Source organism: Pirellulales bacterium, assembly GCA_036267355.1.
Lineage (GTDB): Bacteria > Planctomycetota > Planctomycetia > Pirellulales > DATAWG01 > DATAWG01.
Genome location: DATAWG010000093.1, coordinates 1 through 57230, shown reverse-complemented (window position 1 = coordinate 57230; position 57230 = coordinate 1). Strand labels below are relative to the sequence as shown.

The window sequence follows — 57230 nt, the reverse complement described above, 5'->3', positions numbered from 1 at the left end:
CTCTGCACCGGTCTGGCGGACTTCATCTACCCGGAATAAGCCGAAACGCCCCACGCGGGCGTCGCGGCGGGTGGTTCCCGCCGCCTGACGATGGCAGCCTTTCCGTCGAACCCCAAACGTAGGAGTAGAACCATGTCCAAGGCGAAGACCACGAAGAAGGCCGCGACCCCGAAGGCGACCAAGACCGCGAAGGCCGCGCCGGCGAAGAAGGAAGCGACGACCAAGCCCGCCGCCAAGAAGGCGAAGGCCAACAGCGAGGCCAAGACGAAGAAGCTCAGCGCCATCGACGCCGCCGCGCAACTTCTCGCGGCGTCGAAGGAGCCGATGGGCTGCAAGCAGTTGATCGAGGCGATGGCGGCGAACGGCCTCTGGACCAGCCCCGGCGGCAAGACGCCGCACGCAACGCTGTACAGCACCATTCTGCGGGAGATCAACGAGAAGGGGAAGGAGGCCCGGTTCGCCAAGACCGAGCGCGGCAAGTTCGCCGCCAACGGGTGATACCCGCGACGGGTTCCGACCCAACGCCCCACGTTCGCCACGTTGGGGCGTTTTCTCGTTGGTAGACGCGCTGGGCGACCGGCTCGAACGGTCGCGACACGGGCCAAACAGGGCGTTCACGTCGCGACCTCCTGGGCCGCGACGCGTTCCGCCTTCCGCCCCGCGAACTTCTCCCAGCGCTGAACGATCACGTCGGCGTACAGCGCGTCGAGTTCCATCAAGAACGCCTTGCGGCCGGTCTGTTCGGCGGCGATGAGCGTCGAGCCGCTCCCGCCGAACAAATCCAGCACGTTCTCGCCGGGCCGCGACGAATACTTCATCGCACGAATGGCCAACTCGACGGGCTTCTCGGTCAAGTGAATCATCGACTGCGGGTTGACCTTCTTGATCGACCAGACGTCGACGGCGTTGTTCGGCCCGAGGTACACGTGCGCCGCCCCCTCGCGCCAGCCGTAGAAGCACCACTCGTGGTTGCCCATGAAGTCTTTCCGCGTCAGCACCGGGTGTTCTTTCACCCAGATAATCGCCTGCGAGAAGTAGAGGCCCATCGCCTTCAGCACCGGGGGATAGTTGCCGCAGTTAGCGTAGCCGCCCCAGATGTAGAACCCGCGTCCCGGCGAGAGTACGCGGGCCATGTTCCCAAACCACGATGCCAACAATTGATCGAACACCTCGTCGGTGACGAAGTCGTTTGCCAGCGGCCGGTCCTTGGCGCGAAGCTTTTTCTGTGTTGGCTTCGACTTCTCGGGGTGGCGGGCCAGATCGAGCGACTGGTGATGCTTTGGTCCGGCAAATGAACTAAGGCCCGCGGCGATGGCGTTGTTCGAGCGGGGCTCGACCTTCACGTTGTACGGCGGGTCCGTGTTCACCAGATGAATCACCGCGCCGTCAAGCAACCGGTCCACATCCTCGGGCTTGCTGCTGTCGCCGCAAAGCAAGCGGTGGTCACCGAGAATCCAGAGGTCGCCCGGCTGCGTGGTCGCCTCGTCGGGCGGGGCCGGCACGTCGTCGGGGTCGCATAGGCCCTCGTTCAAATCGCCGTTGAGCAGCTTGGCCAATTCGTCCTGGTCGAACCCGAGCAGACCGAGGTCGTAGTTCGCCGCTTGAAGGTCGGCCAATTCGATCGGCAGCAGATCGAGATTCCATTCGGCCAACTCGTTCGTCTTGTTGTCGGCGATGCGGTAGGCCTTGATCTGCTCCGGCGTCAGGTCTTTGGCTACGTGAACGGGCACCTTTTCCACGCCCAGCTTCTGCGCCGCCTTCCAGCGCGTGTGGCCAACGATGATCACGCCATCGGAATCGACGACGATCGGCTGGCGAAAACCGAACTCGCGGATCGACGCGACGACCGCGTCCACGGCGTCATCGTTGAGACGTGGATTGTTCGGGTACGGTTTGACATCGGACAGCTTCCAAAGCTCGATTTTCATTCGACTCGCGCTCCATCAAAAGAATTCGGACAAGCGAAACAAACTGTGCTTAATATGGGGCCTGTTCCCGCTGGCCGCCCGCCGACGTGGTCGCGTGGGAGAACCTAACTCCCCCCCGGCCCCTCCCTGCCACGTTGGCATACGCGCCACGTTGGCCCACGTCGCGGCCGGTTGGCCGTCGGACGATTCGTCGCGGGTTGCGGACGAACGCGCCTCGCGGCCACGTGGGCGACGACGTTGGGCGGTGTTGCACGCCGGACGTGCCGAACCTGCCGTACCTGCCGAACCTGTTTCCCTGCGACCAAAACCCGCGCGTGCGCGCCCGCGTGCGCGCGCGTACATGTGTGTGTTTACTGAAAAGGTTCGGCAAGGTTCGGCGTGTCGTCGCATCTTCTTTTCTCCCAATGGCTTGACGTGCCGAACCTGCCATTTTTGTGAGGTTCGGCATAGGTTCGGCAAACGCCTAAGGTTCGGCACTTTCGGGCACGGCGACGCGGTAGATGCTTCCCTTGCGCTCAGGGGTTCGGCTGAACACCGCGCTGCGGCCATCGATGAGCGCGAATGTCTCGCCGACAAATCGTCCGGCAATCGTGCCCATCTTGGTCGCCAATGAGCGCGCGGAGCCATCGCCGAGGTCGTCCTTCAGCAGACCCTGCTTGCCGCAGAGATTGACCATTTCGGCCGCGGTCCAATTGCCCTGCGGATGCTCCACGAGCGCGCCGACCAACTCGGTGAAGTCGCGGCGAGTTTCATCGAGCAGCGTTGCCGCCTCTTCGGCGTTAGCCAGAAAGTCGGGCTCGCCGCTGGCAGCAAGGATGCCGCCGACGATATTGCCCCAGGAACGCTTGTTGAACCGCGAATTTACTTTGGCCATCGGCATTCCGGCGGCTTTCCACCGTTCCACCATGCCGATGAGTTCGCCTAGTAGTTCGAGCCGATGTTCACGTGCGTAGCCCTCGGGATCGGCGATGGAGAATTCGCGCCGCTCAGGATCGCCTTCGTAGTAAAGGTTGATCACGACGCTGCGTGTGACGAGATCGCGACTGACGTCGGGCGTATTGGCCGTAATGCAGAATATGTGCGAGTTTTCGGCGCGGATTGATGCCGACTGACCTAGCAGCCGAAACGACAGGATCGGGTCGGTGATCGAACGCTCCAGGCACGCCGATTCGATGCGAGGATTTCGCCCTCGGCTTTTGGCGTTGTCCACGATGATGGTCGTATCGCCGCGCCGGACAATTGCGCCGAGCCGCTTCTCGAATTCCTCGTCGTTGGGATTGTAGCTGGCTGTTTCGGCGACTTGGCCGTCGCGGAGGATCGCGATGATCTGGGCCAGAATCGACTTGCCGAGTTCCGGCTGGTTGCCGTTGAAGAGAGCCGCGGGTTTCGAGCCGATGAATCGCGGCACGAGCAGCGCCGTCAGCAGCATGCCGAGGTAATTCGTCCGATCGGCTGGCTTCTTGAAACAGAAGTCGCGGAGCAATAAATCCACATGCTCGGTGTCGCTGCGGGCCTCGACCGCCGGCCCCGCGTAGTAGATGCCGGACTGGGCATCAAAGCCCGGCACAACAAGCCTCCAGTCATCAGTGTAGACCGGGTTGTGCGTGAACAGCTTGATCACCTGAAAACGACCTCGCTCGACGTGATGATTCAACCAGGTGTTGGCATACGACGGCGGGAATGGCTTGTATTGCCCGGCCTCTTCGTCGACGAAGAAAAACTCGACGTGCTGGTTGAGCAGCCCGGCCAATTCCGGCGACGAGAGGACCGCGACGATCTGCTGGTCGTAGATCACGACGAGTTGGTCGGCGCGATTGAAGCAGTTGCCGGCCGCAAGCAATTTGTCGGTCACTTGGTGAAGCGTATCGGCGACCGGCATGGTTGCCGGATCGACGGTGATCGTAGGACGCCCGTCTTCGTCCTCATCCGTATCGGAAGGCACATCGCCATCACCGTTCGCAGCAGCATCCTCGACGACCGTCGGCCCTTTGGGGGTCTTCGGTGCGGCGCATTTCTGCAGCTTGTCGAACGTAGCCGCACGAGCGTCGTATTCGGAGGCCTCCCAAGTGCGGTCGAAGTAGCGCTGACCGCCTTCGGCAAATTTGCCGACTTGCTGAACCTGGGCCCATACTTCTTCCTTGGCGATGCCGTTGCGGATTGCGAAGCAACAGAGCGAGAAATCAGCTTCGGACCGGCTGCCTGCCGGCGCGACGCCGCTCGCGGCAATGAGCTCCGCCAACTTATCGGCTTTGGACACCGAGATCTTCCGCGCCTTTGGCAAAGGCATGGCCGCGATTTTCTTCGCCCGCTCGGTTTCCAGCGACGCGGACTTCAGCGGCTCGAAGGTCGCGAGCGGATATTTACGCTCCGGATCGCATTCGACCAGTTCGGTCGGCACCGGCTTGCGGCCGTTCCGTTCATCCTTCCGGTTGAGAGTGCCCGGCAAACGCAGCAACCGCGACGGATCGGTCGTGTGGTCGCCGCCAATCGCTTTGGCGATGCCGGCCAGCACGTCTTGCAGGTGTTCCGCCTTCGGGCTGAGCCGCGACACGTGCCGCCGCTGATCCAAGTAGACCTTTTCGCCGTTTTCGACGATGTACTTCCGCGGCTTCTTGCGGCCGTCCGGCGTCTTCGTCCACTCGGTTTCCACAGGTGGCGGGTCGCCGGCGTCGTCGATCAAATACGGCGAGTCCAGCAGCCAGTACAAATGCACGCCGTTGCCGGAATTCACGATGACCGACGGCGGCGGCAAGCCCGCTTTGGCGATGCGCTCGCGGGCCTCGTCGAGAGTGACATGATCGATGTCGGTCCACAGAGCGCGTACCGTCCGAATCTGCCACGCCAAGTCGAAGCGGCCTTTGGGTCCGAATCGAGGGCAAACGCCGAAGAAGAGATTGAGCCGTTCCTGCGCCGCGCGCCTCAGAAGCTGTAGAACGGTCACCTGGACCAGCGCCGGGACCGCCTTGCGATAAAACGTGCTCTTATAATCGACGCGGCTGCGCTTTCTGTCTGCTTCGATCCATGTCTCGATCGGGCGAAACAAGATCGTGTCGGCTTCGTCGAAAAGCGCGCTTAGAAAACGCGCCGCAGGCTCGACATTGGCAATGAGGTCGTCCTGCATTGCGAAACCGTCATGCGTAGCGTCCTCCATCGCCGAGAACCTTGATGGTTAGCGAGTCCTCCCTGTTACGTTGCCTCGCTAAGCAGCGACGGCGGCCATCGATGAATTTACGCGCTCGATCTTGAACGAGTCTTCACCAAATTCGCGGAGTAGCAGGGATGTGAAAACGCGAATCACCGCAGCGCCGACCTCGTTCGTACCGTCGATGAGAATTGCTTGACGCGGCTCGTCGAGATGGTAGGAGAGGTCAAGGCGAACGCGGGCCACGCCGAACAACCCTTCGACCGCAAAAGTCGCGAGCTGCAGCGACATCTCCGCTTCGTCCAGCGGCACTTCCGATTCAAGACGAAATCGAAACACGTCGGCGGTCATAGGTAGCTCCTTTGCGAAGCGCGGTGCCTCTCCCGTTGTTACCTATGCCGTCGACGTGCTCGTGTGTCCGCGACATCACTATTTTTCGCCGAAACCCGCACGTTCAAACCGCTTTCGGATTGCGCCCATCGCCGCCTTGACCTTACGCCGCGATAAATCTTGCTCGGAACCGCCCATCATTCGACGGCAGACCTCGCGAAGATCAGACGGCAACGAGTCCAACGCAGAATCAAATGCCTGGGCGTCCTCAAAGATCTGCCGGTCGGACTTTGATGCGCCTCCGGTTCGCCGCTCGAGGTCGGCCGATGAGATCGTAGCCCCCAGCTTCGTGGCTGGTTCACCCGGCTGTTCGATCATCACCTCAAGCGACTGGATTTCGACGCCATCGGCTGGCGTTCGCTTGAGCCGACCGCGCTCGCGCAGAAGCATTGCTACAGCGGAGTCGATCACTCGGGCGATGAAGGTGCTGAGAGACGCTCGCCCCGCGTCGAACTTCTCGGCTTGGAGGATCAGGTGAGCCGCAAGCTCCTGCTCGATATCCTCCCGGTCGCTCCGGCTGAATCCTGGCCGCCGAACCAACTGCCGCGCCTTCACGCGGATCACGGTGCGTGCATACTCGTTGTAAACGTGGTGCCAATGAGAAACGCCTGACATTGAACTACCTCCGGCCGGAGGCAGCCAAACCAAGCGTATCGATGCAAGCAGAAGAAAACTGTGCCGCGGAAATGGTGAAACCGCAGTAACAACACAGGCTTGAATCATAACCGCCGGGTTATGGCCTCTCGGCTGGAGACCCGGCGTCACAAGTCGTGTTACGTTGTCACAAAGGCTGCTACATCTTTGCTGAGTTCACACGAGCCAATCGATTTCGCGGTCTGGGGAATAGCGACACGTAATCCCGGTCGAAACAAACGTCATGAGGTGCTGGCCCAGTGCGGGGAACTTGTCATGGATTTTCTCAATGCTGCGGTTGATGGCGGTGGTCACATTAACGCGAGCCCGCTCCAAGTCGCTTTTCGTTCGCGGCCGGTCGTTGAAACCGGTCGCCTTTAGTAATTCGTCTCCGACTGCTTCTATGTCGCCCTCCAGTTTCTGAATAAGGCCGTCGTCGTTGTTTTTCCGCGCTTTGGCAAGTTCCTCGTTGAGGTCGCGCCATTGTTCCGCGTAACTCTCTCGTCCTTGGGCGGTGACGTTCTCCCCGGACGACCCTGAAAAGGCCAGAACATCGAGACCGGATTGAGCCGCCAGAAGTAAATTCGCGGGTATACAGCGATTCCGTGCGGCCAAAAGACGAGCGATGTGCGCAAGCCCGACCGAGTCCTTGAAGTACTGTGTTTCGCCTTCAAACGTGATTTGCCAGTATTCGCCTTTGAGCAGGAAGACGTATGCCGCCGTCGATTGGTCCTCGGCCTGGGCAACCATCGCCGTCAAAACGCGACGATTGATCTCAATACCATTGGCTCCCAGCGATGCGATAGCCGAAAGCGCGACGACCGGCGGAGCAGCCCGGCCCCAATAATCCGGGGCCGGCCGTTCGTCGGGAACGAACACGATGGGCTTTAACAAGTCGGCAAATACCGGCACCAAGTCTTCCGTGCCCTTCCGTGCCAACCCGCGGGCCAAGACGACATCACGCATTTGTCCGTGCCAATTGATCTGCCCGAAGTGCCATACGCGGTCGCTCGCAAGCGACTTGACTGGATCGGTAATTCCAAGCGCAGCGCCGAGCGACGCCGCCAGCAACGGAACGTCGACGCTCCATTGCTGGCGGTCGGCGGCCGACACTTCCGCGCGCATCACTTCCGGACAGGGCATGAAGTAGCGCGGCTCGCCATTAGCCCCTTCGCGTTCCCAAACGTCGCCCGTGTGCCGGCCGCACGCGGGACAGCGAATCGTCTTGGCCATGCCCGCTTTTCGCAGCAGCGTCAACTCGGACAGTCTTTCCCGAGCTGCTTTTGGCCACCGGCGATACGTCTCCGGTGTGATCACGGGCAATGCCGTCTCCAGCACCGGCCAAAGAAACTCCAGCGACTCCGTCATCTTCAATCCTCCAAGTCTTGAAACAGTGCTCGCCAATCTCCCGCAACTCTTCGTCGTCCAGGCTCTTCAGGTTGCAAGATCGGGGCGTCACGTTAATCGTGATCACACGCCCGCGCTTCTGGCCGTCGCCCAGTAACTGAATCCGAATCCGTATCTCCTCCACGGTGACCTGCGAGCGGCTTAAATCGCGGGCCGCAAGCAGCGAGTCGAGGATTTCGAGCACCCGCGACCAACTCAGCCCCATTCGGAATCGCGGCGCGAGGCCATCCAGATCATGGCCATCGACCGTCGGCACGACCAGAATGCGCGTCACACAAACACTGTCGATACGGTCGCTGGTCGGCCAAGTGAACTTGAAACCTGGCTTGATGAGATGTTCCAGCAAGTACGCCGGGCGATCGGGCTCAACGTAGTCCACCTGACGGCCAAGAAGTGCTTTGCAGAAAATTTGCCAAAGGTCCCTCTGCGTCGGCTTTCCGCCGCCGGCTATCATTTCAAGCGCTCCGGTCGCGGGAGTGTACACGAACAAGTTCGTGAAGGCAGTCGGCAGATCGAGCGATTGCAACTCGCCGTCGTCGTTGAAGACCATGAAGTTGTCCGGCCAGTCGGGCAGATAGGCGAACAGATATTCCGCGCCGTTCCGCCGCGAGTGGTAATGGATTTCGCAGTTCTCGCCACGGAGCTCCTTGCGCTTGTAATAGGCGCACAGTCCGGCCTTGAGCGCGTCGATGCGTGCCTGGGTTACCGCGATGTTCTTGTCGGGCAAATTGCTCCAGCGGTTCCAATAGCGCGTCTCCGATAAGCCGTCGGCGCGAGCGAAAACGACAGCCTCCTCGTAGGCGTCGCGTGCATTCAAATACGCCCACATCACCTTGTCGATGCGGCGCTTGAGCGCGGCGAAGTGTTTAACCTTCTTGGGATAGCGGCCGCGTAATTCCTCGAGCAGTACCTTGAGGCCAGCATTGTCCGACAGCTTGGCGAAGCTGCTGAACAGGATTTGAATCTGGCGACGTTTTGCAGGCGGCATTGCCTGTAAGGCTTCGACTACCGGGTCGATTTTCGTCTCCTTCAATCCGTCCCACGGCACGTCCTGCAATTCCTTACGCACCGTGAAGAATTGCCGCAGGTGGACATTCGAGATCTGCTTCAAAACCCTCCACAGATCAAACTGCTTGGTCATGATTGACCCTCCATTGTTGAGGCGCTCATGTTTCATAAACGCTAAACGCCACGGCCAAAAAAATATCCTCGCTCAAAAGAGCAAGGGTTCCCTCTTCGTCTGCAGTAGCTTCATCTCGACCAGCCGATAGCGCATCGACTCAGGCGAGACCTCGAACATTGTCGCCAGCGGCCGGCAGGCATCCTCGAAAAGCGCCTCGTCCATCTCGCCGATCGCGACGCTGGCGTTGCGGCACAGATCGTCTAAATATAGCGGCTCCATGCCGCCAAACTGCTCGTGCCACCCACGCTTCAGCATCTCGCGCGGCATGAGCAAGCAGGCGGCGAGCCGGTTGGCCTGCACTTCCTTTGGGTCGTATTGCCGGGATCGAAGGACGTGGTCCGGGCGAGTGGAATTGATGGCCGCAATGGTTTTTTGACCGGCCTGGCGCAAATAGAGGTGTCGATGCAGTCGCCAATGAGCCAATTCATGCGCCAGCGTGAAACGGTAGCGACTCCGCATCGCGGGGAAATCATCGGGCACGAGGCTCTGGTCGACGGCGATCAGTTTGTCGTTGAAGTAGATCGCCCCCAGCACGTCCCCCTCCGGATACTCACGCCGCAAATCGCGGATCTCCACCGCGATCTCGAAATGCTCCTCGACGATTTCGTCGATTGGGATCGGCGGGACTGTGACAGGCGCTTTCTTGCGCCCATATTCGGCCAGGATCAGCGCAGCCTCGTCCTCGAATTCCTGCGGCTGCATGAACCGCGGCGTTCGTCCGGGTTTGGTGGAGCGGCCGGCCATCGGGTTATTGTCCCTCATCCTTCATGCGTTCTGCCTGCTCGCGCAGCTTTCGCAGTTGATCGGCAGTTAGCCCGCTCACTGCGCGTAGCAGATCGGGCACTTCCTTCTTTTCGTGAATAATCGCCGGCAAGTCTTCGGCGACGCGGCCCGCAAGCGCGATCCAGTCATCGACGTTCTCGCCCAGCACCTCGGCCATCCGTTGGACACGATCAGCCGTCGGCGGTTGAACATTGTTTTGCTCGACCTGGGACAAGTAGGTCGGGCTGACGCCAACCACCTGAGCAAATTTGCGCAGGCTAATCTTCTTTGCCATCCGCTTCTCGCGCAGCACGTCGCCGAATGACTTGTTGTGCTTCATGGCCATTCTATAGCGCCCCTCGAAATGCCCGGTCCAGGATCGAGGGAATGAAGGCGTCCAACTTCGTGCGCTCGGTATCCCGCGCGGCTTGCATCACGCGCACCTTCTCGAGCAGTCTTCCGAACCGGCGTTGTTGTTCAAAGGGCGGAACCGGCACTTCGATCTCCGCCAGCTTTTCGAGCCCCAAAGTCCTGTTGCGGCCCGCGCCGCCTGGCGATGCCTCGCCGATTCGTTCGAGACCTTCTGGCGTCGAGAAATAAAACCACAGAAAATCGGCAGTGACGGTGCCCTCTTTCGGGACGCAAGTAATGAAGCGATGCGACCCAAACCTTCCTTCGTCTTCTGGCTGTGCTACGGCAATCGCGCCTTCCCATGCAAATACGTTGTTGAAAACCAAGTCTCCAGGATGAATGCGGTACAACTTCTTTGAACCAATGGCGACGTAATCGAGCGACGGCTTGTGAAAAGTGCCTTTTCCGAAGGACCGAATACCAAGTTCGGGATACTCTTCACCAAGCCGGGGTTCGGCCTTACGTCGGATTAGCGGCGCGACTTCACCCATTTTCTGGCGTGGCGATTCCGTGGCGATTTGTGAAAACATGCTGCGAAGCAATGCCCGCCATCCACCAGCAACGCACTGAACTCTGTGACGAGCCTCTTCGATCTTGCCGACAAGTCGTTCGATTCTGGTCACAATCCGCCGCTGCTCATCCAACTTCGGGAGAGGTATTGTGTACGTCAGCACGTGCGATGGCCGGATCGCGGCGTAATTCGTCGAGCCGCGAGCGGTTACTTGTTCGCGGAACGCAGGTGTCATTGAATAGTAGCGCAGAAATTCGGGCTCCAAACGACAGCGATCGGGCACAAACAAAAAGTAGTGGCTGCTGACCACTGCCTCTTCGAGGCACTCCGGAACGATCCCGAAGCCCCCCATCTTGGCGTCGATCTCGGCAACCAGGAACTCATCCTTCCGGCATACTTGCTGAGATTTCGTCTTGATAAGCGATCCTGCAACCTCGTCACGAAGCACAACTCCCTGTGCGTGCAATTTCACTCGGCAACGTTTGTAAGTCATCAGATCGTCGATTTGGATGAACTCTTTCCTGTGCGATACTACATCGCCCAGTGGAACGACAGACCAACCATTGGCTCCGGTCATTTGCAGACCTCCGCAAGCTCGGCCTTGATCTCTTCCATGATTTCAATGATCCGCCGCTCGTCCAGCAGGATGTCTTCTGCTAGTCGTTCCGGCGGCAGATGTTCGAGGGCATCCGCACTGTGCGGATTCTTGATGTCCAGGTTGCACGAAATGAGTGTGCCACTAGCGTCGTACTTCAGGATGTCGGACGCCTGAACTCGCCAGGACTGGTCCGTCTCGCGGCGTCGCTTTAACTGAAACCATTTGATGCAATCTGCGAATTCCTCAATCCGAATTGGATTGGTCTTAGAATACTTCTTTCGGCCCTCCGGCAGCGGCGTTTCGTAGTACCAGATGTCCTTCGTCGGCCCCGAACGGTCGATGAAAAGAAGATTTGTTGGAATGTCGGCATACGGTGAGAACACTCCGAACGGCAGCCGCACCACAGTATGTAGATTGAAGTCCTTGAGGAGTTCTTCTTTGATCCTTGCCGCGACACCGTCGCCGAAGAGTGTGCCGTGCGGGACGACTACCGCCGCTCGGCCACTGTGTTCATGTCCAGCACTTGGCCGCCGTAGTTTCCGCATGATCAACTGCAAGAACAGTAATGCAGTTTCGCTGGTCTGCTTATCCGCCGGGAAATTGCCGCGAATGCCGGCTTCTTCTTCGCCGCCGAAGGGCGGATTTGTAAGAATGACATCGACGCGGTCCTTTTCGCCGAGTTCCGTGATCTTCACCGCGAGACTGTTGCCGTATTCGATGGCGGGCGCGTCGAGACCGTGCAGCAGCAGGTTCATCTGCGCGAGCATGTAGGGCAGCGGTTTGGCCTCGCCGCCACGAATGCTGCGTTCCTGAAGCACCTTGCGGTCCTGGACAGTCTTGCACTGTTTTTCCAGATGGGTGAACGACTCCGTCAGAAAACCGGCGGTGCCGCACGCCGGGTCGAGAATCACTTCGCCAAGCTTTGGATTGGTGACCGCGACCATGAACTGAATCACGGGGCGGGGCGTGTAAAACTCGCCGTTGTCGCCCGCCGCGTCGCGCATTTCGCGCAGCATCGACTCGTACAGTCGCGCCAGGACATGGATTTCCTCGGTCGAATCGAAGTGAATGCTATCAACCAGATTGATGACGTCGCGGAGTAGATAGCCGGACACCATTCGGTTGACGACGCCCTCGAACACCGTGGCGATCACGTCTCGCCTCCGGTCGCCGTTCGACGACTGAAGGCTGCGCAGATATGACAAGAGGCCCGCGCCGCGTTTGCCGTCCGGCCGCACGGCCTCGTCTTGATTCACGAACGCAATCAACTCGTCGCCAGTGATGCCTTGCTTATTGGTCGCCCAATCGCGCCAGCGATATGGAGCCTCAATTGCTGTCTTGTATTTCTTGCCCGCGATGCCGGCGCGCGCCTCTTCCAGCTTCTCGCGATCGTCGAGAAACTTTAGGAACATGATCCAGGTCAGCAAGGGCAGGCGATCCAGGTCGCCATTGAGTCCCTTGTCCTTGCGCATGATGTCGCGCGCCGATTTAATGAGGCTTCCCAATTGCTGCGCCGTTGTTTTGGGTGCTTCGGCCTTCTTGGGTTTCGCGCTAGCCATCTTGGCTTGCTTCTTGGCCATTATTTCAATTTGCCTTGCTATTCCAGTAGTTCCAAAGTTGGTCGTCTGCCCTTCCCGTTGATTTCTTTGGTCGTCGCCCTTCCCAGATCATTTCGGCGAGTTCTTTGACCTTACTCGCATCCTTGGGTTCCCAACCGAGGCGGATTAGTTGCTGGCGAATTGTTTCGGGTGTGATCGGAGCGCCTTTGTGGAAAAGCGTTTCCAATGTTCTGATCGCCGATTCGCGGTCACTGGGATGGGTGATTCCCGTGTTGAGATTCACATCGTTGGTCAGGGATTTCAGTGCGAAATATGCTGTTCCTGACGTCGGCTCGGTTTGAGGTCGCGTTTCAGCGGCTGGTTTTCCGAGTTCGGTTGCCTGCCAGGTCTGAGCCCAGTTGGCAAATTCATCGCCCTCCCAAGGGATGTACAGAACCGGTGACGAACCTGCAATCGAATCAACTGCGTCTAGGAGTTCCTGGCCTCCATATATGACAAGAACCGGCCCATTGAACGTGTGCGGCCGATTGCTCTTGAGGTTGACCAAGTGCAACGTTACGCCTTCGATAGCCACTCGTTCGCTTTGCCGCAAGCTGGTGAAAAGCGCGGCCAACTGGCTCCAATTCGCAATGTTGTCGAGGTTGGCCTTCGTTGAAACGGCAACGATGCCTGTGTTGCCGGCCTTCTTGGCTTCTGAAATCAGCCATCGAACGCCCGCGATGATCGCGTCGTCTCTTGGTCCTGTTGATCGGATGAAGGAAGAGCTGCCATTGCGATTCATTCGGTTCACCTATGCGGCCGCATAAAGCAAGGTTTGCAATTCAATTACCGCCTTGCGCAATTGATCGACGCCGCCAAATCGCGTCGCGATTTCGATCACGTTGCCGTGCTCACTGATTGGCGGCACTTCCAGAACGTCCGGAATGACGAACTGGGCGGTTCCATGCTCGGTGTATTTGTCGAGCAGTTCGTCCAGAATTTGTCGCGCGTCGGACCCAAACTGCTCGAAGAAATCTTTCTTCTCAGTGCGTAGTCGTTGAGCCCGTTCGCGGCGGGTGCGGAGCGGCGCGTTGAAGGCCAAGTGGCAGATCAGGTCGAGCGGGTCGGCATCGGGCTGGTTCGCTGTCTCCGCCAAGTGGTCGAAGTCGATCCCGCGCTCTTCGAGCCGATCGATAATTCCACGCCGCCCCTCGGGGTCGGCCCACTGGCCGCGGAGTTCGGCCGCGTTTCTGAAAAGCGTGCGAACCTTATCGGCCGTGTAGTCCGTGAATTGCATGACACGAAGTTGATCGCCGTCCGGGTCAAGTTCGTAAACGAGGTGCGTCGCAATCTCCACTTGGCCGCCATCGAAGTAGAATTTGCGGCGCTGGCCTTCGGGTTCATCGGGCGGCAACTCACCGCCGCCCTCGTCCTCCAGTTCCGGTTCTTGTTCGGGCGTGACGACCGTTTCGTCGCCGGTGGGCTCGCCTTCGTCGTCGATGTGTTGTGTCGTATCGATGATCGGTTCGCCGTCGAAATCCGGGTCGGCGAACTGCCGCGTTGCCGAGCCGGTATAGTCCAAGATGCTGAAGAACAGCTTGCCGTAGTCGTCGCGGACGCGGGTGCCGCGGCCGATGATCTGCTTAAATTCAGTCATCGAGTTGATAATCCGCACCAGCACAACGTTCTGCACCGTTTGGGCGTCGACGCCCGTCGTGAGCAATTGCGACGTGGTCAGGAGCACCGGCGTGCGGCGCTCCACGTCTTGGAAATGGCTGAGATGGCCACGGCCAATATCGCCTTCGTCCGACGTCACCCGGCACACATAGTCGGGATTGTCGCGCACGAGGTCGGAATTCAGATTACTGATCGCCCGGCGCATTTCGTCGGCGTGCTCTTGGTCGACGCAAAAGACAATCGTTTTTGCGAACCGATCGGTCCGCCTAAGGTATTCGGTCAGGTGGTGGGCGACTGCCTCGGTGCGTGCCTTCAGCGAAACGACTCGCTCGAACTCGCTGGTGTGGTATTCCTCGTCGGGAATCTGGCGGCCATATCGATCCAGGTCGCCCTGGCTCGGTCGCCATCCGGCGGCGTCCCATGTGGTCACCACGCGGTGGACGCGGTACGGGGCCAGAAAGCCATCGGCGATACCTTGCCGAAGGCTATAGGTGTAGAGCGGATCGCCAAAATAGTTGTAGGTGTCGGCGTTGTCCTGGCGGCGGGGCGTAGCGGTCATGCCGAGTTGGAATGCCGGCTTGAAGTATTCGAGAATCTCGCGCCAATTGCTGTCGTCGCGGGCGCTGCCGCGATGGCACTCATCAACGATGATCAGATCGAAGAAGTCGGAGGCGAACTCGCGATAGAGCCCAGGTCGGTTCACATCTTGGGCGAGCGACTGGTAGATGGCGAAATACATTTCGCGGCTTTGCACCGCCTTGCCGCCGGCGATCTTCCACCGCGCCTCACCGAATGGTGCAAAGTCCTTGGCCATCGGCTCGTCGACGAGGATGTTGCGGTCGGCGAGATATAGAATTCGAGGTCGACGGTGTTCGCCCGTGCGGTTCCAGCGCGCCGACCACAGCTTCCAGCAGATCTGGAATGCGACGAACGTCTTTCCCGTGCCCGTCGCCATTGTCAGCAAGATACGCGGATCGCCCTGGACCACCGCCTGGATGGCTCGATTGATGGCGATTTCCTGATAGTAACGCGGTGACTTGCCGCTCAGACGGTAGGCCGGCGTCAGCAATTGTTCCGCGGCGGTGGCCCCGAGCGACTGACTGCTGACAAGGCGGGCCCAGAGTTCGGCTGGCGTCGGGAAGGCGTCGATCTCGCGTTCCAGCCCCGTCGTGTAGTCGAATTCGACGATTCCGTGCCCGTTGGTGGCGAAGGCAAATTTCAGCCCCAGGATTTCGGCATAGTCCTTGGCCTGCTGCAGGCCGTCGCCCGACGTGGCGTAGGTAGGCTTGGCCTCGACGACGCCGATCGGAAAGTCAGCCCGATAGCGGAGAATGTAGTCGGCCCGTTTTCCCGGTCGCCTGCGCCCACGCCGACCAGTGACGATGATCCGGCCGTCCGTGAAGGTCACCTGCTCGTTGATGCGGTGCGGATCGTTCTCCCACCCAGCGGATTGGAGCCGCGGGACAACGTAGCGCCGGCAGGTATCGGCTTCATTCGGCATGGGGTCGCGTTTATCCACCAAAGAGTTCATCTAGCAGTTTATCGATTTTCGCCGAGTCAATGCTGCCGTTTGCCTCGTCGCGCGTCACGATCAGTGTGCCGTTGGGGCCGCCGCCTTCCCGGATTCCGTTGGCCTCGTACCAGGCGAGTTTTTCTTTCCACCGCCGCAGGTAGCTGGGCACATGCAGCATCCCGCAGTGTTCCCAGTAGTAGTTCACACCCGATTCCGCATCCTCAATCGTGAAGTCCGGGTACTTCGTTTTTCCGCCGATGGTCAGTGGCAACTCATAAATCGGCGGCTCGATCCCATGACGATACAGATGATCGGCGATGATCACCTCGGACTTCGACCGCACCCATTCCCCCTTTGAGGTTCGATGGATCAGGTTTTCCTCATAGAAGCGGCCATCGACTGCGATCGGCGAAGGGGCAGCGAAGAGGTTCGTCAGGCGGCGGGCGGTCTCCGATCGCGCATCGGAAGCGAATTTCCGCAGGTCTCCACGCGGCCCCTGATGAAGAATTACGACGCGGTCCTTCTGCCGTGTGAGCGCCGTGTAGAGCAACTCGCGCGACAGCAGCCTGCATGGATTGGGCAGGACGATGAACACCGTCCCGAACTCGCTCCCTTGCGACTTATGGACCGTGAGCGCGTAAGCCAACTCAAGAATTGGATTGCCGTCTTCCCCGAAATCGCGGCTCGTGAAGTTGTATTTATAACCGGGCTGCGAAGCGAACTCGACTTCCAGTTTCCAACGGAAATCGGGAGCGCCGTTCCGCATGTAGTAGCCGACCGCCATTCCGATTTCACCGTTGGCGATGTAGGGATTGTCTTTCGTCGGAAATATCTTGCGGTGACGAAACCAGTAAAGGCTCGGATCGGTATTGGTCAGGTTGATGACCTTGTCGCCGTAGACAATTTCCTCCGGCCCCATTGGCTTCGGATATTTTCGATTCCGCTGCTTGCGAGAAGCGTCGATCATCTGCTGCCGAAATTGCTTGTGAATGAGCCGGTTGAGGTCGGGTACGCCGTGCGGACCAACTCGCACCGGGGAAAGGATTTGCCAGCCCTCTGAGGTCTGGGCCGCGCCCAGCTTTTCCGGCAATTTGGGATTAAACACGTTGAAGAACCGCATGTCGTTCCACGGTTCGCCGCCAAGCATGCGGTCGAATCCCGCGATGTCGTCACGGCTTGCCAGTTCAAGCTCCGCGACGAGAGTCTCAACGAGCTTTTCCCGCATTTCGTCGGCAGAGTCCCATTGCACGAACCGAACGTGCTTGCTCTGGCCCGAGGCGACGACCTTATCAAACACGTCATCCTCTCCAGGCGCAATGGGCGATCCGCTGAACCATTCGGCGAGCTGAAGGTCTTCTCGCTCCTGCCCTGCTTGGCGGCGACGGATGGTCAACTCGGCGTAGCCTGGTGCGACGCGCGGGAATTGCTCCACGATGCCTTCGGGAACCAAATGCCGGATGATGTCCACGAATGGCCGGCCCGGTCCAATCGGAGGCAATTGGCGGTGATCGCCGATGAGGATCAGTCGATGAACGCCCTTGAGCGCCTGAATCAGAGCGCCGAACATCTCCTCCGTCAGCATGGACGCTTCGTCGATGATGACGGTTCTCGCGCCAACTTCGGCGGGTCGTTCCGAAAGCCGATAGCGTTGCGTCGCCGGATCGAAGCGGTGAGGGCTGAGGAACTGCGCGATGGTGAAGCCCTTGAGCTTTAGGTCTTGCGCCGCTTGTTCCATGCGAACTCGCGCCTTCCCGGTGGGCGCAGCAGCAGAACATCGCCTGCGGCAATTTCCGAGTGCGAACAGAGCACCGAAAGCAGAGTCGTCTTGCCAGTGCCGGCTGGGCCGACGAGCACGGACAATCGGGATTCGGCCAACTCTTTGAGCGCCGCTGTCTTTTCCTTTCGAGCCTCCTCTTCAAACTCGTCGTCCGCTGTGGCCCCCTTCGCCTTCAAGTATTTATCGAGCAACTGACGCCAGTTTGCATCGACGGTGAGGCGCTTGCCTTTGACTCGTTTGTCGATGGCCGTGCGGATCGTATTTCCCATCTCAGCGAGACGCCCCAGTTGGAGCGCTGGCGAGTTGTCGGCCATCGGAACCTCCACAATGACGCCGCCAAACGACTCTTTGGCGACGTCGATGAGGTCGGCATCAACTTCGCAGGGCGGCTGTAACGGTAGCTCGCGAACCGCAAGCACGGCGTGGTCCTGCGACATAAGCGTGCTGCCATTTCCTGACGCATCCTCAAGCACTTTGACGCCCAGCGCCCGCACACGGCGCGCATCGGTGCCCGCATCCAGCGCCGAAGGCTCCGGTAGAGGATGCTTCTTCCTCACCACCTCATCCGGGAATACGCCCCGATCAACGGTCCAGACGCTGACGGGGTCTGACGTCAACCGTGTCAGTTCGTACAGGAGGTAGGGGTTCGCGAGAATCTGCTTGTCGGTGATTTCGATGCCAGCCTTCGTCCGTTCGGGCGGCACATAGAGAACCGTCGCCTGGTCGCGCGTAATCTCGAACCGACTCAGCAGCTTTAGCAGGCTGCGGCGCTCCGCGGGCAGCTTCACCCACTTTTCGCGCATCGTCTTGCCGACGCCGTCTGCAAGGTGAGCCGGAAGATGCCTCTTCGGATCGGCGAAGGCGTTATCGACCAGAGGCCAGGGGTCAGCGTTGTCGCCAGCTTTCTCTGCGATTGCGCGTGCGATAAAGTTGCCTAATTCCAATCCGAAGGCGGACAATGCTGCGCCGAGTCCGGGGCAAGGGCCCCGAGCCTTCCAGAGTTCGCCGACCCGATGGTCGAGCCATTCCAGGCACCGATCCCACGGACCGGCGAGCGATTCTTTCGCTTTGCGCAAGGCGTCGGCGCAAGATAGCAGACTGGCAATGGCCCCGTCGTGCGTCACGTGCTGTGACACGTGCGAGAACTCCAGTAATCGATCCTCCGGCGAAAACGCCGCAAGTTCGGCTGGGTCGAAGTCAGAATCAACAGCAGCCTTCTCGATGGCCGCGTGATACGGGAGTAGAAATCCGTCCTTGAAATCGGGACGGATTGAATGCTGGATCATCAGTTCCCAAAGGACTGACCGAAGCTTGTCCTTCAATTGCTTGGTCGTGTATTGGTACTCGACGCAAGGGGCGACATGGGTCACACGACCGACGCCAATCAAGATTCGTCGCGATGCGCTGTCCTCGACGAACGGCACCTGCTTCGCATAGAAGAAACACAACGATTGCTGCGGCAGCAAGTGCCCAGCAAAGCAGTCCAGCAGCGCCGTTTGATTCTCCCGGTCTTGAATCCATTGAGTCTTGAAACCGAGATCAGGCTCGCGCTCCGGCTGGACATCCAGCGCATACTCTTCGCCCCGCGATTCCATCGATTCGGCCAGCATCCAGGCGAACGGGATTGCCGCTGCCGAAAACGGCGGATGCCGCAGTGGCGTTGCGTCAAAGTGGCTGTGCGGACAATCGTCGCCGTGGTTGTACGGGTGATTCTTGATCTTCGTGAACTCGAACGGAGCCATGAACGACATCCGCTCGTCGACGCAGCAAGGCCACTTCTCCTGCGGAATTTCAAGTAGACTTTTTCCGGCGACCGCCTTTTCGGCGGAATCATCGCGCTCTTCGGCGATGCGTTTGAGCTTCAGGCACGACCCATTGAGGTGCGGACTTGCGCACACGCGGCCGTCCCAGGCGGTATCGTGCCACGGGACGCGGATCGAGATATGGCGAAGTGGGTAGTTCTGTGGCATGGCCATCGTCCACGTTTAGAGAACAGTGAACGACGAGATCATAACCCAGCGGTCACGCAAATACAATGAGGCTGCGGCCTCGTTTGAAAAAGATTGCCACAAGTCATTGATGGGACTCGGCTTGCGATCCCGTCCGTGGACGGGAGGCGATCTCCGTGGCTCGTGTGTTTTGTACGCCGCCGAGAATCGCTTGCTTCCAAAGTGGCCATGATCGGACGATTTCACTGGCCTGTTCGAGATGCTGTACGAACTGCTGTTGTTCGCTGACAGTCTCGGTCCGCTCGTTATTTTCCGTCATGGTTCGTCTCCTTTTTCTTCCGAACAGCATTGAAAAGCGAACTCGCGACCAGTTCGAGTTCGACGTATGAGGCCGGAAGCATTTGAATCCTGAGCCTCGCCCCTTCTGGCGTCCATTGCACGACCTGGCCATCGTTGTCCTTCCGCTTAAGAGGATAACCGGAACCCAACCTCATCGAAAACAGGTCGAAAAAGCGTCGGGGACCGACTCCCACGAAGGGCTCAAAATGAACTGTCTTTTCATCGTCGGAAAACCCAAGGCTGATCGAGTCGCTATGAAATTCTGCCGCTTTGCTCTTCGGGTAGGGCTCAATGTACACGACTCGTTTGATTCCGGCAGCGACAATGTGCTTCGCACAGTTGTGACAAGGAAATGTCGTGCCATACAGGGCTGCGCCGACTGAGCTGACGTTGCCCCGTGCTAGCGCTAGCAATGCTTCCATCTCAGCGTGAACCATTCGGCCATATTCGGTGATGTCCGCAAGTCGACTCGCTTCAAGGGCGCTGCGAAGCCGTTCGCGATCCGAAACCGCATCGCCGGCCCGAGTCAGAATGTCCTCAATGATTCGTTGTTGTTCGACCCGGTTTGAGTCTTCGCCGCGCATGTAGTCGCGACCGTCTGGGGCATCGCGGATGTCATGGTGATCGTGATCATATTCCGCCCAATATCCGCCGCCGCCGTATTTCGGGCAATCGTTTGCGCCGGTTGATAGGATTTGGCGCTCACGCGCGATCACCGCGCCAACCTGCCGGGAAAGGTCGGCAGATTTGAGCGCCGCAGCAAACGCCATGAACATCGCGTACTCGTCGAATGTCGGAGTAATGTATGGGCCACCGAACAAGACGTCGAGAATCCGAAATACACTATTCCGCAGCTTGTCGTGGTTTTCATCAATGCGGACGAAGAAGTCCGACAAATGAAACGCGTCGCTGGTTCGCTGTCCATAGGGCAAATGCTCGTCCTCGTCGCGACGCATAAGTTCGACAGCCTCTTGATCGCTCAGGCGCTTGGTTTCCGTCAGGTAGTCGTGACGACGCTTGGCGTCTGCGTGGACGCCAATCACGTAAAATGCCTCGGGATAGATTTCACGCAGCCTCGCGATTTCTTCCGGATGCTTGAGCGAATTCACGACGTAAGCGCGTCTTGCGAACGGCTTCGGCGAGCCGTTTTCAGTTGGACGATCCGCAGAGATCTTCGCTGCAACACCGAGCGCCAAGACTGAGTTGTCTCCTGTTGTTCGGCGTGCCTCGTTGCCCAAATCCATCAGCCCTCGAATTCGAGCGTATTCACTCGCGTATGCCTCGGCGGGAGCATCGACGACTTGCGGGATAATGTCAGTTGAGACGCGGACTTCAACAACCTCGTACTTGAAAACCCTCAACCGCTCCAACAAGAAGTCGATGGCAAGCTTTAGCTCGGTTCCAACCGCCCCGACCAAGCCGATAACTAGCTCGGAGTCGGAATACTTTTGTCCGAGATAGCCCTGCGCGCCCGCAACAGCGGTTGCGCTTCGAGTACCGCCCGCCGGAAGGAATGAATCAATATCCAGTGTTTCGGCCGGCACCTGTCTGAGGTCGACGAGGCCGTCGGCGGGCGCAGGGGCAGACGCTGTCTCGCCGTCCACGAGGGCTTCGACGTTCATCGCCCCTTTGACTGCCGCCTCCAACTCCGGCCGTCCCGGGCTGGGCCCTTGGAAGTTGATCGTTCCTGTCGACGCGTACCAGTTGAGAATGCCGCCATTCTGGTGACGAAACTGCTTTTGATTCTCGTTCAAGTCTGACCACGAACCCTTCCCACCAAGGCAGGAGAGCTTCTGTTCCAATTCAGCAAACTTCCCGGTGAATCGCATTGACATTGTGGGGCACGTCAGTCGGAGGCCGCGCTGCACCAAGTGCATACTTTATAAGCGTTTGCGTCACGGCTGACTACTATTTGGCGGAATTAATTTTGGCCGCCCGCCCCGGGCAGATTTTCCCAACTTTTCCGTTGCTTGGCCCAGTCGGTTTCCGCCGCTATCGGCCGCAAAAGCTTTTCGTGGATCGGGGCTTTGCCGCCGGTGACGCGGGGCAGGAAGAGCAATGCCTCCTGGATGTCGGGGGCCAGGAGCGTGAGGTTCAAGATTTGGGAGACGCGAGGCTGGGTGACGTGGCCGAGCCGGGCGAGTTCCATGACGTCGGAGATTTCGCCCGTGCGGAGGAGGCGTTCGAGCCGGATGGCCAACGCCATCAAGCGGGAGATGCGGGGAACGCGGCCTTGCTCGACCGGGGCATCGTCGGCCGTGGCAGCGGTGATGCGGCGCTGGCCGTGCGCGGAGCGGCCTAATTGAACTTTGCGTTTGACGGTGATCATGCGACGTCCTCCAAGTTGGCTTCGGCCAGCGACTTGATGGCGGAAGGATGAAACGAGATGGCGACCGTGCTCTCAGCGGGGTCGAATTCAACGCGGGCGACCAGAAGCCGGAGCACCTGGGCCTGCTCGCGCGAACTTAGAGCGTTCCAGACGTTGTCAAAGTCGGCGAACGCCGCCGAAACGTCGGCCTCGTTAATCCGTTGGCGCTCCACTTCGTCGAGCCGGTTTCGCACTTGGGCCAATTGTTGTTCCGCGCGAGCGACGCGCTCGTGGAGATCGGCAATTCGGGCTGTCGTGGCGCTGCTCGGCTCGGGCAGCAGCGTCATGCGACGAATTTCCGCGTGGTCGCGAGCCAACTGGCGTTCGAGTTGCTGGCGTTGGGTTGCCAGTTCGCCAACGTCGGTGTCCGTGGCCGAACACGCCTGCCGCAACACTTCGTCGCGGAGCTCGGCGTCGCGCGCGATACAGCGAATCTGATCGACGACCGTCGCCTCGATCTCGGCGGCGGGCAGCGACTTGGTCGGGCACGTGGCCCAACCGCTCTTGATCGCCTTGATGCACGTGTAGTAGCGGTATCGCTTCGATCCGCGACCCGTGAAGGTGTGGACCATCGCTTGGCCGCACGCTTGGCAATTAAGCAGGCCCTTCAGCAAAGCGCCGTATTTGTTGATCAGACAGTTGCCGCGCCCGCGGCCGTGCTGCTGGAGCGTCAGTTGAACCTTCTGGAACACGGCCGCGTCGATGATCGGAGGGTGTTCGCCATCGTAGATGTCCGCCTTGTGCTTGATCTTGCCGATGTAGATCGGGTTGGTCAAAAGCGCGTAGACAGAGCATTTGTCGAACGCCCGTCCGCCGCGAGCGCCGCCCTTCTTGGTCGTCCAGGCTTTGTTCCGCCAACCGCGACGGGCCAGTTCTTCGGCGACCGGTAGGAGCGAGCCGAGTTCCAAGTAGAGGCTGAAGATGCGCCGCACCTGCGTGGCCTCTTCGGCGTTTATGACGAGCTTGGGACTGGGATTGGTGCGGTCGATGTCGTAGCCCAACACGGGAACGCCGCCGGCCCATTTCCCCTTCCGGCGCTGTGCGGCGATCTTGTCGCGGATGCGTTCGCCGATGATCTCCCGCTCGAACTGAGCGAACGAAAGGAGAACATTGAGCGTCAAGCGGCCCATCGAATGGGTCGTGTTGAACTGCTGCGTGACCGAGACGAACGAGGCGCTGTTCTTATCGAACGTCTCCATAATCCGCGCGAAGTCCAAGAGCGACCGGCCGAGCCGATCGACCTTGTAGACGACCACGCAATCGACTTTCCCTGCGGCGATGTCGCCCAGGAGACGGTTGAGCGCGGGCCGGTCCATGCTGCCGCCGGAAAAACCGCCGTCGTCGTAATGCTCGGGCAGGCAAACCCAGCCCTCGCGTTGTTGGCTGGCGATGAACGCCTCGGCCGATTCGCGCTGGGCGTCGAGCGAATTGAATTCGAGGTCCAGGCCTTCTTCGCTCGACTTACGGGTGTAGATCGCGCAGCGGATTGCCGGCGTCGATGGTGTCTTTTCACGACTCATGTTTTCCTCCACAAATGGAAGAACAGGAAGCCGTTCACGTGCGAGCCGGTGACCCGCTTGGCGACGGCTGAGAGTGACCGAAACCGATGGCCGTCGAACTCGAAGCCGTCGGCCAACACCAGCACGCGAAGCACTTGGCCCTTGTACTCGCGCTCGATCCAATTGCCGGGCGGCGGGAGCCGGGAGTCCTTCGCGGCCGGCATCTTGATCGCCGCGACGCAATCGTCCGCCAGCTTGGCGATGCGGGGAGGCGTCACGCGAATCTCGGCGTCGTTGGCCAATTCGTCGGCGCGTCGTCGGGCACGATCGGTCAGATCGCCCTCGGACATCGCTTGCAGTCGCCACGCAATTCGACGGACCAAGTACCGCTTATGCCGGCTGCGGCACTCTTCGCCGAACACTTCTTTGAATCGGCCCGAAAGGTCGTGGACCGACATTTTGTCGAGCCGCGCCACTTCAGCGGCAACTTCTGGCTTCATGGCTGTTCTCCTTGCAGGTTGGTCGGCACCGGCTTGGCGGGCGCTGGTTGGGCACCTGGCTGCACCGTGGCCTTGGGGGATTCGTCATCGGCTCGCATCGCGGTTTGGCCTGATCGCCCGGCACAGCGCCGAAACCGAATCAGCCCGCGGGCGAGCAACACCGCCACAGACCGTTCACGCGGTTCGTCCATCGTTCACCTCGCATTTGGGGTTCGGGGTCTCGGTATCGAAACCCACGAACACAGAGAGCCTCGTTTCCGAGACAACCTCAAGGCCCATTTCGCGAGGTGCGGAAGATTGGCCGCCAGTGGCCTGACGAACGCAATGGCGGTGACGAATCACCCCTTGGGCGAGGATGGCGGCAACTTGGAGACGCCGCTGTTCCGGCGTCGGATCGGTCGGGGCGAGCGAGTCGCGCGGCATGCGTTTGTAACCCCAGGGTGTGCGACGTTGGACGCCTTGGCGTCCTCCCTAGGTTATGTATGCCGTTGATTGGCGACGGTGCCCGTTGCGTCGGACTGGCCATGCGCCGCGGACGGTGGTAGGATTAAGATGTGGCTGCAGATTCGCCGCCGGCCGCCGAAGAACATCGGGTTATGCCGGCGAGACAGACGGGTAATGGAGAGCGGATAATGCGGGCGGCGGCGAGACGCGCTCGAAGGGAGTGCGGCCCGCACCATTTTTTGAAAAGGGTTGCCCCCGCTTTGCGAGAGCAACCCTTTTCGGTTTGAAGAAGCCGATTGAAGCCGTTCTGGAATTGGCTTCGCGCAGCGTTTGCGATCCACTGGTCGGCCGACGTTATAATGGGATTGCACACGTGCCCAGAAAAATCCGTGCGTTGGTTAAGGATTTGCAAGATGCGGGTTTTGCGATCGTCCCCGGCGGTGGCAAAGGGTCGCACCGAAAGTTCATGCACGCGACGTACGAGGGGGCGGTAACGCTCAGCGGTCGGGACGGCGACGATGCAAAAAAATATCAAGAGAAACAAGTAACGCGTGCCATCGAGCAATTAGAGCGATGAGACCAATCGACCGATATCATCGATGGGTGGAGTGGAGCGACGAGGACCAAGTCTACGTCGGCAAGTGCCCCGATTTGATCACCGGAATTCACGGTGACGATCCGGTCAAAGTTTATGAGGAGCTCGGGGAAGTCGTTCAAGAGGTCATCGATTGCTTTCAGCAGGAAGGTCGGGAACTCCCCCCCGCACGCACGCGGCCGATGATGGAAGTATCCTAGCGAACGCCTGGAAATTCGCCGGGGAGGATTGGCCAGCGTGTCGCTTGGTCCGAACGGGTTATGGCGGCGAGGCGGGCGGGTAATGAAACGCGGACAATTCTGAGTGTAGCGACACGCGCTCGAAGAGAGATCCGCACCACTCCACATAACCCCGCAGTCAGCGCGATGCTGGCTTGCGGGGTTTTTACTGGATGCCGAAAGCTGCTTCAAATGAGTGCCACAAGCATGGGCAGAGTCGCTGTCGCGGCCAGGCTCGAAAACTACTCTGACCTAAATCAGATTGAGCGCGGCGCGTTGGGGGCCGATCAGGGTCGATTGATTGAAGTGCCCGACGCGCTTATTGATACAGGAGCGACAATGCTGTCGCTTCCTCCGCCGCTCATCGAACAATTGGGCCTTAAGCGGCGCCGAACACGCAAAATTCGCTCGGCGCTCGGTGTGGCCGAAATGGGAGTCTACAACGCCGTGCGGCTGACGATCCAAGGGCGGGATTGCGTCGTTGAAGTCGGCGAGTTGGCTGCCAGTTGTCCCGTTCTGTCGGCCAAATTCCGCTTGAGACCCTCGATTGGGTCGTCGATCCCATCGGCCAACGCCTTATCGGCAATCCCGAGTACAACCGCGAGTGGATGTATGATGCCTTCTAAATCGAAAGCGCCCTGAGCGAATGAAAATTATGTGAAGCCCGACCGTGGCCGCACTTCGTTCCTAATTCGCGCGCCTGCCAGACGCGCTTTTCACTGATATTGGCGGTCTGTAGTTCGCAATTTGGGTCGGCCGGCGGCAGCCTTTTCGGACCGTCAGTGCCCCTGTTCCATCGGACGATTCGACAAAGGTTTCTCGCAATGCAACGACCGAGCCGACTAAACTCTGAATGTCGGGTTGCTCAGGGCGCCCGCGGCAATTCGTAGCAGGCCATTTCCTGGTCGTTCCGCACGTAAAGATGGCCATGGGCGATGGCTGGATTGTTCCAGCTCTTCTGCTGGAGCGCCTGGAAGCGGCCAAGCTCTTCGAGTTTTTCCCGATTGGCGGACAGCAGCACGACTTCGCCGGACTCCGTCATCACCAACAGCAGCTTTTGATCGGCCAATAGCAACACCTGGCCGTGGCCATAGCGGCCCGCCTTCCAGCGGCGTTGGCCGGTTTCGGCGTCGATGCAGCAGAACAGGGCGCCGTCGAAGCCGAAAATCGAGCCGTCGGACACGACAAAGTCGTTGTACGCGGGCTTAAGGTTGTTGGTCGACCAACGCTTCGAGATGGCCCAAGCCGATTGCTCCTGTTTCAGATCGAGCGACACCAGGCCGAGATCCTCGGAGCCGAACACGATTTGTCTGTCGCCGATCAAGTGGGGTTGCACGGTCCGCCACATGTGCGGCGCGGCCGCTTTTTGTTGCCAGCGGACAGCCCCCGTGGCCGAATCGACAGCCGTGATTCCGGCGTCGTCGAACGCCAGCACCTGGGTTTCGCCGCCGATCTTGATCAATTGCGGCGAGCTGTAGCCATCGTGTCCGGTCGCGGCGCTCCACGCTGGTTCGCCTGTCGCGGCCCGATAGGCGAGTAGTCCCTTTTCGCCGCCGGCGTAGACGATCACGATTTGGCCGACCACGAGCGGCGAGCCGGAAAAGCCCCACATCGGGACAGCCGCTTGTGCCTCGTCGGCGATGTTGCGCATCCATTTCGATTTGCCGCTGGCAGCGTCGAGACAGTTCAGAGCGCCGGTTGCGCCGAGCGAGTAAATGCGGTCGTCGGCGAAGCTCGGCGTGCCGCGCGGGCCGGCGCCACCTTGTCCGTCCCAATGCCGGGCGTGGTCGGTGTGGACCCAGATTTCATGGCCCGTCGCCGCGTCGAGGCAAACCACGGCCTCCGCTTCATCGCGCTGTTCTTGCGTGAACAGCCGCGAACCCACAACGGCGAACGACGACCATGCCGGACCGATCGGGTGTCGCCAGATTTGCTTTGGCGGCAACTTGCTCCAATCGGTCGCGATCCGCAAGTCGCGAACGATGCCATCGCGATTCTTGCCGCGCAGCCCGGGCCAATCGCCCGGTTCGAGCGTCAGCGGCGCCGCGTCGGCGATTGGCAGCACGCCGGTCTTGTCGCCTGCGCGAGTTCTTTCGGCGATCAGAAGTTCTTCCGGCGACGGCGTCCAGCGCCAATGCATGTCGGCATGGAGGTTGCCGTCGATCCCGAAGCTGCGGGTGAGTCCAAACAGAATCCAGATCGGCAACAGAGACAGAATTGCGCCCCAACATCGGACGAAGCGAGACCGCCTGCCACCAGCCATTAGCCAGACTACCCAAATCGCCAGGCCGATCGGCAGCGCCATGATCAATGCTCCGTAGAAACCGACCGACGGGTGCATCCCCCGCACCGCCAACACGCAACCGCCGACGACCGCCGCAATCCCCAACAGGCGATCGGTCCAGCGAACCCCGCGGTTGGTGCCCCACCAGATCAGGAACAGCAGCAACAACACGCCGGGCCCGATCACGCTGGTGAAAAAGTGAGCGGAGATCGTCAAATCGGCGAACGAGAATCCCACCCACGAAACCCAATATGCCGCAATCAGCCCGATCGCGGGCCAAAGCCGCATCGGCCGGATCGGTCGCGCGGCAGCATTCGTGGCAGTGGCGAAGTCGGTTTGTGCGTTAGCCGGTTGAGTGCTCATAGGAAGGCCATATTTAAGACATGCTGCGGCTTCCGTCAATGTCGGGATCGGGCATCGCCAGCATGGGGGTGAATCTCATGACCGACCAAGAAGCATCGATTGTTCGGCGACTGTGCGAGGCGAAGAACCCTCGCGATCTTGATGACTGGGAAGGCCAAGACGGCTATTACGTGACGGCGTGCCGCGCCTTCGCGGAAGACGTGCCTGGTCTGATCGACATTGTTCGAAAGTGGGTCGATCCGCGCTGGCCGGATGAAGCGGCTTCGGCACTTACCGACCAGGATGCCGAATTGCTTCCCGTCACGGCCTGGAGAACAATGGCCGACTTGAAGGCCGACGCGGCGGTCGAACCGCTCATCGACTTGCTGTGTGCGCTCGACGACGAAAGCGACGACTGGGCGTCTGAGGACTTGCCGCATGTTTTCGGCAAAATCGGCGAATCCGCCATCGAGCCGCGATCCACGTCGCTAAGAACGACGGCCATCCGGAATTCATTCGGTCGACTGCGGCGCGGGGGGCTGCGCTGCGTGGCCGATTGTCATCCCGACACGCGGAATCGCATCGTCGCTTGCTTGACGGAAATGTTAGCCAATCCGGTCCACGATGATATCGATTTCAACACGACGCTGATGGCCGAACTGGTCGAGTTGCACGCCATCGAGGCGGCAGAGCCGATCGAGCGGGCATTCGCGGCAAACCTTCTCGACGGCGGGACGATTGGCGACTGGGAAGCGGTCCGGCTGCAGTTGGGGGTTGAGGGGCTGGGGCTGGCAATGCCAGAGCATCCCCACAAATCGGTCGAACAGCTTCGCCGTCAGATTGACTACGGCATTTTCTCCGATCGGCAAATCTTCTCGCCCGACGGCCTTGAGGACAAAGCCGCCGACGCATATATCGAGCGCGCATTTGAAACGTTTTCCAGGTCTACGGAGGCCCAGCAGGTCATCGAGCAATATGGCGACCTGCAATGGTTCCAAGCGTTGCTCGAGTTCGGCCTCAACTATCTCGGCGAGACCATCGATGAGATGACGCCAGACAGCGTCGCGGAATTTGTTCTCGACTACGTGCCGCGCAAGGTTTCGACCGATGCGGAATCCGCGGCGTCGATCGTCGGCGAACTTTCCATGTTTTGGAAATATTTGGATCGCGTCTACAAGCTGCCTGCCGCGAAAGAAGTAGTCGAGTGGCTTGAAACGGATGGGCGCATCGCCCAATTGGAATCGGATTTGTCGGATCCGTCGAATTTCGGCATGGCCAAGTCGATCTTCATGTTGGGCAAGAACGCCGGCTACGACATGACGTCGAAAGCCTCAATGACCCAGTTCATCGCGGCGTATAATCGGTCATTATCTTCGCCGCAAGCGTCGCCGGGGCCGGTTGCCAAGAACGAGCGCGTTGGTCGCAATGCGCCGTGTCCCTGTGGCAGCGGAAAGAAGTTCAAAAAATGCTGCGGACCCTCATCGCAGCACGATTGAAGTGCAGCGTGCAACCGAGCAGGTAGAGCGATGAGACCGATCGACCGATATCATCGATGGGTGGAGTGGAGCGACGAAGACCAAGTCTACATCGGCAAGTGCCCCGATTTAATCACCGGAATTCACGGTGACGATCCCGTCAAAGTTTATGAGGAGCTCGGGGAAGTCGTCCAAGACGTTATCGATCACCTTCAACGAGAAGCGCGGGAACTTCCTGCCCCATGCACGCGCCCGATGACGGAAGTATCCTAGCGAATATCGGGAAATTCGTCTTTAGCGTCGTCAGAAAGCGCCGCCAGTGCTGACGCCGGTTGATTGCGTTGCAGTCGGCACGACCGGATTCTGGGCTTTCGGCTTCGGCTTTGCGGCAAGGGCATCAATCAAGTTTTGAATATGCCCGTGCACTGCGGGCGTTTGCCGCACGACGATCGATCCCGCGGCGAGTGCGATGTATGCATCGGGATCGCCCCAACTTTTCGGCTGGATCAGCTTGCGAATTATGCCGATGATCTGCTCGCCTGCGACTCGTTGATCTGCGCCCGAGCCCGAATCGACCAAATTCGTCAGGCAATAGATTCGCACTTCCGGCACGCGGCTGTCAGGCGTGATTGGTGGATTTTCTTCCGCGCGGCGCGAAGCAATTCCAGAACATTTTTCACTTCTTGGTGAATTTGCTGGGTCTCGCTGACGACTAGAACGTCGCAAAGTGGGAACGACACGATCGAGCCGGCTCCGCCGTTGGCGTCCCACGATTGTGGGGCCACGGTCGCGGTGATTGCGGCGGTCAGCGAAGCGTAGGCCGCGCTTACTGTGCGGGGATCGCCATCTCCGATAAGATCTTTGACCGGATAGAGCCGCGTCACCGTTTTTGCCTTCTCGAGATCGCCGGTGGTGATCAGGAGCAGTTCGCCGTCGATGAGAAAATCCAGATCTTTCGGAGAGAGCAATTCCCGCAATCCGACTCGAACGCGAACGTGCTTCATATTCAGCGACATTGGTGCATCGTCCGACACGCCGGCGTCTGTGAGCGCCTTTGTATCAAGCCGGACCGGAATGCCGAGCTTCGCTTCGAGCGCTTTAGCGACATCGCCAAGCCGGACATTATCGAATTCAAAATCTTGCCGGGAATCAAGCAATGCCTCGATTCGCGCATCGCCGGGGTCCGACGGGAGAACCATTGGGACCGTGCCGCCGGCAGTTGCGGCGGAATTGACCTTGCGGGCGAGCCGCAGTTGAGCCAGACAATCGGCGATTTCCTCGTGAATCTCATCGGTTTGCGAAACGAGCATTCTGCCGTCGAAGAAGCCGAGCGAACCCGGCCCGCCGTTGGAATCCCAGCTTAATGGAGCGACAAAGGAGGTTACAAGCTGCGAAAGCTGCGACCACGATTTTGGGCCGGCCACGAATTCGACCGGCGGATCGGCCAAATCGCTCACGTCGTAGAGCCGGGTCGAGGTGTGAATATTGGCCACGTCCGCTGTGGTGATCGAGAGCACGTTGTCGTCGGTTTCGAGCGCGGCAAGATCTTTTGGTTCCAGCAGATGCCGCAATGCGGAAGCGAGCGACACTCCTTTCATTTGCTCGCTGAACTTCGTTTCAGGAGCGATTCCGGCATCGGCCAGTGCCTTTGCATCGAGCAGCACGTTGATCTTGTAGCGATCCGAAAGAGACTTGGCGATATCGGCGAGCGGAGTGTCGACGAAATTGAATTCAGTCGGCTCGGCCAGCGCCCGCTCGACCGCTGTCTGTGGTGTGGGCGATTTTTCGCCTGAATTCGCAGTCGAAGGTTTCGTTGACGGACCATCACCGCGGCTTTCGGATCGCGTAAGAAAAACCGCGACCACCACCGAGATCGCAACGCCGGCAGACGCAATCGCACGAATCATGGCTCTGGTCCTCATCGAGAAAGACAACGCTCGACCGAGACATCCTAACGGCTATTTGGGCTTTGTGGCGGAGCCGCCGAAAGTTCCGCCGCGCGTGGCGCCCCTCGGCTTCAATGCCACGGATGCATTGCCGAATCCGCCGGCTCGCGTCGCGTCTATCAGCGCGGCGAGTAGCTTTTGGATCTGGCGATGCACATCGTCCGTCTGCCGCACCGCGATCGCGCCGGGCATCAGCCCGATATACGCGTCGCCGCCGGACCAGCTTTTGGACTCGATCAGAGCACGGACCGTGTCGATGATCTGCTGGCCGCCGCGCGCGTCGGGCACGGTCGTGGAATTGATCAGCGGCAGGGCATACACCTGCAGGTACATTGCGCCTTTATTCTCGGATGCGGCGGGCAGACGGTTCCGTTTGGCCGCCCGCAACTTCGCAAGCAGCTGTTGCACCTGCCGATGGACCTCCTCGGTCTGGTTGAACACCAAAGCGGCGCAAGGAGAAAATACGCCGAGTGAGCCGGCGCCCCCCTCCGAGCCCCAACTCGTTGGCGCAACCGTGCAGGTAATCGCTTCGATTAGGCTGTCGAAATCCAGCGAGTCGGGATCGTCGGTTTCCGCCAAGTCGGCCACCGGATAAATGGCTAGCACTGCTTTCGATCTTGCCGCGTCGGCGGTGGTAATCACCACCGCGTCGCGATCGACGATGAAGCCCAAGTCTTTCGATGAGAGCAAGTGATTCAAACCATCCGCGGCGGCGATTTGGCGCAAACGGACCGAGAAAGTCGTGCCGCCGGTGACGCCGGCATCGGCGAGCGCCCGCGTGTCTATTCTGCACCGCAACACCAAGCTTCTTCGCAAGTTGTTTGGCAATCTCTTCCAGCGAAACTCCGCTGAAATCGAAATCCTGCCGAGACGCTAGAATTTGTTCGATGTGTTTTTCGACGGCAGTTTGCAGGGGATACACAACGGCCGGCCCTTTCCCTTCGCGAAGCGTTGCCGCATCGAGCCCACGCACCTCGCGCAAGCCGGCAAGCAAGCGCGCAACCTGCAATTGACCGTCGCCGGTTTGCGAAACGATCAGCGTTCGGCCGACAAACGTTATTGATCCAGAACCGCCATTGGAGGCCCAGGTCTGGCTTTCGAACGTCATTGGAATCAGATCTCTGAGTTCGTTCGCCGCCGACGTTGCATCCGTCCAACTATCGCCGGCGCTCCCCGGAAAAAAACCCGAGCAGTCATACACGCGCAAAATCGTCGCTTGCTTGGCCACGTCGGCGGTCGTGATCAGGAGCACGCCGTCCCTTAGCTCGGCGTAAGCCATTTCCTTATCCCCCAATGCCAGCGACAGCGCGGCGCGAAGCGAAACATGATCGATCGTTTCTGTAATCGGCGTCTCGGGAGCGATCTCGGCGTCGTGTAGCGCCTTCGCGTCGAGAGCGACATTGATCTTGTATCGCTCGGCAACGAAAGCCGCCACATCTCTTAGCGGTGTATTGACGAAATGAAACTGTGCCGGCGCGGCCAATGCACGATCGAGCCCCGCCGTTGGATCGGGCTCCCCCGAATTCGGGCCATTTGGGAGTGGCATCTCATCCGGCACGTTGTCGGCCGGTGCTGCGCTGCCCTTGCCTGCGGGTCGGTCGCAGCGGCTAACGGCGCACAATGCGAACACGCCGCCGAGCGCTGCAACCGCCAGAGTTCGGCACATCGGGGCACGAAATATCGCTCGTCTCCATTTCGATTCGAGGCTGCGATCGGTTATTTCGCTGCCGGCGATTGGGCGGCCGGATGCGGGGTTTGCCGGGACAGTGAAAAGGCCCGACGACATGCCGATTGCCGACGCCTTCGGCCGCAAAGAAGCGGACGAGCCGCCGAAATGTTCTATGAACGTTTCGATCCGCTCCTGCACTTCGGGCGTTTGGCGGATCACGATCGAATCGGGGCCAGCGCCGATTGTTCCGCTGCCGTCGAGCCAGCTTTGCGGTTGGATGAATTGCCGCACTAGCGCGATCACTTGCCGCACCTTTTCATCGTCGCGCGGGCCATTCGGAGTGTCTCGAAAGTCGAGATCGGCCGGCCCAGCGAGGGCCCGATCGACGGCAGTCGCGTCGGGCGGCACCGGCGGAGCGGAAAGCGGTCGGATCAGCACCGGCGGGCGCGGATTCGTCGTTTTCGGCTGCGGCTTCGCGGATTGCGGCTCGACCGGTTTTGGCTTCGCGGCTTCCACGGCGTTTGGTGCCACGGCGTCTGGTTTCGCCCCAACTGATTTTGCCGGCAGAGGGGCGGCGGCCCGGGTGACCGCGATGAGGCAAGCGGCGCAGGCGGCGACCGCGAGCCCGCGCGCGCAAACGCCAATGCGAGACATGGCTCTTCTCCTTTCGGCGAAAGAAACGCCCAACGAACGTGACTGCGGATGAGAGTCGCGGATTGGTCCGGAATCCCCGACTTTCGGTCAACCTATTCCCGCGGCGAATCGAATGCAAGCGGGAGGACGAATTGTGTGCAGCAATCTATGATGGCATTCCGCGAATTTGAGGGCGTGCGAAAACGCTCAACGCCTAAAAACTCCGTAGATCAGCAGAGCCAGCAGGATCGCGGCTCCGATGGCAAACAGGATATGCCGCAGCCGGATGCCACCGGGCTCGCGGCCGCAATGCGGGCAAAACTCTGCCTCGGCCGGAATCTCGGCCCCACACTTTTTGCACTTGGTATCAGCCATCGAAACCACTCCCCCGCAAAAGTTCTATCCAATTTACGCGTTGATCTTCTTCTGGAACCCCTCACCCTCACCGTTGCCTCGCCCCCTCACCCTAGTAATTGATCGCCCGGCCGTCGACCGCCAGCGCCGCTTCCTTGATCGCCTCGGGCAACGTGGGGTGCGCGTGGCAGGTGCGAGCGATGTCTTCCGAACTGGCGCCGAAGCTCATCGCGGTCGCCGCTTCGGCAATCAGATCGCCGGCCTGCGGGCCGAGGATGTGGACACCTAGCACGCGGTCGGTTTTCGCGTCGGCGAGGATTTTCACTTTGCCGTCGGTTTCCGCGAGCGTGCGGGCCCGGCTGTTTGCCCGGAAGGGGAATACGCCTTTGCGATATTCGATCCTTTCGGCGATCAGTTGATCTTCCGTCTTGCCGACGGCGCCGATTTCCGGATACGTGAAAATGACGGATGGAATCACGTCGTAATTGACATGGCCGTATCCGGTGGCAATTCGTTCGACGCACGCGACGCCTTCTTCCTCGGCCTTATGGGCCAGCATCGGCCCGGCAATGCAATCGCCGATGGCAAACACGCCCGGCGCGGAGGTGAGAAAATGGCCATCGACGGGGATATGCCCTTTCGCGTCGGTCGCAACACCGATGGCGTCGAGCCCGAGGCCTTCGGTGTTCGGCAATCGGCCGACGGCAACGAGCACCCGATCGCAGCGGATCGGCTCGGCGCCGACGCATTCCACGACGCAGCTCGGCCCTTCCGCTCGCGCCGCCGAAACGCGCGAGCCGAGGCGAAATTCGATGCCTTGTTTTTTGAACAGTTCGTGAGCGTCGCGGGCTAGTTCGCTATCGGTGCCGGGAAGAATGCGGTCGAGAAATTCCAACACAGTGACCTTCGCTCCGAGGCGTTTCCAAACCGAGCCGAGTTCCATTCCGATGTAGCCCGCGCCGACGACGACCAGATGATGCGGCACCTCTTCGAAGGAAAGGGCTTCGGTACTGGTGCCGATCCGATTGCCGTCGAGCTTGATCCCGGGCAGCGAGGCCGATTTGCTGCCGGTGGCGATGAGAATATGCGGCGCGGATACTTCGTTCGTTCCCTCGGCCGATTCGATCAATAGCCGCCCGGCCCCGGCAAAGCGGGCTTGGCCCGAATAACGCGTCACTTTATTTGTTTTGAACAAGCCGTCGATGCCCTTGGTCAGCGCGGCGACGATTTGTTCCTTGCGACGGAGCATGACCGAGAGGTCGAATTCGACACCGGCGGCGCGAACGCCATGCTCGGCCAACGAATGTTGCGCCTCATAAAGGCGGTGCGTGGATTCGAGCAGCGCCTTGCTGGGAATGCAGCCGACGCGAAGGCAGGTACCGCCGAGACGCGATTCTCGCTCGACGCAGGCCACATTCATTCCGAGCTGCGCGGCGCGGATGGCGGCCGTGTAGCCTCCCGGCCCGCTGCCGATGACGATCAGATCGTGTTGATTCATGAGTTTCTAGGGTGAGGGGTTAGGGTGAGGGGCTAGGTATCTTGGGGCACGATCTTCGCTATTAAGCCCTGGCCCCTAATCGCTCACCCTGTCGCGGTTACGCGGCGTCGCCGGTTTGGGTAGTGGCGGCTTGGATGCCGGCGGCGAGCGGCGGCAAGACGCCGGCTCGTTCCAACATCGGCCGTGCCGCGGCCCGCAACTCGCGCAACTTCAGCGTGAAATACACGGCTCCCGCGAGCGACACCGCGCCGCCCAAGGCCACAGTATACGGGGCTCCGATCACGATCACCAACCCCGAGCACAATAGGCTTCCTATCGGAATCATTCCCAGCACAGTCAAGGCATAAAAGCTCATCACCCGGGCCCGCATCTCGTCTTCGACCACGGTTTGCAGGATTGTATTGCTGGCGGCCATTTGCACCATCATGCCGAAACTGGCCGTGAAGGTGACCAGCATGGAGAGCCACAATACGCTGGAAAACGCGAATCCGATGATCGATAGCGAAAACAATGCGCAGCAAACAGCGATCACGCGTCCCAAGCCGAGCACGGTGCTCCGCGAGGCTAGATACAGGGCTCCCAACAGCGCTCCGCCGCCCGAAATCGCCAACAACAAGCCATAGGTGCTCGCATTGCCGAGCAAAATATTCTTGGCAAATGCCGGCATCAACACCGTGAACGGCGCTCCGAAAATACTGACCAACCCCAGCAGAAACAAAATCGCCCGAATCGGCCGCGATCGGAACGAATAATGAAAACCCTCGCGGAGGTCTCGCCAAATCTGCCGCTCGCTGGTGCGCGGCGCTTGGGCTTTCACATTCATGCGCAATAGCGCCACGATGACGGCCAAGTAGCTGATGCCGTCGACCATGAAGCAAATGCCGGCCCCGAGCCCGACGCGACCGGTGAATTGAGCCAAAATCAGCCCGGCCACGGCGGGCCCCAACAGCCGGGCGCCGTTGAACATCGAGGAATTCAGCGCGATGGCGTTGCTCAGGTCGCTTCGGTCGTCGACCATCTCGATCAAGAAGGCCTGCCGGGCCGGCACGTCGAGCGCGTTGACGAATCCTTGAAACGCCGCCAACACCAGCACTTGCCACACTTCGACGATCCCCGTCAAAGCCAGAAAGGCGAGCGAAAAGGATTGGATCATCGACAGCGACTGCGTGAGGATCAGCGCCCGATGCCGGCTCGAACCTTCGACATACGCCCCCGCCAGCGGCGCCAACAGGATCGGAATCTGGCCGGCAAAGGTGACGAAGCCGAGGATCCAATCCTGCCCCGGCATTTTTTCATAGACGAGCCAGCGCGTGGCGACGGTGGTCATCCAGGTGCCGAAGAGCGAAAGACCCTGCCCGCCGAAGAAGAGCCGAAAATTGCGATGCCGAAGCGCCCGGACGATAGACGCCGAGAAGCCGCGAGTGGCAGGGGCACTAGCGGCCGGGGAATCATTCATTTCGCAAATCCATCGCGAACCCTGTGAAATCGGCTCTGTGCGGCAACTAACAGCGGGCGGCCATCTGAGCACCGGACACGCCGAATCAATCGACGATGTACGCCTGCCGCCCGTTCTGTTTTAGCAGCTCTTCATCGACGACAATCTCCTCGGGCGGGATGACGGTGATCTGCCCGTCCTTCCACACGACCGCCGACATGCCGAGTCGATTTTTTCATCGATAACGCTCGCGCGACTGCCGATCGGGCCGCCAAATTGATTGCTTCAATATCGGGCTCGGGGCATGCATTGCCGTTTTGGTTTTCATTTTTCATCGCCAGCTTCGCAAAATCGGGTCCATGGCTCGTTCTCTATTATAGTTGGCGGCAAACCAAGTTTACCAAAGCCAATTGCAGTCGCACCGCCTCCAGCCGAGTTGTCATAAACGATCCAGGGGTGCGCCAGCGGCATGTAAAGCTGGTGAAAGTTATGATGGGCCCTGGAAAATCGACGGCGAATGTCCGCTTCCGGGATCGAATGACCGCCCCCCGCCACGCGGTACTTCACTCGCTCCACGGCCATATCGGCGTTCCGCAACGTGAGGAAAATAAGGCGAAACGTCCAACCACCGGCGCACAACCGTTGAATCCGGAACGACATTTCGCGCAATCGTCGATTTGCCAGACCCATTTGGGCCGCCGACGATAATCACCTGCGGATTGCTTTCCATAAAATGCCCTTCGCAGATCGCCAACCTACACTTCCAGCAATATCCGCGAGGGGTCTTCGATCGTGTCCTTGATGCGCTTGAGGAAGGAAACGGCTTCGCGGCCATCGACGATGCGATGGTCGTAGGTCAGGGCGATGTACATCATCGGGCGGATCACTACCTGGCCGGCGCGGGCGACCGGGCGGTCTTGAATGGCATGCAGGCCGAGAATGCCGCTCTGCGGCGGGTTGACGATCGGCGTTGACATAAGCGAACCGTAAACGCCGCCGTTGGAGATCGTGAACGTGCCGCCTTGCAGTTCATCGAGCTTGAGCTTGTTGTCGGCCGCACGGCGGGCAAAATCGCCGATCGCCACTTCGATTTCCGCAAAGCTCATGAACTCGGCATTCCGCAGGATCGGCACCACGAGCCCTTTGCCGCCGCCGACGGCGATGCCGATGTCGTAGTAATTGCGATAGACAACATGCGGATCGCGGACCTCGGCATTCACTTGCGGGAATAGTTTCAGTGCATCAACCGCCGCCTTGACGAAAAACGACATGAAACCGAGCTTCACGCCGTAGCGCTGCTGATAGGCGTCCTTGTGCTTTTGCCGCAGCGACATCACCTCGCTCATGTCGATCTCGTTGAACGTCGTCAGCAGCGCCGCTTGCTGCTGGGCTTCCACTAGCCGCTGAGCAATCCGCCGACGGATCGGGCTCATCACGACGAACTCTTCCTCGCGGGCAAACGAGGAAGCGGCGGCCAAGGGGGATGAAGCTGCCAAGCCGCGATCGACTTTTTCCGCGGCGACGGCCGTCGCGGCTGATTTCGTCGGGGCCGTGGGCGCGGTAGCTAGTGGCGGAATAATCGCCGCGGCCGGGGGCTCGACGTGTCGCAACACGTCTTCTTTCAGCAGCCGGCCACCCGGACCGCCGGGGCGAACGGAATCGGCCGTCAGGCTGTGCTGTGCCAAGGCTCGTTCGGCGGCCGGCATGACGAACGCCCGGCTTCCGCTTCCTGGTTGAACCGTGGCGGGGCTTGGCGCCGACACGGGTCCCTGCACCGAGCCGATCGCGGTTTGGCCCTTGCGTTTTTCCACGCTAACTGTCATTCCGGAAGCAGCGGGCGCCGGCTGAGGGGTTGAGGCCGGCGGGTGCGAATCGGATGCGGAGGGCGTCACAACCGCCACGGACGATTGATTCGGCAATGCTTGGGCCGGCGATGCAGGATGCGAAGACGCTCCGCCGTTCGACGCCGCCGCCGTCGCGCCAGCCGACACATAGCCGATCACCTCGCCCACCGTGGCGGTCTGCCCGCTCTGCTTGAGTATTTTCGAGATCGTGCCGGCCGCTGGGGCCGGGAGATCGACCGTGGCTTTGTCGCTTTCGAGTTCGACGACGTTCTCGTCTTTCTCGACCTGCTGACCGACATTCTTGTGCCATTTGCCGATCTGCACTTCCGTGATCGATTCGCCCACCGAAGGCACTTTTAGCTCTAATTCCTCAGCCATGGCTCGCAAGACCCCTGGGTATGAAAATTCGCAATCCGGTTGCTCGAATTCGACGAGCGACCATTGTCTTAAATAACAGGCTGCGCCGGAAGGGCGGATGAAGGAATCCAGGACAGTGGTCGGCAAGCCCAGGGAAGGCCTGTCATACGCCTTCGCAATGGAGCGAGCGTTGTGGGCCTTCCCTGGGCTTTTGGCGCGAAGGGGATTCGCGGTGCCGCTAGTGCTTGAAATGGCGGCGGCCGGTGAAGATCATCGGCAGGCCGAAGCGGTTGCAGGCGGCGATCACTTCGTCGTCGCGCCGCGAGCCGCCCGGCTGAATTACCGCCGTCACGCCGGCCGTCGCCGCGACTGGGATCGAATCCGCAAACGGAAAAAACGCATCCGAGGCCAACACCGCTCCGACCGCCCGCGCCCCGGCCTTCCGCACTGCGATCTCGACCGAATCGACCCGGCTCATCTGCCCAGCGCCGACGCCGACCAATGTCCGCCCGTGCGCCAACACTATCGCGTTCGATTTCACATGCCGCGAAATTTTCCAGGCAAACCGCAATTCCGCGAATTGCTCATCGCTCGGCTTCGCTTCGGTGACCACCTTCCATTCACTTTCCGTGTCGGCGGCCGTGTCGCCGTCTTGCACCAGAAATCCGCCGGCAATTTGGCGATATTCCCATGTCGGCGGAACCGCCGAAATCGGTCCGACTTCAAGCAGCCGGACGCTGGCCTTCCACTTCGGACGCGTGGTGAGGATTTCGAATGCTGCCGGATCGAAATCGGGCGCGACGATCGCTTCGACGAACCGTTCCGGCTCGGTGAGCACTTCGGCCGTCGCGGCATCGACGGTGCGATTCAAACCGATCACGGATCCAAAGGCGCTTAGGGAGTCGCCATCCAGCCCGCGGCGCATGGCGATCGCGAGGACCGAATCGGTCGCGGCTCCGCACGGATTATTGTGCTTGATCACGATGGCGGTCGGTTCGTCGAACTGGCGGGCGATGGCTAGCGCGCAATCGAGGTCCAAGAGGTTGTTGTACGACAATTCCTTGCCGTGCAGTTGGTGGGCCGAAACGAGGTTTGCCGCGCCCGCGCCGGACCCGGCGTAAAGTGCCCCGCGCTGGTGTGGGTTCTCGCCGTATCGCAGCGACATCTTGCGGCGCAGCACGAGCGGAATGACCAAAGGAAATTCGCTCTCGGCCTTCACGCCCGTCATCGCGAAATACTGCGCGATCGTCTGATCGTATTGTGCGCTGCGGGCAAAGGCTTCGCCGGCCAGCCGGCGGCGGAGATCGAGCGACGTGCCGCCGTTCGCGGTGATCTGCTCCAATATCTCGGCATACTGCTCCGGCGACGTGGCCACCGCGACGAAGCGATGGTTCTTGGCTGCCGCGCGGATCAGGCTCGGCCCGCCGATATCGATCTGCTCGATCGCTTCGGCATCGGTCACGTTCGGCCGCGCCACGGTCGCTTCGAACGGATACAGATTTACGACCACGAGATCGAACCCGACGATGCCTTGCTCGGCCGCCTGGCGCACGTCTTCGGGATTGTCGCGGCGGAAGAGAATGCCGCCGTGGATCTTTGGATGCAGCGTTTTGACCCGGCCTTCCATCATCTCCGGCGAACCGGTGTAGGCGCTAACTTCTTCGACCGTCAGTCCCGCCTCCTGCAAATGCCGCCGCGTGCCGCCGGTGCTGTAAAGCTGCACACCCGCCGCCGCGAGCCCGCGCGCAAAGGCAGCAAGCCCCAGCTTATCGCTGACACTGATCAAGGCACGTTTGACGGCGATGTGAGACATGGTAGGTAGGTCAGGCTTTCCAGCCTGACGCCATTCGCTACGGTGAAAATCTTGTTAGCGGCAAGGCGCTAGCCGCCGGTAGCGGCCGACGCGCGAAACCGCAAGCGAGCCGCGAGCTGGGGCTCGACGGTGCGACAACCGGTTCTGCCGCTTTCGGTTCGTTATTTCGCCGCCATCGCCGCCGCGAGGATCCGCGACGTGCTGGGGCGCATGATCCGCGGGTCAACCTGTTTGCCTTCCAGCAGCGTTTTGCGAACGTCTTTTCCGGAGATGAATACCGGTTTCTCATCCTTGTGGTTGTCCATCAGATCGACGCGGCCGGCCGAATCGTAATAGGCCGCGAAGCCGACCTTCACCGGCTGAATCTTCAAATCGCCTTTCATCTTGCCGAAGATTTCTTGGGCATCGAAATCGCCCCAGATCGGGCTGCCGTCGTGATATGGGGCGTCGGCATGCTTGCGGCCAATGACGATATCCGTGAACCCGAAATTCTGACGATAAATCGCGTGCATGATCGCCTCTTTCGGCCCGCCGTAGAACATTTTGATATCCAGCCCGAGCAGGATCACCCGGTCTGACACGGATTCACCGCGGGGCCCCCATAGCTTCGGGTCGCTGTCCCCTTCGCCCAGGCCGCGTTCGGCAATCAGGGCTTCGTAGGTTTGCATGCGCACCGTGGCCGGCACATCGTCGCCCTTCGTCTCGCCGATCAGCGGATTGAGCACTGCCCCGGCGTTGTGGCCGGCGCGCAACAGTGTTTCCAAGCCATACACGAGCGCGTATTCGTGGGCCCGATGGAGCGGGTTGCGGGTTTGAAACGCCACGACGCGATTCCATCCCTTCGCGGCCAAAAGTTTGCGCACTTCGGTGGGCGGGAGAATGTATTTCCCCAGTTGCGGATTCTGCAACTGCGGCAACACATGGATCGTGCCGCCGAGCAGATGCGTTTTGTCGGCATCGCCTTTCAGCACCATGTCGGCGCCGGGGTGGTCGGTCCGTTCGGTAAGGTAAACGCTTTTGAGATACTTTGGCTTGTCCCAGGCAAAGATGTCGCCGATGTCGAGCGTGGCGACGACCGTGCCGGCCGAATTCACGAGCGCCACGCGTTGGCCCGGCTTCAGTTGCTCAGCCAATTGCTGCGTAATCGGCAGCGACAGCGGGATCGTCCAAGCGTAAAGCTTGCCCTCATGCTCGATGACCGATTCGTCCAACACACGGTTGTAGACGGCCGAATTCATCGGGCCGACCAGCGGGCCGAGCACGCCGTCGCCGAAACGATAGACGGTAGAAAGATCGGCGTCGGACACCGGCACCTTCACCAATCCGGCGGCCTCGGCTTGCACGCTCGCCACTTTTCCAGCCGGAACCGAGCAATCGACCGGTTCTCTCAAACCGCCGTGTGGAGCAATCAGATCGGCCATTTCGTACACCTCACTCCTTTGAAAAAAACGCGCCCGAACCGGAGCCGCAACCAAGGTAGCAGGCACACTCCGTGTGCCGTCTGCGCCGTTTTGTGCGCAACGCACCGAGACGCTGTGGGTGGGATCAAAGGACGGTAGTATAGGGAAATCACGGCTGGCCCTCAACAGGCAAGGGTAAGGGCGGCTAGGGTGAGGGGATACGGTGAGGGGATAGGGTTAGGGGTTAGAATAGCAGTGGCCGGCTCGCCAGTCGTTTGGCGCGATCTTCCTCGTCCTAACCCCTCACCCTAAACCCTGACCCTAGTTCCCATGCCCGACACCATTCAAATTCTGACCACGATTCCCGACAAACCGCTTGCCTTGCAAATCGCCCAAGCCTTGATCGAAACGAGGCTGGCAGCGTGCGTACAGATTTCCGGGCCGGTGGAAAGCATTTACCGCTGGCAGGGGCAGATTGAAACCGCCACGGAATGGCAATGCTGGATCAAAACCACCCGCGATCGCTACGCCCAAGTGGAACAGGCGATCCGGCGGCTGCACCCCTATGAAGTGCCGGAAATCCTGGCCTTGCCGGTTGTCGAGGGCCACGTGGACTACATGCAATGGCTAGAGCGATCGTTGGTGGAGGACAATCCAAAATTTGACAATGCCAAATCGCCGTAGCTATAATCGAGCGATGGCAGTTCAAGCATTATCTTCGCTTGGCATCGCCGCTTTTTCCGTATTGCCCCAGTCGTTTGGGCACCATTTGTGCGCCAGGTTTCGCGCTCCAGCAAGCGCGATGCGGCTTCCAAGGAGCAGTTGAGATGAACCTCGTCGGCAAGATTTTCATCGTCCTTATCTTCATCGCCAGCACGGTCTTCATGACCATGGGCATCATGGTTTATTCGACTCAGCACAATTGGTACGAAGCCATCACGAGCAAGGGTGGCCCGGGCATGCCGGTCGGCTTTCAGATGCAATTGCAAAACGAACGCGGCGAAGAGCAAAAGCTGAAGAACGAAATCCAGCAATACGACACCACGCTGAGTATCGAAAAACAGGCCCATTTCGAGGCCGAAGCCAAATTGGCCACCGAACGGAACGAACTCAAAACGAACCTCGACCACCAAAAAGAAGAACTGGCGGCCCAGCAATCGAAGCTGGAAAAGGCCACCGACGCGTTGCAAGTGGCCCAAAAAAGCCTCACCGATCTTCGCAAGCAAGACGCCGACCTGCGCGAAGACATTCGCATGGCCAACAAGGCCACCGATGAGCAGCTAAAAATAGCCCAAGCCGCGACCGACAAGCTCAATATCGCCATGGGCCAATTGAGCGACCTCAAACAGCGCGACACGCAGTTGGCCGGCGATGTCGCTAAGGCTGTCGTGTTGTTGGGCAAGCTGCACATGACCATCGACGATCCGGTCAACGGCCAGCCCCCGACGGTCCGCGGCGAGATTATCGCGGTCGATAAAGACAACCATGCCGAGATCACGCTCGGCACCGACGATGGCCTGCGCCTCGGCAACACTTTGGAAATCTACCGCGGCGACAAGTATCTCGGCCGGATGCAAGTGCTCGAAGCCCAGCCGCATCGGGCCGTCGGCAAAGTGATCAAAGAGCTTCAGCAAGACGTGATCCGCAACGGCGATCAGGTGGCAACGCGGCTAAAGGCCTGAAGGCCAGGGTGAGGGCGACGGGACAGGGTGAGGACGGGGGAGGCAACGACTTTTCTTGAGCGAGGTGCGACGTGTCATTAGCAGAGCTTAAGCCCGAAGGCCGCGGTGTTTTTGTCCAAAAGCAGCGGGCCAACGTCTACACCGTGCTCCTGGTCCTCTCGCTGATGTTCATCGTCGTCGGCTGCCTGTGCCTCTATTTGCAGATGAACGTCTATCAGTTTAAGGTGAAAGTGCCGCCCGGCGCGACGGTTGCGGCCACTCCGTCTCCCGCCCCGGCACCGCCCGGCGGCTGAGCTTTCCGCGAAATTGCGTACGGCAATCCGCGCTGCGCGGTGGACATCAAGCGCGAAACCGCAAGCGTGCTACGAGCCGAGAGGCGGTTGTCCGTCCGCGTGCGGTTTCGCGCGTCGCTTTTGCTCTCGCAAAAACCTTCCTTGCTTGCGCCGCGGGCTCGGGAATCTTACACGCCGACGCCTTGCACGACTTCCAATTGTGCTTGGTGCAGCCGGGCGTAAACGCCGTTGCGTTCGAGCAGTTCCTGGTGGTTGCCGATTTCGACGATCCGACCGCGCTCGAGCACCACGAGCCGATCGGCCCGGCGAAGCGTGCTCAGACGATGCGCGATGGCCAACGTCGTCCGGCCGCGGATCAGATTCTCCAGGGCGGTTTGAATCTCGCGCTCCGTTTCCGTGTCGACCGACGATGTGGCTTCGTCGAGGATCAAGATTCGCGGATCGATCAGCAGGGCCCGGGCGATCGAAATTCGCTGGCGTTCGCCGCCGGAAAGCGTTTGCCCCCGTTCGCCCACGAGCGAGTCGTAGCCGTCGGGCAGGCGGAGGATGAATTCATGGGCCCGGGCGGCGCGGGCCGCGGCCACGATTTGCTCATGCGATGCATTGGGGCGGCCATAGGCGATGTTCTCCGCGATCGTGCCGTAAAATAAGAATGGATCTTGCAACACGATGCCCACGGTCGCCCGATATTCGGCTTTGGGAAACGAGCGAATATCGATGCCGTCGGCCAGAATCGCTCCTTCGGCAACGTCGTAAAACCGGCAGATCAGATTGATGAGCGTGCTCTTGCCGGCGCCGCTGGCCCCGACCAGGCCGATCATTTCGCCCGGCTGAATCGACAGATCAAGGCCGTGCAACACTTCGCGAGTGCCATATTTGAAGCGCACGCCGCGCAACTCAATCGATCCCTTTAGCCGGCCCGGATGCACCGGCCGAACCGGATCGGCAACGCTCGGCACGCGGTCGAGAATCTCGAAGATCCGCTGCGAAGAAACGGCTGCTCGCTGCGTCGCCGAAACCATGAAGATCAGCGATTCGATACGCGTGAAAAATCGGATTATAAAAAGCACAAAGGCGCTGAGCGTGCCGACGGTCACGCCATGGTGGAACACCTGCCAGCAGCCGAACCCCCAGACGATCAACAAGCCGATGTCGGTTGAGAACTTTACGGTTGGCCCGAAGAACGACCAGATAACATTCACCCGGTCGTTGATGTCCACGACGCGGCGATTGCTGCGGCCGAACCGCTCGATCTCGCGGTCTTCCTGAGCAAATGCCTTTACCACACGGATGCCCGGGATCGTATCGGCCAACACGCTTGTCAGATCACCCCAGGCGACACTCGCTTGCCGAAATCCGCGCCGCAATCGTGCCCGCACCCGATAGACCAGCCACACAATGACTGGAAACGGCACCAACGAGACGACGGCCAATCGCGGATCCATCGTGAGCATTAGCACGGCCGTCATCAGCATCATCACCAAATCCGACCCGAACGAAACCAGATTGATCGATAAGAAATTGCAGATTCGCTCGGTATCGCTGCCGATGCGGGCAATCAAATCGCCGGTCCGCTTGCCTCCGAAAAACTCGAGCGACAGCCATTGCAAATGTGCGTATGTTTTTTTGCGCAAGTCGGCACTTATCCGCTCGCTGACCCAGGCCAAAATGTAGGTTCGCGGCCATTCCAATAGCCATGCCACTAGCGCGGCGCCGGCAAAACCGGCCAACAGCCACACGGCCAGCCATTGACTGACGGGTTGGTGGTGTTCGAATGGGCTCAAAACATTGTCGAGCAGCGGCTTGGTTAGATAGAACGGAATCAGACCCACCGCCGTACCTGCCAGCGTGAGCCCAAATCCGAGCGCAATCCAGCCTGCCCATGGCCGGGCAAAGCCGATCAGCCGATAGAGCGACGAAATCGCCGGCGGCGACAGCACGGCCGAGCACGACTGGCAAACGCCGTCGTCGGATGTGATCGGCGACCCGCAACTCGGGCAAACCGCGACGGGCGCCGCCACGCTGCCGGATTTCTGCCGCGCGGCATTCACTCGCCCGACAAATTGGTGCGCCGCGGTCGCGGCAATTGGCGTGTATCGCCAATGGCAGAGGCGCTGGATCGGCGTGCGAACCTCAAGCGAGCCCGCCCCGCCGCGATCGCGGCATTCGACAATCAGCGAATCGTGGAGCGGCCACGACTGCCAAATCGGCGAGTCGACTGGGGGGGGTTCGTTCGCCGCTTCGACCGCCAGCGCCGTAACCTGTGCGGCATCGGCTGCAGGCCAGGCTGTATCGACGCCGCGGATTTCGCCAGCAACCGCAAGACCGTTTTCATTCTCGCCGTGATCACGGGCAGCGGTTTCCACCGGCGGGCGACCGACCGCCAGGGCATCTCGTCGCCCGTAGCCGATGATTCGGCGGTCGGTTAGAACCACGAGCCGTTTTGCGTAGGCGAGCCGTTGATCAAGGTCCGGCTCGAACCAAGCCAGCACATGCTCCGCGGCCTCGAGCTGATGCTGAAGCTCGTGGCGCCAGAGTTCAGGGAGCGACCTCTCCGGGTTCGTCGATCCGTCCAAAACAGCCTCGCTGGCATCGGAAACAATTACCTGTATTGCGAAACCAATCTTACGCCTTGCCGGCGGGTATTGGCCAGAGCGCGCCCGGCTATCGAGAACAAAGCCACGATGCGGCTTACCGCACTCCCGCCCTCCCTAGTCCGGAACATCGAAAAAACCCGCAAATCCTTGAAATCCGTTAGACTCAGAGCTACCATATCAACCATTCCGCTCGGTTGGTGCTGCGCGAATGGCGATCGGACCGCCGCTGAAGCGTCGAGTGGAATGAGAATGCAGCGCACAAAATCCGTGGAACGAAATCGTGGTTTTTGTCATTTCTAGATAGTCGTGGTATTGTAAATTGACGGTTTCGGGAGAACGGGCGGGCTTTCGCCGGCTCCGCGCTAAACCGACTCGGGCAGGTAGGCCTTTTCGGCCGGGTTTCTGCCGGCCATATGCTTGAGCGGTTTGCTGCCACGGGGGATTTCGAAGCCGGGCGTTCCGGCCTTGCGATTGGCGCCCAAGGAAGGGTTCGGGTGGCTGAGCGAGGTAAGAGGCATACCTCCGAACGGCTGGAACCAGTCCGAAAATGTATAGATTCGACTCGGCTTGCCCCCGCACAATCTCGCCAGCTTGCCCCGACAAGCTGTGCGACCGGTTGCTGATGCGCCGATCGCAGGCGATCAATGGTGACGCGTCGGCGATCAATCGGCACTTAATTTATGTTGTGCTTCGGAACATGCACCCAGCCCGCCGGTTGATACTGTATCCGCGCTTCTCGACGCATGGCAGAATAGGGCATTCCCGTGGCCGCTTTTGCCGAAGGTGCTCACCTTCGGGGTTGTAGTAAATGGCGTGGCAATCCGAATACTTAACAACGTCGAACCGTTTAGCCGACAAACTCAAAATTGGTTGCTTTTCACCAGCGGCCATGGCGCCGTCCGAAATTCTCAAAGGCTTGTTTCGCTGCAAGAAAGGTAGAATCATTCGCGCCTGCAACCGAGTTCGCCCCCCTTTTCGTGCTTCTTTTCGCCAACGTTAGACAACTGTGAGTCAGACAACTATGGAATTCAGGAAGGTGCTGGCGTTGCGTGGGCCAAACTATTGGGCCAACTTCCCCGTGTTGGAAGGTTGGCTCGATTTGGGCGAATTCAAGGATTCTCCCTCCGATCAACTCCCCGGCTTCAACGAACGGCTGATGGCGTGGCTGCCCACGATGATCGAGCACCGCTGCAGTATCGGCGAGCGCGGGGGGTTCTTTGAACGGCTCCGCCGCGGCACTTGGCAGGGGCACATCATCGAACACGTGGCGTTGGAATTGCAAACCTTGGCTGGCAGCGATGTCGGTTTCGGCCGCACTCGCGAGACGCTTGAAGACGGCGTGTACAAAGTTGCGGTCGAATTCGAGGAAGAATCGCTTGGCCGAGCGGCACTCGAGTCCGCTCGGCTCCTTTGCCTGGCCGCGATCCATAACACGCCGTTCGATGTCGCCGCGGAAGTTCAAACGCTTCGCGAGGTGAATCAGAAATCGCGTCTTGGCCCCAGCACGGCTTCGATCGTCCACGCCGCGCTAGCCCGCGGTATTCCGGCGCGGCGATTGAACAATGAAAGCCTCGTGCAATTGGGCTACGGTTCCCGGCAGCGGAGGATTCTCGCCGCGGAAACGGATCGCACCGGCGCCATTGCCGAAGCCATCGCGCAGGATAAAGAATTGACCCGCACGCTGTTGCGGTCCGTTGGAGTGCCGGTGCCCGAAGGCCGCACGGTCGAAAGCGCCGACGACGCCTGGTCAGCCGCCGAAAAAATCGGCCTGCCCGTCGTCGTCAAGCCGCAATACGGCAATCAAGGCCGCGGCGTCGCAACCAATCTCAAGACGCGCGAACAGGTCGTTGCGGCATACGAGGCGGCGAGGGAAGAGAGTTCGCATATCATGGTCGAACAGTTCGCGCCGGGCGAAGACTATCGCCTGCTGGTAGTCGGCGATCGCGTGGTGGCCGCGGCCCGTCGCGAACCGGCAATGGTGTTCGGCGATGGCCAGCATTCCATCAACGAATTGATTCGCCGCGTGAACGAAGATCCCCGCCGGGGCGACGATCATGCGACCGCACTTAGCAAGATCCAACTCGACCCCGTCGCATTGCAAGTGCTCGCCGCACAGGGCTTCGCGCCCGAGAGCATCCCGCCGGTTGGGAGCCGAGTGCTCATTCGGCGAAACGCCAATTTGAGCACCGGCGGCACCGCTGCCGACGTGACTGACCTGGTTCATCCCGCGGTTGCCGAGCGGGCCGTCGAAGCGGCGCGGGTGGTTGGACTCGATATTGCCGGAGTCGATGTGGTTGCGCAAGATGTCGGCCGCCCGCTAGAGGAGCAGTGGGGCGTGATTGTCGAAGTGAATGCCGCCCCGGGACTGCGGATGCATTTGGAGCCGTCGTCGGGTAAACCGCGCCCGGTCGGCGAGGCCATTCTCGGCACACTCTTCGCCGAAGGCGAAACCGGTCGGATTCCGATCGTCGCCGTCACCGGCGTCAACGGCAAGACGACCACCACCCGCTTCATCGGCCATATCCTGCGTGGCGCCGGCCGCCGTGTCGGCATGACCTGCACCGAGGGGATTTTCGTCGATAGCCGGCGAATTCAAACCGGCGATTGCAGCGGACCGCAAAGCGCCCAAGCCGTGCTGCTCAATCCGCATGTCGATGCGGCCGTGCTCGAAACTGCCCGCGGCGGCATTCTGCGGGCCGGGCTCGGCTTCGATCGCTGCGATGTCGCCGTCGTGACCAACATCGGCGAAGGCGACCATCTCGGCTTGAACGATATCGACACACTCGAAAAACTAGCGCGCGTCAAGCGCACGATCGTCGAGGCGCTCGGCCCCAGCGGCGTCGCGGTGCTCAATGCACAAGATCAGCTCGTGGCCGATATGGCATCGTATTGCCGCGGCAGCGTCGTGTTTTTCTCGCTCAATCCGAATGATCCGGTGGTCGGGGCACATCGGCAAAAAGGAGGCCGGGCCGTGATCGTGCGCGATGGCACGATTCTACTTTGCGAGCGCGAATTGGAAGTGCCGCTCGTGGCGCTCGATCGAGTGCCGCTGGCCCATGGTGGCCGGATCGGCTTTCAAGTGGAAAATACGCTCGCCTCGGTCGGGGCGGCATGGGGCCTCGGCCTGATGCGCGACGCCATTCGCGCCGGATTGGAAACGTTCACCGCCGACATGGAGCACATTCCCGGCCGCTTCAACTTGCTCGATATTCACGGCGTAACGGTGGTGGTGGACTATGGCCATAATCCGTCGTCGCTCGTGGCCCTGATTGCGGCTCTGGATCAATTCCCGCACAAACGCCGCACGGCCGTATACACCTGCGCCGGCGATCGCCGCGATTGCGACATGATCCGCCAAGGCGAACTTCTCGGCGCCGCTTTCGACCGCATCATCTTGTACGAAGATCACTATGTTCGCGGCCGCCGCGAGGGCGAAATCATGGGGCTGCTGCAGCAGGGACTGACGAGCGGCAATCGCGTTCGCGACATCCAGGAAATCCGCGGAGCGGTGACGGCAATCGAAACCGCCCTGCGCACGGTTCGCCTTGGCGAGTTGCTAATGATCCAGGCCGACACGATCGACGAGACCGTCGCCTTCCTGCAGCATTACCTCGCCACTCACACCGACGGCCGCGAGATCGATCTCCGCGAAGCTCTGGCCGTCGCTCGCCCCGTCGCCGCCGAAGCATCGGCCGACGCGGCAATCGCGCTGGCCGTCCAAGGCGTCGATTAAATAGCAGGCGGCGAGCCCGAAGCGCTAGCAAGGGAGAAATTGTCTTTCGATCCATCTCCTGCCGCGCGAACCCTTTGGCGCGAAAACTTGTCTCGCTTATGTGCGACTGACATTTCCAATCGCACTTTCTCAAGCCCAACGGAGGCCGACGATGCACCCTATGCTTCGCTTGATTGCGTCGTTGAGCCGGCCAGATCTTGGTGGCTAAGACTCGGCCGAAAAATAACTTCTCGACAGACCCCTCTCCCCTTGCGGCAGACGGCCGGGTGAGGGGCTCGAAAAGCGGAAGTCATTTTTTTCGCCGAGCCTTAGCACAATCGTCGGTGATGCCGGGAATCACATTGGCGTGCGATCTCAATAGCTCGCATCTCGCGCCATCGGTATTGATGCTTCCGGCGCACCCGCGCGGATTCACGGCTGCCTCCGACGCCGTTCGTCATTCGCCAATTCAACGGCCAGCAATGCCGCCCTGGGCGCGCCGGTCGCGAATTGCTCGTTGTTCGTCCAACGCTAAAGAACAGCCGACAGCGTGAGTGCCGAGACGGCGCTCGCCATCTGCAAGATATTCCTCGAGAGAAACCCATGAAACCGAAAAGACCTTTGCAACGGGAATTGCCGCCGCTTTGTTCCCAGTTGAATGCCGATGACGGAATTGATCCGCGCGAATTTTTCCGTTCCGGTGGATCGCGAAAAAAATCAGGGCGAAAGACATTGCAGCTTTGCAGTCAGGTGCGCGACGCGCTCAGCTATCTATTGGCCGGCGATGGCAACGACGATTTGCTCGCGCTGTTCGATGTGGCCGATGTCCGGCCGGCGCCCGACGAATCGCAATTGCTGGTAATCGTTCGCCCCGCGGTGCAGCCGGACCGCATGATCGACCCGAGCGAAGTCGGCGACCGTCTGCGGGCTGCATCGGTGCGTCTGCGTGCTGGCGTGGCAGAAGCAATCACTCGCAAACGAGTGCCGAAATTGTTATTTCAGGTCGACGTGGGGCCTGCAACGGAAGGAACGGCATGAATCAACATCGCGGGAATATCCATGCATGGCTCGCCGAGCCACTGAGTCGAGAGATTTCGCAAAGGATCGACCATCTCGCTGCAATTGAAGGTGTGGAGCGGATCGCGATCATGCCGGACGTTCACCTGGCCGAACAAGTGTGCGTCGGCTTGATCGTGGCCACGCGGGTGAAAATCTTTCCCGCGGCGGTGGGAAGCGATATCGGCTGTGGCATGGCCGCAGTGCGATGTGCGGCAGAAGCCGATCTTCTGGCCGACGAGCAGCCAGCCGCGAAGCTGTTGGCCGGGTTGTATAGAACGATTCCAGCGTTGAAGCAGCACCGAACAAGCGCGGCGGCGAATCTGCCCGAGGAACTCCTGCGATTGCCGTTGAGCCATCCTCGGCTGGAAAGGCTCAAATCGCGCGACGGGCGATTGCAACTGGGAACATTGGGCCGCGGCAACCATTTCTTGGAATTTCAGAGCGACGACGAAGGTTTCCTCTGGCTGATGGTCCACAGCGGATCGCGCGGCATGGGACATGCGATCAGCGCGCATCATGGGGCGATTGCCGGAGACCCCTCATCGGCGAAACAGCCGGCCGGTTTCGAGGCCGATTCCGAGGCCGGACGAGCGTATCTGTCTGACGCAGCCTGGGCGGAACTTTATGCGGCCCAAAACCGGCTGGTAATTCTTGCCGCCGTCGGAGAATTGCTGGAAGATCTGTTTTCGATCGGCCTCGACCGTGATTCGCTGATCCATGCGAATCACAACCATGTTCGTACCGAACTGCACGACGGCAATCGGTATTGGGTGCACCGCAAAGGAGCGCTTTCGGCCAAAGCGGGCGAGCCGGGACTGATTCCAGGTTCGATGGGAACCGCCAGCTTCCATACCGTCGGGCGAGGTTGCTCCGCCGCACTTTCTTCAAGCTCGCATGGGGCCGGCCGAGCGCTGAGCCGAGCCGCCGCGATGAAATCGATCGGCGAGCGGCAACTATTGCGAGAAATGCGAGGCGTGTGGTTCGATCATCGCCACGGCGACCAACTCCGTGACGAAGCCCCGTCCGCGTACAAAGACATCTTCGCCGTCATGCGGGCGCAGCGAGACTTGATGCGAATCGTTCGTCAATTGCGGCCGGTGCTGAGCTTCAAAGGGCTCTAGCGAAACTGCTCGTACGCGCACGACAGCTTGCAGAGGCGGCAGCACGGCGGCCCATCAACCGCTTGCCTCAACCTCCAGCTACTCAACGACGCGCGACGGATCGGGAATCGGGATTCCGTCTTCCCGCATGTCGTCGAGGTGCAATGCAACGGCCTCGCGCAGCAAAGATTCCGTTCCTTCGACCGTCGCGCCCGTTGCCACGCATCCCGGCAAGTCTGGAAGGTAACCGCCGAAGTTCGGTCCAGCGTTCTCGATAACGATCGCCTGGCGGGTCATTTCTTGCTCATTTCCGCCGGCCTGCTTGTGTCAGGATGCTTCCAAATATTCCGCTCGGGATGTCATCGCCGAGCGTACCCGCAACGGTGACGCGCCCTTGGCATTGACGGATGCTCGTAAAGCCCGACCAACACGTGTCACACCAGTTCGTGGATCGGTTGGGCGTGGTCGACCAGGTATTGCGGGCGGCCGGTCAGGTCGTGGAGCGTGGCGGTGTTTACGTCGATGCCCAGGTTGTGGTAGAGGGTCGCGAAAACTTCGCCGAAGGTGACGGGCCGCTGGGTGACGAATTCGCCGTAACGGTTCGTAGCCCCGATTACTTGGCCCGTGCGCATTCCGCCGCCGGCCAATAGCCCGCAATTCACCTGCGGCCAGTGGTCTCGGCCGGCATTCTTGTTGATCTGCGGCGTGCGGCCGAATTCGCCCCACACGATTACCGAAACGTCTTGATCCAGCCCGCGCTCGTATAAATCTTCGACCAGGGCGCTTACGCCTTGATCCAAGAGCGGCATGTCTTGCCGGCAGGCCTGGAAATTTTGGCTGTGCCAATCCCAGCGGCTGAATGCGCATGTGACGACGCGGGCACCGGCCTCGACCAGCCGGCGGGCCAGCAGAAAGTGCGACATCAGTTTCGGACCGCCGTCGTCGCGATTCTGTGGGTCGCCCTGGCCATAGCGCGCCACGACGCGCGGGTCTTCCTTCGACAGATCGAGGGCTTCGACAAGTTTGCTCGACGTCAGCACGCCAAACGCTTGCTGCTCGAACGCATCCATGCCGGCCATCGTGCCGCTGGAGTCGATATCCCGGCGAAAGCGGTCCAAGCCACTCAAGAGCGCGCGGCGATCGCGCAGCCGGTCGAGCGAAACTCCTTGCAGCACGAGATCGTTCATGCCCGCGCCTTGGCCCGGCTGGAAGGCCGCGTTGGCAATGCCGAGAAAGCCGGGCTGGCCTGGATCGGCCCACGGCATGTGTCCCATCGGCGGCGCAAGGCCCACGAACGGCGGCACCGACGGATCGGCCGGCCCCTGGAATTTCGAAACGACCGACCCGATCGAGGGCCAGCCGCCGGCCGGCTGTTGGCGATGGCTGCGGCCGGTCTGGCACTGGAACGCATAATGATCGCCCGTGGCGCCGGTGATTGATCGCAGCACGACGAGCTTGTCCATGATTCGCGCCAGTCGCGGCAGCATCTCGCTGATTTCAATGCCGGCGACGTTCGTTTTGATCGGCGAAAGTTCGCCGCGAATTTCCGCTGGCGCATCGGACTTCAGATCGAGAAAATCGAGATGCGGCGGTCCGCCCGGCAGAAAAATCATGATCACGGATTTGTGCGATTTGGCGATCCCGGCCGCGGCTTCCGCGCGCAACACTTGCGGCAGCGTCAGCCCGCCCATCGCCAAACCGCCGATTTTCAAGAAGTTGCGTCGTGTCAGACCATCGCAAAACGGATGGCGTTGCGGTTGACCTTGAATCGTCAACATGGAAATAGCCCTCGCACGGGTGCTGGGGAGAATAATTGGCTAACAAGATGGGAAGCTGTGAGGCGCAGCGGGCGGGCACGCCACGCGAAAGCGCCAAGGTGGGAACAGCGAACGGAACAGCTTCGTCGACAACTCCATCATAGCAAGAACCGTCGAATCTACCAAGCGAAGTCGGTCGGCCAAAACCGATCGGTTGCAGCAACTGATAGCGGCAGTCTAGCCGCTGCCCGCGGCGAACAAAAGAAAAAACCCCGAAAGATTCAAGATTCTTTCGGGGCTCGATTCTACGACGGCGTCGGGCGGCCGGCGCCGCGGCCGGCCGAGCCTATGCTTCGTTCGCCACGAGCACACCGAGCAAGTTCTCGATCGCATCGTGCAAATGCATCGAACTCGGCGACGCATCGGCATCGATCGCGAACTGCGATGCAAAGTTGGCCTCCGGGAGATCGCCGAACACCTCGTTCTCGCCGACGCCGATCGCGTCGCCCGCAACCGATTGATCTTCGCCAGCAGATTCGACGAACGGCGAATCGCCGCCGAGCGACGATCGTGTAATCGCCGCGTTTGCGGTAGAAATGCTCGTGTTCGAGCTCATTCCAACATCGCTGTTGGTTGCCGTGGAAACCGACGCGGTCGTGGATACATTGGCGCCGGATGTCGAGGCGCTTGTGCCGGAATCAGAACCCGTCGGGCCCGCAGCCGTGGCGCCTCCGCCATCGACCGCATTGGTGGCGACTTTAGCGGCGAGCGTCGTCGTCGAGCTTGACGTCGCTGTTGTCGGATTCGCGGCGGCGATCAGGCCGTTGACGATCAGATTGGCGATCGGCGTGCCGCGGCCGGTGACAACGTCGTAGCCGGCAGTCGCTTTGTACGAGCCGTTGCTGCCGGTGGTAATGTCGTGGAAATCGCTGCTGGGAAGACTGAAGAGCGATTGATCGGCATTGCTCAGTGCCGCTTCACCCTTCGCTGCTCGCCCCTGGTTTGCCAGTGCGATCAATGCCGACCATTGCGGAGCGCCGGCGCTGGTGCCGCCGACATCGTACCAATTGCCGCCATCGCGGACGTAGAAGCCGGTGCTCGGATCGGCATCATAAGAGACATCGGGATCGCTTTGTTTACCGGTGCTCTGCAACGATGTGAGATAGCTTGCTTCGGTTTCGTTGCTGCTATAGCCGCCGCCGCTGCCGCTCCAAGCCGATTCGCTTGTGTAGCCGCCAGACGACGTGACTTTCAGTGTCGTGCCGCCGACGGCCAACACGTTGTTGGCAATGGCCGGCCAACTGGCTCCCGCGCCGCTGTCGCCGGAAGAGGCGACGAATGTCACCGGCGTATGTCCGGCGGGAGTCGTGAAGTAAGAGTTGTAGGCCGCTTCGCCGGTGAAGTCGCTCGTGCCCCAGCTCATCGACACGACGCTTACTCCGGCCGCATTGCGGGCGTAATTCACCGCTGTAAGCAGATCGCTCAAGTTCGCGCTACTGGCTTCGACCAGCAGGATGTTCGCGCCGGGAGCGATCGCGTGTGCCCATTCGACATCGAGCGAGATTTCCATATCCCATCCCGAATTTGCCGCCGGCAAGCTCGACCCGCCGGTCTCGTTGACCACCGACAGCTTCGGATCGGCCAAACCGAACTGCTGATCGAAGGCGTGTAGATCGGCCGAAATCGTCGGATCCCCGTAGGCGTCGACGATGGCGATCGTTTGGCCGGCCCCCGTTTCGGAAACGCCCGTGAATCCGTATGCGGCGCGAATCTGCGCCGGCGTGTACACCGAAACACTGGCCGCCGTCGTCAGCGGGGTCAGGACACCTTGCACATTCGGCTGCACCAGAATCGCGTTTGCGGAGAGCATCGATCGCGGTTCGAGCGACTCCATGTGGAGCCTGTTCGATGCGCGAGATTGCTTCGTTTTCGCGCTGGCGCCATTTCTTTTGCCTCGCGATGAATTCGAGCCGAACGCCATGATGCTGCCCCCAAAGTGAAAATCGAGAGGTGGGATAATGATGAGAAGCGACTAATTCCGCAACGCGAGTTTCGCCTGCTAGCACGCACACGCGACAACGCGAATGCCGCTGCTAGCGCGATGGCGAAAGCAGTTCGGCCGGAGACACCAGCCTGGGCGGCAGAGGAGAAAAGCCGCCGTTCAATTGAACCCTAGTTCAGAAACACCGGCCGGGCAAATCCAGCGATTGGCTAGCATGGCCGTGCTGCGAGACCGTTGCATTCCTGCAACACTCGGCAGCGCACGAGCGCACGAGGCCAGACGGATGCATTCCGCGATTTCTCGCGACGACCGCGCGCGCGAGGGAGCACGTGTTGCAGAATTGCGACTGCAAATGGCGGCGAAGGAATTTCGGCGGATGCTTGTCGCGGATCGTGCGTCCGCGATGATCGTCCGCGCTGCAGCGTCCGTCATTGATCCTTTTCGGGCCAAAAGCCGATCGTGCGGAAGTCGGTCAAGCGTTCGAAATCGGGCCAGCGGCCCCAGGAGGAAAAACGCAATGTGCCGCCGGAGGATTTGTCTTCTCCGGCACTACCGTCCGCGAATTTGCCGACCCACAGTTGGCCGTCGGCGGCGAT

Annotated in this window: 45 protein-coding genes and 1 other RNA gene; 11 read left to right on the top strand and 35 right to left on the bottom strand. The window is 60.3% G+C overall.

The genetic code is table 11. The features are described 5' to 3' along the window. The first annotated feature begins 38 nt into the window (after nt 1–38). Both VHX65_14565 and VHX65_14560 read left to right on the top strand, forming a co-directional pair. Nucleotides 39–103: hammerhead ribozyme type II (locus tag VHX65_14565), an RNA gene on the top strand. 29 nt (nt 104–132) lie between these two features. Further along, nucleotides 133–498, top strand: coding sequence for an HTH domain-containing protein (locus tag VHX65_14560; protein ID HEX3999770.1), 366 nt, complete (start codon nt 133–135; stop codon nt 496–498). A gap of 116 nt (nt 499–614) precedes the next feature. On the opposite strand, the gene VHX65_14555 is transcribed toward VHX65_14560, so the two are convergent. From VHX65_14555 to VHX65_14465, 19 genes are all read right to left on the bottom strand, one after another. Beyond that, nucleotides 615–1928: a DNA modification methylase gene (locus tag VHX65_14555; protein HEX3999769.1), complete on the bottom strand. Its 1314-nt coding sequence runs from the start codon at nt 1926–1928 to the stop codon at nt 615–617. 463 nt (nt 1929–2391) lie between these two features. Beyond that, nucleotides 2392–5049, bottom strand: coding sequence for a hypothetical protein (locus VHX65_14550; GenBank protein ID HEX3999768.1), 2658 nt, complete (start codon nt 5047–5049; stop codon nt 2392–2394). Between the two features lie 78 nt (nt 5050–5127). Next, nucleotides 5128–5421, bottom strand: coding sequence for a hypothetical protein (locus VHX65_14545; protein HEX3999767.1), 294 nt, complete (start codon nt 5419–5421; stop codon nt 5128–5130). 78 nt (nt 5422–5499) lie between these two features. Further along, a complete protein-coding gene (locus tag VHX65_14540; protein HEX3999766.1) occupies nt 5500–6075 on the bottom strand; it encodes a sigma factor in 576 nt (191 codons plus the stop codon). Nucleotides 6076–6270: 195 nt separating this feature from the next. Continuing rightward, the gene (locus VHX65_14535; GenBank protein ID HEX3999765.1) at nt 6271–7206 is read right to left on the bottom strand and encodes a hypothetical protein; all 936 of its coding nucleotides are present in this window, start codon (nt 7204–7206) and stop codon (nt 6271–6273) included. Nucleotides 7207–7255: 49 nt separating this feature from the next. Then, the gene (locus tag VHX65_14530; protein HEX3999764.1) at nt 7256–8641 is read right to left on the bottom strand and encodes a hypothetical protein; all 1386 of its coding nucleotides are present in this window, start codon (nt 8639–8641) and stop codon (nt 7256–7258) included. Between the two features lie 72 nt (nt 8642–8713). Continuing rightward, nucleotides 8714–9427 carry an ImmA/IrrE family metallo-endopeptidase gene (locus VHX65_14525; GenBank protein ID HEX3999763.1) on the bottom strand — a complete coding sequence of 238 codons (714 nt, stop codon included), beginning with the start codon at nt 9425–9427 and terminating at the stop codon, nt 8714–8716. A gap of 4 nt (nt 9428–9431) precedes the next feature. Continuing rightward, on the bottom strand, nt 9432–9785 hold the full coding sequence (locus tag VHX65_14520) for a helix-turn-helix transcriptional regulator (protein ID HEX3999762.1): 354 nt from the start codon (nt 9783–9785) through the stop codon (nt 9432–9434). A gap of 7 nt (nt 9786–9792) precedes the next feature. Then, a complete protein-coding gene (locus VHX65_14515; protein HEX3999761.1) occupies nt 9793–10944 on the bottom strand; it encodes a restriction endonuclease subunit S in 1152 nt (383 codons plus the stop codon). After that, nucleotides 10941–12545, bottom strand: a complete 1605-nt coding sequence (locus VHX65_14510) for a class I SAM-dependent DNA methyltransferase (protein HEX3999760.1) — start codon at nt 12543–12545, stop codon at nt 10941–10943. The genes VHX65_14515 and VHX65_14510 overlap by 4 nt, the downstream gene beginning before the upstream one ends. A 4-nt stretch (nt 12546–12549) precedes the next feature. Further along, nucleotides 12550–13305, bottom strand: a complete 756-nt coding sequence (locus tag VHX65_14505; GenBank protein ID HEX3999759.1) for a hypothetical protein — start codon at nt 13303–13305, stop codon at nt 12550–12552. Between the two features lie 9 nt (nt 13306–13314). Further along, nucleotides 13315–15711 carry a DEAD/DEAH box helicase family protein gene (locus VHX65_14500; protein ID HEX3999758.1) on the bottom strand — a complete coding sequence of 799 codons (2397 nt, stop codon included), beginning with the start codon at nt 15709–15711 and terminating at the stop codon, nt 13315–13317. Then, nucleotides 15692–17428 (bottom strand): ATP-binding domain-containing protein, encoded by a 1737-nt coding sequence (locus VHX65_14495; protein HEX3999757.1) that lies wholly within the window; start codon nt 17426–17428, stop codon nt 15692–15694. Before VHX65_14495 ends, VHX65_14500 begins: the two co-directional genes overlap by 20 nt. After that, entirely contained in the window at nt 17404–19440 is a 2037-nt protein-coding gene (locus tag VHX65_14490; GenBank protein ID HEX3999756.1) for a hypothetical protein, read from the bottom strand. The genes VHX65_14495 and VHX65_14490 overlap by 25 nt, the downstream gene beginning before the upstream one ends. Before the next feature lie 284 nt (nt 19441–19724). Then, nucleotides 19725–21560, bottom strand: a complete 1836-nt coding sequence (locus VHX65_14485; GenBank protein HEX3999755.1) for an anti-phage dCTP deaminase — start codon at nt 21558–21560, stop codon at nt 19725–19727. A 119-nt stretch (nt 21561–21679) separates the two neighbouring features. Then, on the bottom strand, nt 21680–22087 hold the full coding sequence (locus VHX65_14480; GenBank protein HEX3999754.1) for a hypothetical protein: 408 nt from the start codon (nt 22085–22087) through the stop codon (nt 21680–21682). Continuing rightward, nucleotides 22084–23646 (bottom strand): recombinase family protein, encoded by a 1563-nt coding sequence (locus VHX65_14475; protein HEX3999753.1) that lies wholly within the window; start codon nt 23644–23646, stop codon nt 22084–22086. The genes VHX65_14480 and VHX65_14475 overlap by 4 nt, the downstream gene beginning before the upstream one ends. Next, nucleotides 23643–24125 carry a DUF2924 domain-containing protein gene (locus tag VHX65_14470; protein ID HEX3999752.1) on the bottom strand — a complete coding sequence of 161 codons (483 nt, stop codon included), beginning with the start codon at nt 24123–24125 and terminating at the stop codon, nt 23643–23645. Before VHX65_14470 ends, VHX65_14475 begins: the two co-directional genes overlap by 4 nt. After that, nucleotides 24122–24316, bottom strand: coding sequence for a hypothetical protein (locus tag VHX65_14465; GenBank protein ID HEX3999751.1), 195 nt, complete (start codon nt 24314–24316; stop codon nt 24122–24124). Before VHX65_14465 ends, VHX65_14470 begins: the two co-directional genes overlap by 4 nt. A gap of 536 nt (nt 24317–24852) precedes the next feature. Between VHX65_14465 and VHX65_14460 the strand changes: the two genes are divergently transcribed. Both VHX65_14460 and VHX65_14455 read left to right on the top strand, forming a co-directional pair. Next, the gene (locus VHX65_14460) at nt 24853–25146 is read left to right on the top strand and encodes a type II toxin-antitoxin system HicA family toxin (protein ID HEX3999750.1); all 294 of its coding nucleotides are present in this window, start codon (nt 24853–24855) and stop codon (nt 25144–25146) included. Next, nucleotides 25143–25364 carry a hypothetical protein gene (locus VHX65_14455; GenBank protein HEX3999749.1) on the top strand — a complete coding sequence of 74 codons (222 nt, stop codon included), beginning with the start codon at nt 25143–25145 and terminating at the stop codon, nt 25362–25364. Before VHX65_14460 ends, VHX65_14455 begins: the two co-directional genes overlap by 4 nt. An 883-nt stretch (nt 25365–26247) precedes the next feature. Here VHX65_14455 and VHX65_14450 read toward each other — a convergent pair. Then, complete coding sequence (locus VHX65_14450; GenBank protein HEX3999748.1) at nt 26248–28029, bottom strand: PQQ-binding-like beta-propeller repeat protein; 1782 nt, start codon at nt 28027–28029, stop codon at nt 26248–26250. 77 nt (nt 28030–28106) lie between these two features. Between VHX65_14450 and VHX65_14445 the strand changes: the two genes are divergently transcribed. Then, a complete protein-coding gene (locus VHX65_14445; GenBank protein HEX3999747.1) occupies nt 28107–29504 on the top strand; it encodes an SEC-C metal-binding domain-containing protein in 1398 nt (465 codons plus the stop codon). A gap of 282 nt (nt 29505–29786) precedes the next feature. Here the strand turns inward: VHX65_14445 and VHX65_14440 are convergent, their stop codons facing one another. From VHX65_14440 to VHX65_14390, 11 genes are all read right to left on the bottom strand, one after another. Beyond that, the gene (locus VHX65_14440; GenBank protein HEX3999746.1) at nt 29787–30095 is read right to left on the bottom strand and encodes a hypothetical protein; all 309 of its coding nucleotides are present in this window, start codon (nt 30093–30095) and stop codon (nt 29787–29789) included. Then, nucleotides 30068–31390 (bottom strand): DUF4974 domain-containing protein, encoded by a 1323-nt coding sequence (locus VHX65_14435; GenBank protein HEX3999745.1) that lies wholly within the window; start codon nt 31388–31390, stop codon nt 30068–30070. Before VHX65_14435 ends, VHX65_14440 begins: the two co-directional genes overlap by 28 nt. Nucleotides 31391–31441: 51 nt before the next feature. Continuing rightward, on the bottom strand, nt 31442–31762 hold the full coding sequence (locus tag VHX65_14430; GenBank protein HEX3999744.1) for a hypothetical protein: 321 nt from the start codon (nt 31760–31762) through the stop codon (nt 31442–31444). Between the two features lie 7 nt (nt 31763–31769). After that, nucleotides 31770–33752, bottom strand: a complete 1983-nt coding sequence (locus VHX65_14425; protein HEX3999743.1) for a hypothetical protein — start codon at nt 33750–33752, stop codon at nt 31770–31772. A 186-nt stretch (nt 33753–33938) separates the two neighbouring features. Continuing rightward, a complete protein-coding gene (locus VHX65_14420; GenBank protein HEX3999742.1) occupies nt 33939–34106 on the bottom strand; it encodes a zinc ribbon domain-containing protein in 168 nt (55 codons plus the stop codon). A gap of 91 nt (nt 34107–34197) precedes the next feature. After that, nucleotides 34198–35583, bottom strand: a complete 1386-nt coding sequence (gene lpdA / locus VHX65_14415) for a dihydrolipoyl dehydrogenase (GenBank protein ID HEX3999741.1) — start codon at nt 35581–35583, stop codon at nt 34198–34200. Nucleotides 35584–35680: 97 nt separating this feature from the next. Beyond that, nucleotides 35681–37039, bottom strand: coding sequence for an MFS transporter (locus tag VHX65_14410; GenBank protein HEX3999740.1), 1359 nt, complete (start codon nt 37037–37039; stop codon nt 35681–35683). A 303-nt stretch (nt 37040–37342) separates the two neighbouring features. Continuing rightward, the gene (locus VHX65_14405) at nt 37343–37708 is read right to left on the bottom strand and encodes a hypothetical protein (protein ID HEX3999739.1); all 366 of its coding nucleotides are present in this window, start codon (nt 37706–37708) and stop codon (nt 37343–37345) included. A 65-nt stretch (nt 37709–37773) separates the two neighbouring features. Beyond that, nucleotides 37774–39240: a 2-oxoglutarate dehydrogenase complex dihydrolipoyllysine-residue succinyltransferase gene (odhB, locus tag VHX65_14400; protein ID HEX3999738.1), complete on the bottom strand. Its 1467-nt coding sequence runs from the start codon at nt 39238–39240 to the stop codon at nt 37774–37776. A 217-nt stretch (nt 39241–39457) separates the two neighbouring features. After that, nucleotides 39458–41032: a bifunctional phosphoribosylaminoimidazolecarboxamide formyltransferase/IMP cyclohydrolase gene (purH, locus tag VHX65_14395; GenBank protein ID HEX3999737.1), complete on the bottom strand. Its 1575-nt coding sequence runs from the start codon at nt 41030–41032 to the stop codon at nt 39458–39460. A gap of 161 nt (nt 41033–41193) precedes the next feature. After that, a complete protein-coding gene (locus tag VHX65_14390) occupies nt 41194–42453 on the bottom strand; it encodes a hypothetical protein (GenBank protein ID HEX3999736.1) in 1260 nt (419 codons plus the stop codon). 309 nt (nt 42454–42762) lie between these two features. On the opposite strand from VHX65_14390, the gene cutA reads away from it, so the two are divergent. The 3 genes from cutA to VHX65_14375 all read left to right on the top strand — a co-directional run bounded on the left by cutA (nt 42763) and on the right by VHX65_14375 (nt 44407). After that, nucleotides 42763–43116 (top strand): divalent-cation tolerance protein CutA, encoded by a 354-nt coding sequence (gene cutA / locus VHX65_14385; GenBank protein ID HEX3999735.1) that lies wholly within the window; start codon nt 42763–42765, stop codon nt 43114–43116. A 143-nt stretch (nt 43117–43259) separates the two neighbouring features. Continuing rightward, nucleotides 43260–44114: a hypothetical protein gene (locus VHX65_14380; GenBank protein ID HEX3999734.1), complete on the top strand. Its 855-nt coding sequence runs from the start codon at nt 43260–43262 to the stop codon at nt 44112–44114. Between the two features lie 71 nt (nt 44115–44185). Next, nucleotides 44186–44407: a hypothetical protein gene (locus VHX65_14375; GenBank protein ID HEX3999733.1), complete on the top strand. Its 222-nt coding sequence runs from the start codon at nt 44186–44188 to the stop codon at nt 44405–44407. Nucleotides 44408–44574: 167 nt separating this feature from the next. On the opposite strand, the gene VHX65_14370 is transcribed toward VHX65_14375, so the two are convergent. Then, nucleotides 44575–46983 carry an ABC transporter ATP-binding protein gene (locus tag VHX65_14370; GenBank protein HEX3999732.1) on the bottom strand — a complete coding sequence of 803 codons (2409 nt, stop codon included), beginning with the start codon at nt 46981–46983 and terminating at the stop codon, nt 44575–44577. Between the two features lie 1042 nt (nt 46984–48025). Here VHX65_14370 and cphA point away from each other — a divergent pair. From cphA to VHX65_14355, 3 genes are all read left to right on the top strand, one after another. Beyond that, entirely contained in the window at nt 48026–50737 is a 2712-nt protein-coding gene (gene cphA / locus VHX65_14365; protein HEX3999731.1) for a cyanophycin synthetase, read from the top strand. A 582-nt stretch (nt 50738–51319) separates the two neighbouring features. After that, the gene (locus VHX65_14360; GenBank protein ID HEX3999730.1) at nt 51320–51754 is read left to right on the top strand and encodes a hypothetical protein; all 435 of its coding nucleotides are present in this window, start codon (nt 51320–51322) and stop codon (nt 51752–51754) included. Then, entirely contained in the window at nt 51751–52896 is a 1146-nt protein-coding gene (locus VHX65_14355) for an RtcB family protein (protein HEX3999729.1), read from the top strand. Before VHX65_14360 ends, VHX65_14355 begins: the two co-directional genes overlap by 4 nt. A gap of 78 nt (nt 52897–52974) precedes the next feature. Here VHX65_14355 and VHX65_14350 read toward each other — a convergent pair whose 3' ends face one another. From VHX65_14350 to VHX65_14340, 3 genes are all read right to left on the bottom strand, one after another. Further along, nucleotides 52975–53172 (bottom strand): type II toxin-antitoxin system HicB family antitoxin, encoded by a 198-nt coding sequence (locus VHX65_14350; protein ID HEX3999728.1) that lies wholly within the window; start codon nt 53170–53172, stop codon nt 52975–52977. Between the two features lie 137 nt (nt 53173–53309). Next, nucleotides 53310–54653 carry a DUF1501 domain-containing protein gene (locus tag VHX65_14345; GenBank protein ID HEX3999727.1) on the bottom strand — a complete coding sequence of 448 codons (1344 nt, stop codon included), beginning with the start codon at nt 54651–54653 and terminating at the stop codon, nt 53310–53312. Nucleotides 54654–54978: 325 nt separating this feature from the next. Further along, on the bottom strand, nt 54979–56526 hold the full coding sequence (locus VHX65_14340; GenBank protein ID HEX3999726.1) for a S53 family peptidase: 1548 nt from the start codon (nt 56524–56526) through the stop codon (nt 54979–54981). Nucleotides 56527–57230 lie beyond the last annotated feature (704 nt).

What these genes read in the sequence shown, in the direction of transcription:
- VHX65_14340 (HEX3999726.1), bottom strand. Translation starts at nt 56,526, where the DNA reads ATGGAGTCGCTCGAACCGCGATCGATGCTCTCCGCAAACGCGATTCTG.
- VHX65_14500 (HEX3999758.1), bottom strand. Translation starts at nt 15,711, where the DNA reads ATGAACTCTTTGGTGGATAAACGCGACCCCATGCCGAATGAAGCCGAT.
- VHX65_14450 (HEX3999748.1), bottom strand. Translation starts at nt 28,029, where the DNA reads ATGAGCACTCAACCGGCTAACGCACAAACCGACTTCGCCACTGCCACG.
- VHX65_14425 (HEX3999743.1), bottom strand. Translation starts at nt 33,752, where the DNA reads ATGTCTCGCATTGGCGTTTGCGCGCGCGGGCTCGCGGTCGCCGCCTGC.
- VHX65_14505 (HEX3999759.1), bottom strand. Translation starts at nt 13,305, where the DNA reads ATGAATCGCAATGGCAGCTCTTCCTTCATCCGATCAACAGGACCAAGA.
- cphA (HEX3999731.1), top strand. Translation starts at nt 48,026, where the DNA reads ATGGAATTCAGGAAGGTGCTGGCGTTGCGTGGGCCAAACTATTGGGCC.
- VHX65_14560 (HEX3999770.1), top strand. Translation starts at nt 133, where the DNA reads ATGTCCAAGGCGAAGACCACGAAGAAGGCCGCGACCCCGAAGGCGACC.
- VHX65_14490 (HEX3999756.1), bottom strand. Translation starts at nt 19,440, where the DNA reads ATGCCACAGAACTACCCACTTCGCCATATCTCGATCCGCGTCCCGTGG.
- VHX65_14355 (HEX3999729.1), top strand. Translation starts at nt 51,751, where the DNA reads ATGAATCAACATCGCGGGAATATCCATGCATGGCTCGCCGAGCCACTG.
- lpdA (HEX3999741.1), bottom strand. Translation starts at nt 35,583, where the DNA reads ATGAATCAACACGATCTGATCGTCATCGGCAGCGGGCCGGGAGGCTAC.
- VHX65_14360 (HEX3999730.1), top strand. Translation starts at nt 51,320, where the DNA reads ATGAAACCGAAAAGACCTTTGCAACGGGAATTGCCGCCGCTTTGTTCC.
- VHX65_14455 (HEX3999749.1), top strand. Translation starts at nt 25,143, where the DNA reads ATGAGACCAATCGACCGATATCATCGATGGGTGGAGTGGAGCGACGAG.
- cutA (HEX3999735.1), top strand. Translation starts at nt 42,763, where the DNA reads ATGCCCGACACCATTCAAATTCTGACCACGATTCCCGACAAACCGCTT.
- VHX65_14470 (HEX3999752.1), bottom strand. Translation starts at nt 24,125, where the DNA reads ATGAAGCCAGAAGTTGCCGCTGAAGTGGCGCGGCTCGACAAAATGTCG.
- VHX65_14550 (HEX3999768.1), bottom strand. Translation starts at nt 5,049, where the DNA reads ATGCAGGACGACCTCATTGCCAATGTCGAGCCTGCGGCGCGTTTTCTA.
- VHX65_14510 (HEX3999760.1), bottom strand. Translation starts at nt 12,545, where the DNA reads ATGGCCAAGAAGCAAGCCAAGATGGCTAGCGCGAAACCCAAGAAGGCC.
- odhB (HEX3999738.1), bottom strand. Translation starts at nt 39,240, where the DNA reads ATGGCTGAGGAATTAGAGCTAAAAGTGCCTTCGGTGGGCGAATCGATC.
- VHX65_14475 (HEX3999753.1), bottom strand. Translation starts at nt 23,646, where the DNA reads ATGAGTCGTGAAAAGACACCATCGACGCCGGCAATCCGCTGCGCGATC.
- VHX65_14420 (HEX3999742.1), bottom strand. Translation starts at nt 34,106, where the DNA reads ATGGCTGATACCAAGTGCAAAAAGTGTGGGGCCGAGATTCCGGCCGAG.
- VHX65_14445 (HEX3999747.1), top strand. Translation starts at nt 28,107, where the DNA reads ATGACCGACCAAGAAGCATCGATTGTTCGGCGACTGTGCGAGGCGAAG.
- VHX65_14465 (HEX3999751.1), bottom strand. Translation starts at nt 24,316, where the DNA reads ATGGACGAACCGCGTGAACGGTCTGTGGCGGTGTTGCTCGCCCGCGGG.
- VHX65_14430 (HEX3999744.1), bottom strand. Translation starts at nt 31,762, where the DNA reads ATGTACCTGCAGGTGTATGCCCTGCCGCTGATCAATTCCACGACCGTG.
- VHX65_14480 (HEX3999754.1), bottom strand. Translation starts at nt 22,087, where the DNA reads ATGATCACCGTCAAACGCAAAGTTCAATTAGGCCGCTCCGCGCACGGC.
- VHX65_14390 (HEX3999736.1), bottom strand. Translation starts at nt 42,453, where the DNA reads ATGGCCGATCTGATTGCTCCACACGGCGGTTTGAGAGAACCGGTCGAT.
- VHX65_14345 (HEX3999727.1), bottom strand. Translation starts at nt 54,653, where the DNA reads ATGTTGACGATTCAAGGTCAACCGCAACGCCATCCGTTTTGCGATGGT.
- VHX65_14350 (HEX3999728.1), bottom strand. Translation starts at nt 53,172, where the DNA reads ATGACCCGCCAGGCGATCGTTATCGAGAACGCTGGACCGAACTTCGGC.
- VHX65_14545 (HEX3999767.1), bottom strand. Translation starts at nt 5,421, where the DNA reads ATGACCGCCGACGTGTTTCGATTTCGTCTTGAATCGGAAGTGCCGCTG.
- VHX65_14555 (HEX3999769.1), bottom strand. Translation starts at nt 1,928, where the DNA reads ATGAAAATCGAGCTTTGGAAGCTGTCCGATGTCAAACCGTACCCGAAC.
- VHX65_14530 (HEX3999764.1), bottom strand. Translation starts at nt 8,641, where the DNA reads ATGACCAAGCAGTTTGATCTGTGGAGGGTTTTGAAGCAGATCTCGAAT.
- VHX65_14515 (HEX3999761.1), bottom strand. Translation starts at nt 10,944, where the DNA reads ATGACCGGAGCCAATGGTTGGTCTGTCGTTCCACTGGGCGATGTAGTA.
- VHX65_14380 (HEX3999734.1), top strand. Translation starts at nt 43,260, where the DNA reads ATGAACCTCGTCGGCAAGATTTTCATCGTCCTTATCTTCATCGCCAGC.
- VHX65_14495 (HEX3999757.1), bottom strand. Translation starts at nt 17,428, where the DNA reads ATGGAACAAGCGGCGCAAGACCTAAAGCTCAAGGGCTTCACCATCGCG.
- VHX65_14410 (HEX3999740.1), bottom strand. Translation starts at nt 37,039, where the DNA reads ATGAATGATTCCCCGGCCGCTAGTGCCCCTGCCACTCGCGGCTTCTCG.
- VHX65_14435 (HEX3999745.1), bottom strand. Translation starts at nt 31,390, where the DNA reads ATGATTCGTGCGATTGCGTCTGCCGGCGTTGCGATCTCGGTGGTGGTC.
- VHX65_14525 (HEX3999763.1), bottom strand. Translation starts at nt 9,427, where the DNA reads ATGGCCGGCCGCTCCACCAAACCCGGACGAACGCCGCGGTTCATGCAG.
- VHX65_14540 (HEX3999766.1), bottom strand. Translation starts at nt 6,075, where the DNA reads ATGTCAGGCGTTTCTCATTGGCACCACGTTTACAACGAGTATGCACGC.
- VHX65_14405 (HEX3999739.1), bottom strand. Translation starts at nt 37,708, where the DNA reads ATGGGTCTGGCAAATCGACGATTGCGCGAAATGTCGTTCCGGATTCAA.
- purH (HEX3999737.1), bottom strand. Translation starts at nt 41,032, where the DNA reads ATGTCTCACATCGCCGTCAAACGTGCCTTGATCAGTGTCAGCGATAAG.
- VHX65_14520 (HEX3999762.1), bottom strand. Translation starts at nt 9,785, where the DNA reads ATGAAGCACAACAAGTCATTCGGCGACGTGCTGCGCGAGAAGCGGATG.